The organism is Lysinibacillus sp. NPDC048646 (assembly GCF_050272295.1).
Taxonomy (GTDB): domain Bacteria; phylum Bacillota; class Bacilli; order Bacillales_A; family Planococcaceae; genus Lysinibacillus.
This window is the reverse complement of record NZ_JBNNLZ010000033.1, coordinates 1-47,011: the sequence shown is the minus strand read 5'-3', so window position 1 is coordinate 47,011 and position 47,011 is coordinate 1. Positions and strand designations below refer to the sequence as shown.

Below are 47,011 nucleotides of genomic sequence, written 5' to 3'. Positions count from 1 at the left end.
AAAAATGAGTGTGAAGTGGTGAGGGATATTCTTCATCACTCCACATTCATAAAACTCTAAATTATTCTTTAATTAGGGTTGACTAATCGTAAGAAACGAGGCTGGGACATAAGAGAAAGTGTTAGATTGACTGATGTCGATCTAACACTTTTTTGCTGTAAGCGTTGATGTCCGCTACGGCGGACGCTTTCCGGGGGCGTGGCCTTCGCTACCATCAACTAGTGCTCTCTTCTGAATTTTATTTATTTCAAAAGGAAGAACGTCTAAATTTCTCTTCATTTTAGATAGCAAAAATTTAATAACGCCTTTGCTCCTCTTTCTTAAAAATTAAAGTTTTGTCCCAGCCTCTATTCTATGAATTATGATGAGGTTGGTGTTAATAAGAATTTTGGTGATTTCCAAAGCTCTGCCCATTTTTTAATTGCCGTAATGACAATTATTAAACCTAGAATCAGCATAATAATCGACAATACACCATTTAGTACATTGTAACCTGCCGCTGCTGAATTCCAATAAACGTTCTTAATCATCCAATAGCCTGCTACATTCACAGTCACGTATAAATAAGCTAAAGGAATAAAGCATGTTAGCGCATATATTCGCTTATCAGCTACTTTTAACACCATGGTTACACCGCATACTAATCCAATCGACGCCATTAACTGATTCGAAACACCAAATAGTACCCAAATGGAACTAATGTCCCCGGAATACAATAAGTACCCCCACATAAAGCAGGCTAGTGCACTTGCTACAATCGTACCTGGAATCCAATCTGTACGCTTTAACGGCTTATAAACATTGCCACCAAAATCTTGAATTAAGTAACGTGCTACACGTGTCCCTGCATCAATAGCTGTTAAAATAAAGACCGCTTCAAACATAATAACAAACTGATAGAAATAAGAAGACATTTCAGCGAACCATGGAATACCCGTGAAAATATCAGTCATCCCTACAGCAAGGGTAACTGCACCACCTGTTCGACCCTCTAAATCCATTCCTATGCTCTGCGCTAAGGTTTGTAAATGAACCGTCTCCATACCTAATGTTGCAAAGACAGCTGGTGCTGAATTTATAGCAAAATAATCTGCTGGATGAAGGGCTGTCGCAGCAATTAATGCCATTACCCCCACTAAAGATTCTACTAACATCGCACCAAAACCAACGATGCGAATATCTTCCCAACGATTAATCATTTTCGGTGTTGTCCCTGAACCAACAAAGGCGTGGAAGCCTGAAATCGCACCGCAAGCAATCGTAATGGATACGAATGGCCACACCGGACCCGCAATGACAGGACCACCCCCATGAATAAACTCTGTAATTGGCGGGAATTGAATCATTGGATTTACGAAGAAAACACCAATGATCAAGGCAATAAATACACCAATTTTCATAAAGCTACTTAAATAATCACGCGGCGCTAATAATAGCCAAACAGGTAATGCCGCCGCAAAAAATGCATAGATAGGTAGAATAATAGCTAAAGTATCACGATCAAACGTTAAAAAATCACCTAAGGCTGTTCCTTGAATCATTGGTCCCATAAAAACACCAATCATAAGCAATATAAAGCCAACAGTAGAAGTGACAAGTAAATTCCCCGTTTTTCGATAAGCAATGCCGACCAGTATCGCTATAGGAATTGTAATACCTACCGCAAAAGTTCCCCAAGGATTACGCTCTAACGCCCCCAGTACAACCATTGATAGTCCGGCCATTGTAATTGTAATAATAAATAGCATAGCAAGTCCTGTACAGAAACCTGCGACTGGACCTAACTCCTCTTTCATTACTTCAGATAAAGATTTACCACCATGGCGCATAGATGCAAATAAAACAACAGCATCATGTACTGCACCACCAATAACAGCACCAATCAATAGCCACAGTAGTCCTGGCAAATAACCAAATTGCGCTGCTAAAATTGGTCCTACTAATGGGCCCGCAGCAGCAATTGCCGCAAAATGATGCCCAAATGTTACCCATTTATTCGTCGGAACATAGTCTTTACCATCTTCCATAGCGTGCGCTGGGGTGGGTGTATCATCTGTAATTTTTAATACCTTCTTTGTAAAGAATATGCCATACAAACGATAGCTAATCATCAGTACACAAATGGAGCCAATTACAATTGTAATCGCATTCATCAAATCACTCCTTTTACTTTTTCCACATCATAGCAAATGAAATAAACAAATATTCGTTAAATTCACTGAAATGTCAGAAATTAAAGTTGAAAGGATACTTTCTTTGGTTGAAATGCACTTACTTTGAGCAATTTCGCCAAGGCGTAATTGCGTCCGAATTTTGAATCGCGCGGTGGCCTGTATGAAGCAGTTCTATTAGCCGTTATCTTATGGATACGACCCAGTTAGTCTAACACCCTACATGAACTCATGCAAAATCCGTGACAATGCCAGATTCAGTAAGTGTTGATACCCACTGCAAAGGCGTTACAACCACTTTCATCTCGCCAGCTATAGTGGAGGGAGTCTTCTGCTGAATGAGGATAAATCAAAAATTTTGCGTACGTCCTTCATGTATAGACGACTCACCGGTATGGGCTGCCTATTATGCAAAATTAGATTATATTTAGAGCTACTCCAGGGCTCTAGTTCAACAATATGCTCTAAATTGACGATAAACGCACGATGCACACGCACAAAACCTTTTAAAGCAAGCTTTTTCTCAAGCGTTGCTAATGATTCTGATGCGAAATAGCTTCCTTTGTCAGTGACAATAATGGTCTTACTATCTTCAGAAGTACAATACAAAATTTCTTGTATTTTTATGAGTAAAATTCGATCGTTTACATACACCGTTAGCTTATCAAGCTTGTCCATTTGCAGATGCTTTAACTCTTCCATCGTTTTTGCTTGTGTAGCAGTTCTTTTCGCCATTAACCTTTCCACTGCACCTTGTACACGCTCCGCTTCAAAAGGCTTTAAAATATAATCGAACGCGTTTACTTCAAATGCCTGTAATGCATACTCATCATAAGCCGTTGCAAAAATAATTTCTGGCTTATGTGCTGTTTGCATGAGCCTTTTCGCTAAATCGAGACCATTTTTAACGCCAAGCTCAATATCTAAAAAAACACAATCTATCTGTGCATACTGGGGATCTTTTAATAATTCCTCTACATTGTCCGCTTCTCCCCTGATCTCCACTAGCTTTGTTTGATCTAGTAAATAACGTAATTCAGCTCGTGCTAAGGATTCGTCATCTACAATAAATACATTCAACATATGTCTACTCCCATCTTGTCGCTTTTAAAGGTAGTTGAATTTTAATTTTCGTCCCAACATCTAACGTACTTGAAATTTGAAAATCCGCTTCTTTTCCATAAATTTCATGTATACGCTGATAAATATTCCATAGGGCAGTGCCCGTTCCTTGTTCAGATTGCAGTATGCTTTTTCCAAGCTGTTTCACCTGCTCTTTCCTCATGCCACAACCATTATCCTCCGTTAACAGTAATAGTTTATTATCGACTCGTTGTACCTTCACAATAATTGTGCCTTCCTTGCGATTTTTAAATGCATGATAAATTGCGTTTTCAACAAGTGGCTGCAAGGTAAAAGGAGGAATGTGCACGTCAAATAGTGACTCATCTAATTGAAATTGCACATCATAGCGATTAGGAAATCTGGTCTGCTCAATCGATAAATAAGCCTCAATATGGTCAATTTCATTTTTTAACGGGATGAGCAATTGACGAGCTCCTTGTAAATTACTTCTAAAAAATGTACTCAGTTTTAACAATAATGTTCTTGCCTCATTTGCATCTGTTCGAATTAAGCTTGAAATCGTGTTAAGGCTGTTAAAGAAAAAGTGTGGATGTACCTGTGCTTGAAGTGCCTTAATTTCAGCATCCTTTAATAATTTCCGCTGCCTTTCAATTTCAGCATATTCAAGCTGTGATGAAAATAGCCGACTTAGTCCCTCCGCAAGCTCCTTCTTCACCCCTGTTAATGAAGCTGCATTCATAAAATAGAGCTTTAAACTACCCACCGTTTGATGTTGTACCTTTAAAGGTAATACGATCGCTGCATTTAACGGACAATCGGCATGGGGACAATGGATTTCTTTTGCAGACGTAGCAGTAATAATACGCCCTTCTACTAATACCTGCTTCGTAAGCGCCGTCATGATTTCACGATGGATTAAATGGTGATCTTCACCAACGCCGACGTGTGCCAAAATTCCATTGGTATCTGTAATGGCCACTGCATCGACCCTTATTTCTCTTTTGATAATTTCTGCAACCGTTTGGCAGGATTCCTCATTTAAGCCTTTGCGAAAATGCTCGATTGTAAGCTGAGCAATCGAGAAAGCTTGGTGTGTTTGTAAAGCCTTTGTACGCTCTTCTTCATCAATAAACGTTTTAATGATCATGAAAAATAAAAAAATCCCAAAGGCATTCATCATGATCATCGGCATTGCAATTAGCAAAACTAATTGTATTGCCTGATCAAATGGCTTCGCTATTGCTAAAATAACAAGCATTTGCACGGTTTCTGCGCAAATTCCTATCATGACAGCCTTTTTATAGGAGAAAGTTTGACGGATTTTTAACTGTTGACTTAATCCACCTGTGATGAACCCTGCCAGTATTGTCGAAACACCGCAGGCAATCGCAGTAAAACCCCCAAGTGTAATTCGATGAATCCCCGCAATAATGCCCACGCATACGCCAACAAAGGGACCACCAAATATGCCAGCAATAGCTACACCAATTAGCCTCGTATTCGCAATGGCTTCTTCAGCATTTATAGTACTATGTATCATCTGATTAAGTGGATAGATTGTACCACTTTCGATCTTGATGCCCGTATAGCTACTGACAATACTCAAGGCGCTGAAAATAATGACAAGCCATATTTTTTCTTTCAATCCTTGATCTTGGAATAGCATTTCTCTAAACAGGCGCCATCTCGACATTAAAAAGGCAAAGACGATGATTAGTCCTACCCGCTCCAACATAAACAAAAATAGTTCCATCATTGCCCCCCTTTGCTATTTATTTTTCAAAGAACAATTTATAGGATGAGTAACCAAATACCTCTCCTGGGTTAATGCCATCTATGGCATCTAATTGATGGTTTTCGAATTGATTGGACACCATTTCCTTTAGCATCACAGATGTCATTACATCCTGTGCAAGCTCCTTTGGATATAGCCATTTCGCTTCTAGCAATTCATTTTCTTGAATACATAATGCCTGCTGTTCATCTCGCATCCTACAATAAAAAATGGCCATATTATCACTGACTTCCCCACGAATAACTCCTGTACGGAAACCAATCAACCCTGATACGAAACAATCGATCCCTGTCTCTTCTTTTATTTCTCGTACAACTGCTTCATCAATTGTTTCACCTGCATTCACAAAGCCAGCAGGTAATGACCAACGTCCTTTTAAACCACTATATGCTTTTTTTACAACAAGCCATTGTCCGAGCTGATTGACAGTAACCCCCGCTACTCCTAGCCAAACTTTTCCTCTATCTTTCTTCATATCCTTCACCTCTATGTCCTTATTATAACTTTTCAATTTCTATTGTTAGAAGCATTAATTCTGAATTATAAGATATTTAATTTTTGCACATTTTTTTCCACGCTCAAAAACCTCTTTCGCAAAATGCGAGAGAGGCCATTAAATTTTTACTGTAGCTTTTGAAGGGCCAACTAAAAATAGTGCATGATTATGTATTCCTTTTTCAAGCCGACACTCATTTATAGTTAGGTTACCATTCGAGAACAAGCCCAAACCAATTTGATGACTAAGTGCCTGTATTTTACACTTCCAAATGCTCAATACTCCAATTAAGATTTAAAATATTTTTTAAATTCGCCACTTGTTCTTCTCCAATTGTGTTGACTAATTGCTGTTCAATTTCCGATTTATAAAGTTCATTTTTCTCATAGCAAGCTTCACCAAATTCCGTCATTCGAATTACTTTGTGTTTTTTACTATGCTCGGCATTACTAACTTCTACTAATCCTTTTGCTTCTAAACTTTTTATAAATTTATGAGTGGCTTGTCTAGAAAAATCAACGCCTTTTGTTACATCTGAAATAGTCGGTTGATTTTTATAAATTCTCCCTAAAATATACCATTCTGAATTAGAGATATAAATATTATTATTATTATTCCACTTATCTTCAGCAAGTCGTCGAAGTATTTCGTGACGTTCGCTCAACAAATCAATTACATCTCGATTTTGCAATTCGTCCTTCAACTAGTTCACCTTCATTCCATATTTTCGTAATCACTATACAAAAAATAATACCATTCGTCAACCAAGTTGACAAAAGTCATTTAATTGCTTACAATTAATTTAGTCAACTTGGTTGACAATGATGTTTGATGGAGGGAATATACATGTACAATGTTGGCGATGTAGTCATTTATTCATCACATGGACTTTGTTCAATTGAAGATATTTGTGAACAAACCTTTAGCGACATTACAAAAACTTACTACGTTTTACAACCACTCAATGATTCAAAATTAACAATTCGTACCCCTACCGACAATGCAAAAAAACAGCTTAGAAATATTATCGAAAAAGAAGAAGCTATTCAAATTTTACATTCATTTACGTCTCCCGGCGTGGAATGGATTGAACAAAACACTCATCGTATGAGATTTCACGTAGAAATTATTAAAACTGGCGACAGACAAAAACAAGCAAACCTCTTAAACACCTTGCTTCGTAAAAAGTTTGAATATGAGGCGAACGAAAAAAAATTCCCAAATCAAGAAGAAAAATTACTTCAATCTTTACAAGAAATTATATTTTCAGAATTCTCCGTTGCACTAGATAAACCATCAGATGAAATTTACGAATATGTATTAACACAGCTTAACTAAGTTTTTTTTGAAGGTACATAAAGAAGCCACGTTATTTCTCTCCAGAAATAATGTGGCTTCTTTCATCGTCAATCAATCACAAATCTTGGGTATTTGCACGTTTTGCGGTTTTAGCGCTTGTGTCACATAAAAAAATGCAATTACATGTGGAGTGCTGCACTTTATTTTCTTGTTGCTTCATAAGTCAAGGTCTGTTTACTATTTGTTGGTTGTTTTCCATAATCGAAATCTGCGGACACAACTACATCTGAAAAACCGATACTTTCAAGTACTAACTTAAATTCTTCTACACCGTACCATCTTAGAGCAAAACGTTGTAATTCAGATTGAATCCGTTTTCCTTCTCGCCACTTTTCATACTTTAAATAGGAAACTTTATATTGGTTAAACAAATCGGCTTCGACAAGTTTTTCTTCCATTGTAATCGTATCACCATTCGATAAGGTAAATGTAGATGTTCCTTCAAACTTTCCATCAACGTCAAATTTGTTATCAGGTAGGAAAAGGTCTAGTATAAGTTTTCCATTTGGTTCAAGATGATCGTAAAGTCTTTTTAATACTTTTATTGATTCATCTCGTTTTTCAATCAATAAAAATGATCCTGCGGGAATTATAATCGCCTCATATTTAGTAGCTAGAGACAGTTCTTTTAAATTCGCTTCATATAATTCAGTCTTTAACCCACGTGCTTCACAGTGTCGACGACAAGAAGCTAACATCTCTGAAGAATAATCCACTCCATCAACATGAAGCCCAGATTCTAAAAGAGGAATAATTACGCGTCCAGAACCAACCATTGCTTCAAGAATGCGCCCTTTACAATCTTTCAGTCTGTCACAATAATATTCTATATCTCCGCTCAATGATTGTCCGACCTTTTTCGTTAAATCATAAACCTCAGTACAAAGTTCTCCATAATAACTAAAAGACATATATACTCCTCCTTAAATTATTGCACATAATTACCAATATATACCACGATACCAGTGAAAGATCTTTATTTCAAACAAAATAAAGTGACTTACAAAATTATTAGCAGAACTGAATTACAAACATACTGAAAAAGGTTGATGGTAATATAGTACATTGTTATTATTCACAGTTTTAGGTTTTACACGAATAGTATCTCTTCTATAAATGGCTGTACATTTCTACTTCTATAAGATAGAAAAAGCCCCTTTCATTTATCATGTTTTGCAACATCACAAATCAAAGAAGCTCGTTATTCACAATCCTTGTTAGGCAAATATAGAGCTAACAAGGGTTGTGTACATATTAATTTTATCTATCTTTTATAATCCACTAAACACTTTTCTTAAACATCAATCACAAACTTCAGGCGTACCTTCACGTTTTGCAGCTTTAAAGCTTGTGCCACAGCCACATGATGCGATTGCATTCGGATTATCGATAGTGAAGCCCCCGCCCATGAGCGATTGTTTATAGTCAATTTTCGTTCCCGTTAAAATAGGCGCATCTTCGTGGGTAACAAGAATAGTTAAACCATGTTGTACATCTTCAAAATCTTCATCTTTTTTCTCTTTATCGAAATGCATACCGTACGATAGGCCACTACATCCGCCACCATTAACAACCACGCGTAAAAAAGAACCTCGCTCTTCATTATGCTCCATCATCTCATTAATATGAAAGACGGCAGCCTCCGTCACTTCTATTACTTGTTTTAAACTTGTCATCCCTTCACCTTCTTTCTTATTCATTATCATATCAATTTTGACTATTGTATGACAAACATTCAGCTTCAAGTGTATTTTTTGCAATATTCCCGTTTTTTTCATTGAATTAGTATTTTTTATTCATGTGCTTAACTGACGAATTGGTATAATAGTTATAATAATGTCGATGAAAGAGGTATAAATTATGGAGATTTCACCATATTATGAAAAAAAGGTCCAATGTCTTAATTGTAAAAAAGAATTCTCAACATTAAAAGTACGTTCTAAATTCATTAAAGTAGAATATACCGAAACCGATTTTCAGCCGATTTATGCAGACGGTGTCAATGCCCTTTATTACAATGTATTCGTTTGTGAGCATTGTGGTTTCTCATTTACAGAAGACTTTACCAGATATTTTGCACCAGGCGTACAAGATGATATTCGTATTCAAATTACTGAAAAATGGGTACATCATGATTTTAAAGGGGAACGCACCGTATTCCAAGCTATTCAAGCTTATAAATTAGCCTTTCTTTGCGGCACGATAAAAAAAGAAAAATTTGTAGCAACAGCAGGTCTTGCCTTGCGTCTTGCATGGCTGTATCGTTCGCTGAAAAATGATGGCCAAGAGCAGCGTTTTATAAAAATTTCGAGGGACCATTATATGGAATCTTATTCTACTGAGGATTACAGCTCTACGCAAATGTCAGATGTACGTATTATGTATATGATTGCAGAATTATCACGACGTATTGGGGATCTAGAAAATGCGACACGCTTCTTTTCAAGAGTCATCGAAAAGCAAAGTACTGGTGGCGAAGCAAAGGTGATCGATATGGCAAAAGAGCAATGGGCAATCATTCGTAAGGAAAAAGAACAAGCGCGCCAAGTGTAAACAGAAAAAAGTTCTAGCTCAATGAGTCAGCTAGAACTTTTTCGCTATTCATTAGAATACTTGTTCAACTTCAATAATGCCAGGTACTTCTTCTAATAATGCGCGTTCAATACCTGCTTTTAGTGTAATCGTAGAACTAGGGCAACTGCCGCATGCACCTAATAAACGTAATTTTACAACGCCGTCTTCTATATCTACTAATTCACAGTCTCCACCGTCACGTAGTAAGAATGGACGTAATTTATCTAATACTTCTTGTACTTGGTCGTTAATTGTTGCTTCTGCCATTTGTCTCGACTCCTTTCCTTATAATGATTATAATGTTAGCAACAGAAAAAATCCAATATTGAATCACGGGGGAGAAGAAATACTATGGAACACACAAAACCGATTATCGAAATTTATGGAACGGCAGTCATTTGCGCAAGTTGTGTCAATGCTCCATCTTCTAAAGATACATATGAATGGCTACAAGCAGCTATTGATCGCAAATACCCGCACCAAGCCTATGAAATTCGCTATGTCGATATTGAAGGTCCAATTGAGAATGAACGTGACCAAGATTATGCTGCGCGTATCCAAGAAGATGAATTTTTCTATCCACTTGTACTCATTAATGATGAAGTGGTAGGAGAAGGCTATGTGCAATTAAAACCAGTCTTTACAGCACTTGAAAATTTAGGCTTCACACCAGACGTAACCGTTTAATGAATACGAAAGGGATTGTTCGAAGTTAACCTTCGAAGCAATCCCTTTTTCAATGGTAGAATTTCTGCTCAATTCTTAATCGTTTTGATATTTATACATCCATAGTAATCCCGATTTCATCAATCGTGCGATACGTCCAGTAACAGTTGTATCTGCTAAATAAGCAAATCCTTGTTTTTTACCAAGAGAGCCCATGAAACCTTTTAATTTAATATCTGGCATTTTCTCTGGTAAATGCTCGCCCTTCCAACGCATACGAAGTACTTTAACGATTTGTTCCGCTTGTTCCTCAGCTAATTGTGCACTTGGAGAAAATTCTGAAGAGGCACAATCCCCTACAACATATACATGCTCATCATCGAGCACATTAAAGTATTGTGTTACGATTGGACGACCTTGACGATCCTTTTCAACATCTAAATCACGTACAATTTTCACGGGCTGTACCCCAGCTGTCCAAACGACTGCATCAAGTGGAATTTCATCTTCATGATTGAAAATTTTACCTGGTTCCACTTTTGTAATATTAGAATTCGCAATAACATCTACGTTATGCTTGATAAACCAATCTTTTACGTATTTACTAAGCTTTTCAGGGAAATCTTTTAAAATACGTTGACCACGGTCAAATAATTTTACTTTTAAATCTGCTCGACTTTCACGTAGCTCACTTGCAAGCTCAATACCGCTTAAACCTGCACCTACAATACCAACAGTCGAACCTGGTGGTAAACCACAAAGCGCTTGGAATGTTGCACGTGATTTTGCCATTGTCTGAATGCTATAAGTGTAATCTTCTGCACCCGGTACATCATGATATTTATCTTCACAGCCTAGTCCAATGACTAAATCATCATATTCAATTCGTTGCCCATCTTCTAGTATGACTACTTTTTCTGCACGATTAATGTCAACGACTTCTCCATATACAGCCGTTAAACGATCATGCTCTGGGAAGCTTACACGAATTTCTTTATCTGTCGATGTCCCTGCTGCCAATGCATAAAATTCTGTTTTTAAACTATGGAAAGGTGCGCGGTCTACTAGCACGATTTCCGTGTCTAAAGGTAAGTTATTTGGTAATAGACGAAGCATGACACGCATATTGCCATAGCCGCCACCTAAAAGTACTAATTTCCCCATAATAGTCTCCTTTTATATCACTAATAATAATTGTTCACAAAGTATCCACAGACGAGTATAACCGATTGTGAGATGTTTCACAATATAAGAATGCAATTTTGTGAAAGATTTCACAAAATCAATCGTTGACGAACGTTTCAAAAGCGAGTAGCATTACAATGGTGAGGTGACATGTATGAATCCAATGGTTGAATTTTGTGTAAGTAATTTAGCAAATGGCTCACAAGTAACTTATGAAATACTTGAACGCGATCCAAATATCGACGTTTTGGAATATGGCTGCCTTAGTTACTGTACCAAGTGTTCAGAATCCTTTTACGCCATCGTTAATGGTGAATTAGTAGAAGCCGATTCTCCAGAAGAGCTAACAAAAGCCATTTATCAATTTATCGAAGAAAATCCATTATGGTAATTTTATTTACAAAAATCAGTTATTTTAAACATAGAAAAAGGATGTTATGTCGAGAAAAATCGACATAAGCATCCTTTTTTATATTTTATACGAATGCTTCAATACAATACGTCGGTTGAAGCTCTTGTTCTTGCACAATCTTAGTGGGTGTTACACCTGTGTTGACATGGATTGTATCACAACCGAAACGAATACCACACATAATATCCGTGTCATAATTATCGCCGATCATTACCATTTCATCCTTTGTTAAGCCGTATTCAGCGGCAATCACTTCAAGCATAGCAGGTGATGGTTTACCAATGTAAGTTGGCTCAACATCAGCCACTTCCCCTACTAATCGTGCAAACGAACCATTCCCTGGTAAGAAACCATACTCTGTCGGAAATTTAATGTCTTGATTTGTTGCAATAAATGCAGCGCCATTTTGTATAGCAATCGTTGCCTTAGCGAGTGCCATATAGTCAAGTGTTCGGTCAATTCCCATTACAAAGACGTCTGGATCGGCGTCTACAAGTTTTATTCCTTCATTATATAACGCAGCTCGGATACCATCCGATCCCATCATTGCCACCTTTTGTCCAGCAAAATTTAGGGCTATATATTTCGCAGTTACCAATGCACTTGAATAAATATGTTGGAGTGGTGCGTCCACACCAATTGCACGTAAAGCCTCTTGCAATTGCTCTCTCGTTTTCGATGAATTATTCGTCACGTAAAATGGCTCAATCCCTGTTTCTTGTAATCCATGAATAAAAGTAACCGCTGAAGGAATACCTTCCTTTCCACGGTATACAGTGCCGTCTAAATCAAAGCAATAGGCCTTATAGGATCTCATTGATGATCCTCGGGTAAAAATGCTGAAACAGGGCCTAACTCATTCGTTAAGTAATTATTCACAGCTGGTGAGAACTGCTTCAATGTTGGTAAACTGATTGTTAACACATTCACAACTTCATCAATATCTACATTTACAAATTCACGAACAAGCATTTTTCGTAAGCCAACAACTGCTTTTAATGACGCTTCCATTTCAGTAGTTACGACTTTTTCATCGATTAAAATATCAATAATATCCTCATAGCTACCTGGATCACGCATAATGAAGCCATCAATCATTAAATTGCCAACATCCATCATTGATTCCATCACATTATGTCCGATACGCTCGAGTGCTAATTTTTTAATATCATTTTGCAGCCAGTTATCCTCTGCCTCCAAAGTCGCTAATAGTCCATCTAAGTACTGTAAATTATTTGTGATTTTATTACGATCTACAAAATACACAAGGAAAGCCCCCATTCAAATCATTTAAAGTTGATAGTCATTTCTCTTCTATAGTACCATATCTATAGGACTGGAAGGAGATTAAAAGATGGAACGTTTTTTCTTATATGATGATGTAGAAGATACAAAAACACGCTTTGTCAGTTTTGCTGGACAAAAGCTACGTTATGATTTAGCAATTTTACAATCTGGTCGTTTCTTTGGTAAAGTGCTTGTGATGGACATTCAATTTGGTCGTTTCGCTATCATTGGTCCAGACGATGTGGAGGAGCCTGGCTACCTCGAACACGTTTACAATCGCTCTGAAGAAGATACAATCGAGCTACGTGAATATTTACGAGAATTACTTAATTGACAACCTTCACTGAACTGCCCCGTAAAAGTTAGACACAAAATCTAACTTTTACGGGGTGTTTTTATGATATTAAAATAATAATCCGCTTAGACTCCTGCGAATTATATGTAGCAAACGGGAAACCTCAGCTACAAAAAATCGGCTAAAATTCACGTCCAGTGACAACTTATCTGCCCGAAAGCGAAGTGTCATTGACTCGACAACAACACACGCCCTTTCTGCGATCAAAGCGTCAGTGAGACGCAGTGACGGGAGCACACGCCCTCTCTGCGACCAAAACGTCAGTGAAACGCAGTGACGGGAGCACACGCCCTCTCTGCGACCAAAACGTCAGTGAAACGCAGTGACGGGAGCACACGCCCTCTCTGCGATCAAAACGTCAGTGAAACGCAGTGACGGGAGCACACGCCCTCTCTGCGATCAAAACGTGAGTGAAACGCAGTGACGGGAGCACACGCCCTCTCTGCGACCAAAACGTGAGTGAAACGCAGTGACGGGAGCACACGCCCTCTCTGCGACCAAAACGTGAGTGAAACGCAGTGACGGGAGCACCACGCCCTCGTGACCAACATTATCGATGCGACTCGTGCCTTGCCAACAGAAAGCGTAACCAATTTCCACTTTACAGGAAGCAAGTTATTATTGAAGGACTTTTTAGAACAGTCCCTTCATTATTTATTAATAATTGAAGGATTGTCTTTATTGTGAGGCTTGTCTTTGTTTTCGTTATCATTTTGTTTTTTTGCTTGTTCATTTTGTCCAATTACGCCTAAATCATCAACACTAATATCAAAACCATATCCGTACTCTTCACGATTTAATTGTCTTTTTTTTCGTTTCTCATTAGCCAAAATAATCACCTCCACTACATAAATTAACCTTATTCATGTGATTTATACTTGTGAAAAAGCAATTATAAACTGCATAGTTATGCAGTTGCATCCTCTATAATCCACTCGACAGCACTGATTAAATCAGGGAAAATGGCATCCGCAAGAGGATCACTTTTTCCTAAGTAAACGCCTTTTGTGCCTGCTTTTTTGCCAGCAATTATATCTGTATCAGTGTCCCCTACCATATAGGATTTCGCCAGATCAATATCATATTTTTTACCTAGATCGACAATTAATTTGCTATTTGGTTTGCGACAAGCACAGCCTGCCTTCGGTTTATGAGGACAATAAGCAACGTCATGAATAATTGCTCCTTCTTTTTTCAATTCATTTTGCATATGAACATGTATTTGTTGGAGCTTCGATTCCTTCATAAATCCCAATCCAACACCTCCTTGATTGGTTACTACAAATATGAAATCAAAGAACTCATTTAATTTTTTTATTGCTTTTGGAACAGATGGTAAGAAATATAGATCCTGCGGTTTATTTACAAATTTAACTCGATTCGTTAATACTTCATTGATGACGCCATCCCTATCTAAAAATACTGCTCTTTTCATTGAACTCCCACCTTTATGCCAAAATATAGTTTTCATAGTACTTCATTCGTTTTATATTGTTACCAATATTATAAAACCTAACAAAGAAAAAAACCTGATGCTTATTATTGCATCAGGTCATTATTGTTATTCTGTTATTTGTGGATTTTCTATAGGCTTTGCCACTTCGGTTGCTTCATTTACTGCAATTTCAGGTTGCTGTATTATTTTGCCGCATTTACGTAATACGAAATAAGCACAGCCAAAATTACAATACTCGTATAAGTAATCTTGAAGCGTACTTATTTTTGTATCAAAGGTAGATTTTTGATTTTTATCTTCAAAGAAGCCTTTTAATCGTAACTGATTATAGCCCCAGTCTCCTACGATATAATCATATTTTGCTAAAATATCTGAGTACCGTTCATTAAATGCTTCCTCTTGAAAAGCCTCACGGTAATCATTGATAAGCTCGTATTCATATCCTTCAATAACTATCAAAGTGACACCACCTTTCTGTTTTAGTTTAGCTTTACAAATCTACTTGTAATTGGCGCTCTTTTGTTGCTGCATTCACTTGTTCATCCGCATGATAGCTACTACGTACAAGCGGTCCTGCTTCGCAATGTTTAAAGCCTTTTTCCATGGCAATTTTGCGTAATTTCCCAAATTCTATTGGTGAATAATATTTTTTTACAGGTAAATGCTTTTTCGTTGGTTGTAAATATTGACCAATTGTCATAATATCAACGTTATTTGCACGTAGATCATCCATAACCTCTAAAATTTCTTCGTGTGTTTCTCCTAAGCCAATCATTAAAGATGATTTCGTTGGAATGTCTGGTTGCATTTCTTTGGCTAAACGAAGAAAATCTAACGAACGCTCATACTTAGCACGTGCACGTACTCTTGGCGTTAAACGACGTACAGTTTCAATATTATGATTTAAAATATCTGGTTTAGCATCCATTAAAAATTGAAGGTTTTCTTTAATACCGCCTAAGTCAGATGGTAAAACTTCAACAGAAGTAAATGGACTTTTACGACGAATCGCACGTACCGTTTCGGCTAATACCTCTGCACCGCCATCTTTTAAGTCGTCACGAGCAACCATTGTAATAACAACATGCTTTAAGTTCATGATTGCTACAGAATCTGCTACTCGTTCTGGTTCAGCTAAATCTAGCTCATTCGGTAAACCTGTTTTTACAGCACAGAAACGACAAGCTCGCGTACAGACAGATCCTAAAATCATCATAGTAGCTGTACGGCGTTCACCCCAGCACTCATGAATATTTGGACAGCGTGCTTCTTCGCAAACTGTATGTAGATTTTTTTCACGCATGAGCTTTTTTAGCCCTTTATATTCATCGTTCGTGTTTAGTTTGATTTTTAGCCAGTCTGGTTTTCTTAAATGTTCTTCTTTGTCCTTGCTTGTAGGTTTACAAGATGTCATACAAATTTCGCCCCTATCAAAATTATATATTGTTAAATATCATCTACCTTCACTGTTGTCAATGTAACATAATAAACGAACGGCAACAACTAGCATTTACTATTCAAGCAACATTTCTAATCATAAGGTACTGGTACCTCAAGTGATGGCTGTGGCGCCTCGCTGCCATTTGTATAGATATGTGGTACTGGTCCTCTTGTCAAACCCATCGCCACTGGAATATCCTGTGAAACGGTAGCAGATTTACTGGCAAATGGTACAATAATTTGTACGTTGACCTCTATATGAATCCCTACCTCCACATAGGCACTATTAATGCCAAATTCTTGAATGTCTGATGTGACATTGCTATGCACATTGCCAATTACATGAAAACGAATCGGTATTTTAGGTCCTAAATTTCCGAGCAATGGAATGTTCGCAGCTTGCCCAAGTGGAACAAAAAAAACAATGCCGTCACCTTCTTGAATATTATTGATGTCGTATTCGACGTTTTCTAATTCTGGTAAATGTGCAAGTTCTCCTTGTTCAGCCTGTTCTAAATACATTTTCACGAGTTCTATTGTTTCTGCACGAACACGATTAATAATTTCAGTATTAAATTTTGTCGTTACCATTTCAGACGAACCAGCTGGTAAATCTTCAATAATATCATTGACGTCTAATACGTTTGAAGTACGTGCATTGATGGCTTTACTCACAACATAGGATGCAATTTTAGTGGTTTGTACTTCTGCATATTGTAAATAGGTGGGCATAAGACGCTCATTCAAAAAATACAAAAATAGTAATAAACAGACAATACTACTGACAATCAATACAGTTAAACGATTTAGCGGTAAACCTTTTTTACTATTTGTTCCTAATTTCATTCTTTTTCGAGGGAAAAACAAAAAAATCTCCTCCTGTTCCATAACGTATGAACAGGAGGAGAAAATTATTCAACTTACGATGGTACTACGTAGTCCGTTTCAATACTTGCAATGGCAATCGTTGGGTAGTCCACTAAATTAATTTCATATGTAGCAGATAGTAATTCATTTTGTTCTTCAAAAATACGAATCCAAGGTAATGCGGCATTCAATGTATTTTGTTTTGATACAATGCCTCTTCTTCCATCTGATAATTTTAAAATCACACCATTTGGATAATGGACTACAGCCTTTTTCAGTGCATTAACAATTCGTACATCATAAATGGTACCAGAGCCCGCTTCAACAATGGCTAACCCCTGTGATGGGAGCATTTTTTCACGATACACACGATTTGTTGTTACCGCATCAAAAACATCTGCTACGCCTATAATTTTTGCAAATGGATGAATTTCAAAATCAACTAAGCCGCGTGGATAGCCACTTCCATCGATACGTTCATGATGTTGGAAGGCACAATGTGCAACAAGTAAAGAAATGGAGTGTAAATTACGTAACAAATCAAAACCATATCGGGTGTGCATTTTCATGATTTCAAACTCCTCATGTGTTAAGCGACCTGGTTTTGTTAAGATTTCTTTCGGTACCATCAGCTTTCCAACATCGTGCAATAAAGCGCCAATACCGATTAAACGTAAATCCTCTGCTGAATGTCCCAACTCTTTTGCAATGGCTATTGAATAAAGCGTTACCTGAAAGGAATGTTGATACAAGTATTCATCGAATAAATAAGCATCTGTTAAAATTGTTAAGATTTCATTATTACCAGTTACAGCTGACAGTAGCTCATCCACAATTGAGACAATCACTTTTGATTGCCGATCAAGCACGTAAGAGGCACTAACTGCATTTAAACCATCTAATGATTGGAAAGAATCTTTAATGGTTGAGATTGTTTTATTTCGGACAGCAGGAGGAATGGTCTCCATTACTTCAATACCTTCAGAAATTTCGTCGTCAATATATAAATAATGCGTATTCAACTGTTGAAGTCTTTGAATAATACGTTCGTTAATGACAACGTCCTTCTTTAAAAGAGGATGACCCGCCTCATTCCAAATGGTTCTTCCTAATACCATTCCTTCTTTTAATACTTCGATTGAAATTAATCGCATGATTTCTTCCCCAATCCATTCTTAAAGCTCATTTTTATCTATTGCTGAAAGAACTTTTGCCCGTAATCTAACATAATATTTCGTAAAAAATCAGGTAAAATATATTTTTTCTTAGCATATTTAAAGCTTGGATAAAAATAACCAAATGTAAACATATCAAGTGTTACTAATTTGTATATATGGTCGCTATCCGCAATCTTTCCGTTTATGAGTATTTGTCGATCCTCATTCATAGAAAAACCGTAAGTCAGCATCTTACCGAAAATAACACCCCTAAAGCCTAAACCCTTTAGCTCAATATAAGGCCATTCCTCGTTTTTCGATTGCTGTAAAATTTCTTTTAGTTCTGAAACCGACAATTCAATTGTACATAAATTAATCGGATGTGGAAAAATTTTATGCAAATCAAGGGCAGTAACAGTTCCTTTTGGTAGACCATCTAGAAAAATACCGGCATTAAACAAAGCACCGTCTGCACCACTTTTCTCTAAAATAGCTTGTGCAAATAAATGAGATAGTTGCGAATAATGGAACCATTCTTTATTATAAGATTTTTCAGTTCTGAAAATAGGTTTATCTAGTAATCTTTTAGCTATTTCCTCAAATGAAAATAGTATATCTTGTTCGTCTTCAACCTCTGGCAAGTCCTTATTATGAATTAAAGTATCCTTTTTTTCAACAATTTTCCTCATTTTTTTATCATACTCGACTACTAAATAGCCAGTAAATTGCCCATATTTTCCTCCACCTGTAAGGAGTACGCCATTAACAAGTTTACCATCCGGAAGTACATGGTGTGTGTGTGAGCCAAAAATCACATCGATTTCGGGACATTCTTCAGCTAAAAGTTCATCTTCAGTTATACCTAAATGAGACAAACAAACTACGATATCTACTTCTTTGCGAAGTTGAAGGGCTAAGCGAATCAATGTGCTTCGTGCCTCATCCATCTGCCAATTTAATTCCTTATAATAGATTTCAAACATTGCCGTTGCTGCAATAACTGCAATCTTTGTGCCATTAGCGGTCGTTAACACAACAAAAGGCTTCATCCATATTGGATTTCCCCCCCGCGTTGCATGGACGTTCGCTACTACGACATCAAATGTAGCCTTATCATATAAATGATAAAGCTCTTCGTGAGACAATGTAATGCCTTCATTGTTACCTATTGTCACAACATCGTAGCCAGCTTCATTTAATAATTTGACATTGCCCTGCCCAATTGTTGCCTCCGTATATATGTTTGAGCGATCTAAATGGTCCCCGACATCAAATAAATAGCTTGTTTCTCCAATCGCTGCAAACTCTGTACGTTTTTCTTTCACATAGTTTTGCATTCGTGGCCAATACTTAAAATGACTGTGCAAATCATTCGTGTGAAAAATATGAATTTTTTCAAGCATTCAAGCCACCTCTTTTTTTATAATAAAGCGTCAAGTATTGAGCGAATTCCTAATAATAATAAAATAATTCGAAGTGCTAGCACAAGCGTATCTGATTTAATTCTTTTGTTTAGCGCTGCTCCCAACTTAGCACCGATATATGCTCCTGGAATGACAGGTATTGTATAAAGCCATGGGACATGCCCTAAATAAATATGGCTTGCCGAGCTAACGATTGACGATAAAAACACCATGAACATTGACGTCGCCACTGCCACATGCGGTGGGAATAAAAATAAAATAATCATGGCTGGTACAATCATTGAACCACCGCCGATGCCAAATAATCCTGAGGCAAAGCCAATTGCAAACGTGATTGTCACTGCAAACCAAATTGGATAGCCGTATACATATGTTTTCCCTGATGCATCTGTAAATTCCTGTTTCATGCCATTTTTCACAAACCATTGTACAGGTTTCAATTTGTCACGCACAAGTAAAATTGTCGCCAAAATAATAAGTAAAATGCCAAAATATAAGTTAAATGATGGCAAATCCAAACCTTTGTTTACCCATGCGCCCAGTATTGTACCGGGTATACTACCTATAAAAAAGATAAATCCACTTTTATAATCAACCGTTTTGGATTTCATATAACTCAATGTTGAAGCAAGACCTGTAAAAATCATCATAACAACAGATAAGCCAACCACTTTCTGGGGTGTTAACTCTGGAATCATCCCCAGATTTAACCCAATAAATAATGTGGCTGGCACTAATATAATACCTCCACCAAGCCCAACAAGTGAGCCAATCAACCCTGAAAGTATCGCAATAAAAATTAAAAGCAGAAATTCCATTATTTTTCCCCTTCAAACATATTTAATTGTATCGGTGCTAAACCAATATCTCTAATGGCTAAGATTTCTTGCAATTCTTTTGCATTTTTAGCAGCATGAAGTCCTGAATTGTTATTAAATAAGACAAACAGCTCCTGCACCTGTGATTGTAAACTTTTAATATGTTGCCCTAGTTGCTGCAATTCTTCCTTATTATAATCGTATAAAAACCGAACTTTTCGCCAATTTTCTGCATTGCCCGTATTACGCCAGCCATGAATATTACGACCATGTATACGTATGAGTGCCTTATTCGCAGTTGTTTGTGGATAAAATGGTACAGAGCCAACACCTGCCTGTGGCTCATCGCAAATCGTATGAATAAATTGATGCTCTCGTAAAAAGTCTATTGTTTGCTGTACCAAATTGTCTGCGTACCATGTTTGATTGCGAAACTCGATTGCCACCTCAAAATCCTTCAATTGCTGTCTTATATACAATAAATATTGGACATTTTTTGCCTGACAATCAAACCATGGTGGAAATTGAGCTAAAATCATCGCTAGCTTTCCATGTCGTTTAAACTCATTCACACATTCAATAAATGCGTTAAACATATCATTTTTCGATTCAAATGGAATGTCTCCACGTAAATGCCCTGTCATCCCCTGATAAGCCTTGACAACAAAACCGAAATCTTCTGGTGTATTTTCACACCATTTACGTACATTTTCTATAGACGGAATGGCATAAAAAGAAGTATCTACTTCTACCGTTAGAAAATGACCTGTGTAATCGAATAATTTTTCCTTTGAGGCAGTCACTCCACTATACAGTGAAGGATGATCGCCCCAGCCCGTTAATCCAACTCGAATCAAGTGACCCCCTCCTCTATGTAGATAATCATAGCACACACTTTCTTACTGCGAGTAACCACACAACAAAAAATGCGACTACAGCTAAACAGCCCTAGTCACATGTATACCTGAAGTCTTGATATTATTTTTATAATGCATCTTCACATAAACTACAGATTGCAGGGTTATAATTGCTTCATGAGGTGATATCATAATGAACTATCATATTCTTGTAGTTGAGGATGATCAAGAAATCCAAGAATTAATTACACAGTTTTTAATGACACAAAACTATACGATTGAAGTCGCATCCGACGGGTTGGAGGGAATGAAACGATTTAATACGCAATCCTTTGATTTAATTCTTCTAGATGTGATGATGCCTAACCTTAATGGTTTTGAAGTGGCTAAAATGATTCGAAATCAGTCAAATGTACCGATTATTATGCTAACTGCATTAGAGGAAGAGCAAGATCAAATGCAAGGCTTTGATGTCGGAATCGATGATTATATAACGAAGCCCTTTTCCTTTCATGTTTTGATTAGGCGCGTCGAGGCTGTCCTGAGAAGAAGCTGTCATCAAAATACTGGCAATCAATTAAATTTTAATGAGATACTTGTTGATTGTGACGCATATAAAGTGTATGTCAATGGGATTGACATACCATTAACGACAAAGGAGTTTGAAATTCTGCAACTGCTACTTCAAAATAAGCAAAAAGTACTCACAAGAGAAATCATCGTAGAAAAAGTTTGGGGATACGATTATTCTGGTGAAACACGCATGATTGATACGCATATAAAAAATATACGGAAGAAATTAGATGTACCCTGTATTAAAACAGTAAAGGGTATTGGTTATAAAATCGATGAATAATATACTAAAACTCCTGAAGATGAAGAGGATTACCTATAAACTCTTTATCATAACCTCTCTCATCTTGTTAGCTTTTGCTGTCATGATTTATCTAACTTTATACTTCTTTCTTCCAACATTTCATGAGCAATATAAAACAAATCAGCTTCAATCAGGCATAGAAGAAATAATTGATAAATCTAAGAATCTTACATTTCGAGATGCTATTTCACTTTTTGATGAATACTCAAAACAAAATAATGCCTTCATCTACCTTCAAGATAAAGAAGAAACAATTGTTTATTCGCCTTCTTTCTTTGTTCAGGGAGATACTCAATCAAAAGTGATTGCTAAAACGTCTCCAGCAAAGAGTCCTGAGATTCTTGGTAATTCATTTAATGCTACCATGCCGATTCAATTCAAAGATGGTAATTTAGTGCTTGTTGTGTTTGCAACTTTTCAACCTATTGATGAAGCATCACAAGTCTTAGTCCGTTTCCTTCCCTATATAAGTATCATTGTCGTTGTAATTGGTCTGGGAAGTGCTTATTTTTATTCCAGGTTCATTACAAAACCACTTATCTATATTAATGAGGGCGCACAAAAGCTGGCAAACTTGGATTTTTCAAAAAAAATCCAACTTCATTCTACGGATGAATTAGGGGAACTATCAAATAGCCTGAATGATATGTCAAAAAATTTACAACAAACCATGCTTGAATTACAAAAGGCCAATGAACAATTAAAAAGTGATATTGAAAAAGAACGAGCAATCGAAATAAAACGCAGAGAATTTTTTACAACGGTTGCCCATGAACTAAAAACACCGCTCACTGTTATGAAAGGTTACTTAGAAGGGATGATTTATAATATTGGTCCTTATCAAAATCGTGACCAATATTTAGAGAAAAATCATAAAATTATTGAAGAAATGGAGCTACTGGTCCGCGAAATTTTAAGTATGTCAAAACTAGAACAAGATACCTTTAAACTGAAATTAGGAGAAGTAAAACTTCTAGAATTGATTGATACAATGACAAAAGATCTCGGTTTTTTTGCTTCTCAAAAAAATATTACAATCATAAAACAAATTGCTCCTCATCTCTCAGTACGTACAGATCGTGATTTATTAGAAAAAGCCTTAAAAAACATTATTCATAATGCCATTATGTATTCGCCACAAGGGGAAACAGTTTATATAGAGCTAACTGAGCACCCAAATCAAAATACTATCCAAATACAAGTCATCAATACAGGTGTCAAAATTAAAGAAGAGGATATACAACAGATATTCGAACCCTTTTATCGAATCGAAAAATCAAGAAACCGCAATACTGGTGGAAGTGGCCTTGGACTCTATATAGTAAGACAAATTTTTGATTCCCTTTCTATCACCTATTCTATGAATAATACCGATCAGGGCATACAATTTACAGTTACTATCCCTTTTTCCATTAAGTAAAGGGGTTTACGTAAACAATTGACTCTGAATAAGAAGTAATGATAATCAGGTCCGGAAAAAGCCACTCGCTTTCCGCAGATGAACTAGCTAGCCTCCTCCTTCACTACGTTTCGTGCGAGGCTAGCTAGTTCATTCTTCCACAGGAGTCTCGCAGCTTTTTCCTCTCTATTCAGAATCAAGGGGCTTTGGCGATGATGTCGAAAAACTTAGAGAATGAAAGCAATCAACTTGGCATGATTACGTATGATCAAGTGGTTCCACAAGATCACTTAAGTACACTAGTTGATTGGAGCGCAGGCGGCGAGTGTAGCTGACGGCATTCGCCTTTCGCTACAGAGCAAAGCTTTCTGTGGGAAGAGCATAGCGACGAAGAGACTGAAGCCATCCCCGCGAAAAGCGTCCGCCGTAGCGGAAATCAACGGGTTCATATAAATACATCTATTTGAAAAGAAATAAGACTGTAAACAAACTACTCTATTTTTTGAGTTTGTCTACAGTCTGAACTTTTTTCTGCATAAAAAGCTTATTAATGGTTGGTTTATACTATGATGAAGATTTTATTAAAGATGGTATAGTCACTTTTACACCGCTCTCTTTAGGGTGTTTTTTTTAACTAGATGTCTCGACAGAAATTTATTAAACTGATCTATATATTAGTTAGGAGACGCTGCTCCTGAAATAGTGCCATCTTGATTCGGAGAGCCATTTTCCCGTTGTTCTGGTGACATTTCTCTTGGATTTGAAGAGTACTCATCCCACTGTTCTGGTATCATTTCTTGATTTAGGTCATATTCCTCCCATTGTTCTGGCTTCATCTCTCCTGGACTTGGACTGTACTCCCCAAACTGTTCTGGTTTCATCTCTCCTGGATTTTGTATTCTATTATCTTGCTGCATATTTGTTTCGTTTGGATTCGATTCTTCACTCCCACTTAAATTGACCAAATTCGTTAACGAACCAATTACTATTCCCATAGACACTAAGCCAATGGAAAATGCTAGTTTTCCCCACATTGTTAACTCTCCTTTTTAATTTTTTAGATTATCAAAAGTTGTTTATATCGATTGGTTGGCCGCTAGTATAAAACCTTTATCAAAACGAGTTTTGATAAAGGTTTTATTATCTATTTCCCCTACAAATTTTTGCAAACTAAATTTCTTTTTTCAAGATACACTACTTTATCTGATTGTTTAGCTACTTCCTGAGAATGCGTGACAACAATGATGCATTTATTTTCTTTATGGGCTAGATCTTTAAATAACTCAACAATTTCCACAGAAGTCTTCTCATCGAGATTCCCAGTCGGTTCATCAGCAATTAATAAATCTACATTACTAGATAATGCACGAGCAATTGCTACACGCTGTTGTTGACCACCGCTTAATTGTAATACCTTTCGTTTTGCTTCTACTTCCGTTAAGCCTACTTTTCCTAATAACTCTAGCGCTCTTCCCTTTTTATCTTTCACATTAACCCCTGTAATTTCCATTGCCGTGACTACATTTTGAAGAGCGGTCATATACGTAATGAGATTATATGATTGAAAGATTATCGAAACGTATTTATTTCGATAAGTATTTAGTCCAATCTTTCGTATATCTTTTCCTTTGTAAAGCACATGTCCTTCTTTTGGATTATCTAATCCACTTGCTAAGCTAAGGGCTGTTGTTTTTCCTGACCCTGATGGTCCTAAAATGCTATAAAAGCACCCCGCTTCAAACGTAAAATTTACATTCTCTAAAAGCGTGTTTTTCTTATTATTACTTTGATAATAGTATTGTAGATTTCTAAACTGTAAAATAGTATCCATTAGTCTCTCCTATTCATCTTTTAATAAAATTTCTTTTGGATTTAATCGAAGAATCGATAATGCTGGAAGAAGTGTTGATAAAATCGCAATTAATAGACCTAATCCCCCTAAATTCAAGACATCTTGGGATGATATACTTACATCAATATTGTCAATAGGATCCACTTCTTTGTTTTTATCTTGGTCATTCATCATACCAAACGAGAACCCTAGATTATTTGATTCTTGTTGTTGCTCTTCAGAAGCAATAACTTCTTTCTGTAATAAACTGTCTCCCATTTTTTGAGATACTGTTTCACCTGTAATTATCGAAATGCCAAATGCTACTACAGCTACACATAATACTTCTACTAAAAGTTGTCCAACTAATTTTCTTTTTTTCTCACCAATTGCCAATAAAATCCCTAGTTCTTTCCGTCGTTCTTTTATTGTCAACATAATTATTAAACCTAAAATGATGGATCCACTAATGGAAACTAAGTATACAATCCACTTTGAAGTGGAGGCTATATTCTCAATAGGGCCTACCATTTTTTGATACAACGCATCATGTGCATCTAATTTAAATAAATCAAAATCAATAGTTGTTTTCTTTCCTTCTGCTTTAAAATCCTCAATACTTTCAGGATCTTTTAAGAAGTAAATTGCTTCGTTAATTGTTGTATCATTTTCATTAAATTCTTTCATCGAATCATAATTGGCATACACTCTATTTGATGGATGCATCATTGGTGGTAATGATTCCTCAAAGTTAGTTATGTCAGAATTTTTATAAATACCTATAATTTCCAATTCCACTTTCGAAACTTCATCAGATGATTTGATCTTTAACTTATCACCAACTTGAAGCTTGTTTTGTTCTGCTAATCGTTCTTCAATCAGGACTACTTTCTTATTCTTATCTTCTGGTGTTATTGGGCGTCCCTCAACGATTTTATTTGTTCCCTCTTTAAAATCCTTCAATAAATCAGAACTTCTCACACCTTGAAAGAAAGTATCTGGCATTTTCATGTTGCCATTATTATTGCCCCCTACCGATCCACCTACTGCCTCTCCACCTTTGTCAGCATTAACAGGTGTGTAACCCTCCGCAACAAGCATCTCACTTTTTAGATAATTATAATCTTCTACGTATGATAATTTAGCTAATTGGTCTGCTTCTTCTGCAGAAAGCTCCGGATGTTTTATTCTCCCACCTGGATTTTCTTCTCGCTGTTTCGCTACATTTTGCATCAGTTTTTCCTCGTCCAACCTAAGACTCACGTCAACTCCTAACTTTTGTCTAGCTAAATCATTTGCAGTCTTTGAGACATTTTGTATGGCAAATCCTGCTAATACTAAATTAGCAACAACTAAAAATACGGCAAATAAAATGAGCGATTTCCCCTTTCTTGCTTTGACACTCAAAACTGCACGTTTGATAAAATTCATTTACATTACCTCCTTGATAGCTCTACTATATAGAAGCAATCTGGAGCTTATATGGAGATATTTCGAAGTTTGTCTGGAGATATCAAAGAGTTTATGTGAAGAACTGTATAGCGCTTTTCTAAATAAAGATTTCACTTGGAATAACAAAAAACCCCTATAAAGTAAACTTTTATAGTCTACTATATAGGGTGCCTTTACGTTCAATCATTATTGAGTGTTGTAAATTTTGTTTTAATATTAATAAAATCTCACAATATCTTCATAAGGTAAGGCTGTTTTTTCTCCTGGTTGTTCATTTGGTTCACCAAATGGCATTTGTGCGATTAAGCTCCATTCACCTGGGATATCCCAAGTTTGTTTTACTTCCTCATCGATAATTGGATTATAGTGCTGTATGGATGCTCCAATACCTTCAGCAGTTAAAGATAACCATGTAGCGTATTGTAACATTGCACTTCCTTGATGAGACCAATATGGGAATTGCTCTTTATATGATGGTGCGTTTTCTTGCATTTGTTTGATGGTTGCTTGATTTTCAAAAAATAGGATTGTTCCTACTCCATCTTTAAATCCTTGTAGTCTTTCTACAGTAGCAGCAAAGCTTTCTTCTGGGACACGTAAGCGTAGTGTTTCTTTTACAATATTCCAGAACTTGTCATGCTCCTTATCCATCACTACAACGACACGTGCACTTTGCATATTAAAAGATGATGGTGCATGTACAGCTGTTTTTAACAGTTCATTGATTTTTTCTTTAGTGATTGTTTCGTTCTTTTTCACTTTACGAATTGAACGACGGTTGATAATTGCTTCTTTTACAGTTGATGTAGTTACTGACATTTTAAATTCCTCCAAGTTTTAACTAATTTATTTTATGATGGGCTGTCTAAACAGTCTTCAAACCTCTTTTTTACCTTTGTATCAAAAAATAACATGATACCTCTAAGCACATTTTTTTCTTTTGGAACAACCTCTTACTAGTTCATCACTATTAGCTAAGCCACTTACACATTGTAATGATTTTGTTTATTTTGCTAATTGTTGATCGATGATTTGCGCTAATCTTTCTTTACTAACTAATCCTTGGATCACTTCATCACCAATAATTAGCGTTGGAACAGCCGTAATATTTGCTTCTTCATATGCATGTTTTATAGCATCTTGATGGGCTTTACGATATTTCCCTGAAAGGATAGCTTCTTTAAAATCATCTTTAGAGAGACCTACTTCGCTCGCCAAATGTGTTAGTACTTCAATGTCCTCAATATTTTGTTCTTCCTGGAAAAACGCAATAAAGACTTTATGATGAAATTCATTTCCTTTTCCTTGTTGTTTTGCGAATTGATATCCTTCAAAAGCTACATGCGTGTATGGATGCGGGGAAACACGTGGTAAACGCATTTCAATGCCAAGCTTTTTTGCAGTAGGAAGAATAAAGGAATCCCACGACCCTAGTTTTTCAGGTTCTTTCCAAGGATCAATCTTCGGGTAAGGGCTAGGACGTAATTCAAATGGCATCCATTCTACTTCTACATCTTTTTCTTTAACAATCTCATCTAACGGCCCCTTCCCTAAAAAACAAAAGGGACAAATAAAATCTGAATAAGCTTTAATTTTTAATGTCATCTTGAAATCCCTCTCTTTTTCTACAATTTTAGTTGTAACTAACTTTGTTACAACTGAATCAAATAAATATGCATTCACTAAATTGAATGCATTTACCCTTACTTTTGAATCTCTTTTATTAGAGATGAAACTATTTGTTCCACGACTCCAGTGCTAGGAACAACCATTGTACAACGGCTACTAATGTTATATTTAGCATTCCTATCTGTAACTATTATAGTTACAGCTACAAAAGATGTCAACCATTTAACGATAAAAATTGCTTGACTGATAAGTACCTTCAAATTGTTTAAACGATGTAGCCATATGTTACAACTTGTACGTGCTTATTATTGTAAGACGTTTTTCACGTATTTCCGTACGCTTTTTGATACTACTTCACAATATCAATTTACAACGTTTTTTAGCAAAGTTCATTATACCTCACAATAACATTCATCCACCCTATCCTTTTTGCAGTCATATCGATTAATGCATTACGTTGTTTTGATAATACACATCATTGGTAAGTATAAAAGCTTCATCATTATGTGGATGAAACAACCCGATATTTTAATTGTTTTCTATAATCTTCATATTCAATCCAGTATTTTTTGATTGTTTGTATTTCACTACGCAATAACGTAAGCATGTGTAGCACCTACCTTGCTGTTCTTGATTGTATTGTTTTAACCTATTTAGTCTTTATTATTTATAAATCTATTTCAGGCAGTTCACTATATAAAAATTTCTTATTACTTAATAGTCATATTGCCAATCAAATTACATTTTCAAATCATAAATTATTAGAGTAAGGCTAACGTTACCTTAATAAACTTTGGAGGGAGGTCTTGAAAATGAGTAATATGAACAATACAAGAAATCTAAAAAATAATTGTAAACCCTGTGGTCAACAGGAAACACCATCTATCAATCGTTGTAAAGGTTGTGTTTGTAATCAATTAAGACGCTTGCAAACTCAAACTGAAGTTGATCTCTTCTTACGAGGAGGTCAGATTATTGAAGATGTTGTTTTTATTACCTTTGACCCAAAAGATTGTTGTGCATTCTTTAATGATCCAACAACAGAACCTGGTTCAACAATCATCGTTGATTGTCAAGATATTCAAGCTATCCGAATTGAAGCAGACTAAGTTATAAGAGGTCACTCCTTCATAGGGTCACTTTCGTCCGAGTGACCCTTTTAGTAATTCTGTTCCTCATATTGCCGACAAAGAGAAGTCATAACAAGATTACAAATCAGAGCATTTTTCGGAAACAAACGAGTTATGAAAATAACAAGAAGTGAAATCAAAGACTGGCTCGGCATTAAAAAATAAAAAAGGTGAAAATGCTTAATTGTTCGGGGCAAGAATAAAATACTTATCTGTTATAAAAAGTTTATTGCATTATGCAGTTTATGAATTAGAGGTACTTGAGAAAAATCCGTCTGATAAGTTAATAAGTCCAGAACAAGATCCTTGATTATATAAAAGTATCTAAACAGCAACGTTATAAAGACTACCAGCCGCATTATATACTCGTGTATTTATTAAGCGCAACAGGATTGCGAATTAGCGAAGCATTAAAACTACCGCAGATACTTATCTAGATATTACTGAAAAAATAAAAGAAGACGAACTCAAAAAGTTCGCCTCCTACACAAAAGATAAAATTTTAATCGGCACGAAATCGGCACGAAAGTTTTTTAACGATGTTTCAATACCTCACAAACCCTTATATATCAGGCATTTCAGGTGTATTACCCGATGCTGCCCTCCATTTCGAACTTGATAAGGCGGTTCATTTCTACTGCATATTCCATTGGTAGTTCTTTTGTAAATGGCTCGATGAAGCCCATAACGATCATTTCTGTCGCTTCTTCTTCAGAAATACCACGAGACATTAAGTAGAATAATTGTTCTTCTGATACTTTAGAAACTTTCGCTTCATGCTCTAAAGAGACATTATCATTTAAAATTTCGTTGTATGGAATTGTATCTGAAGTAGATTCGTTATCCATGATTAACGTATCACATTCAATGTTCGCACGTGCGCCACTTGCTTTAGGACCAAAACGTACTTGACCCATATAGGTTACTTTACCACCTTGTTTGGCAATCGATTTCGATACGATTGTTGAAGATGTATTTGGCGCTAAGTGAATCATTTTCGCTCCAGCATGTTGATGTTGTCCTTTACCTGCTAAAGCAATTGATAACGTCATACCACGAGCGCCTTCACCTTTAAGGATACATGCTGGGTATTTCATTGTTAACTTAGAACCGATATTGCCGTCGATCCATTCCATCGTACCATTTGCTTCAACAATTGTACGTTTTGTTACTAAGTTGTAAACATTGTTCGCCCAGTTTTGAATCGTTGTATAACGGCAGTATGCATCTTTACCTACAACGATTTCTACTACTGCAGAGTGCAAAGAGTTTGTCGTATAAACAGGTGCCGTACAACCTTCAACATAATGGACATGTGCGCCTTCGTCTACGATAATTAGCGTACGTTCGAATTGACCCATGTTTTCAGAGTTAATACGGAAGTAAGCTTGAAGGGGTGTTTCCACTTTCACACCTGGTGGTACGTAGATGAATGAACCACCTGACCATACTGCAGAGTTAAGAGCAGAGAACTTATTGTCAGAGTAAGGAATCACTGTACCCCAATATTTTTTAAAGATGTCTTCGTTTTCACGAAGTGCTGAGTCTGTATCTTTAAACACAATACCCAGATCTTCAAGATCTTGTTTCATATTGTGATATACTACCTCAGATTCATATTGAGCTGATACACCCGCAAGGTATTTTTGTTCAGCTTCTGGAATACCTAATTTGTCAAAAGTTGCTTTGATTTCTTCAGGTACTTCATCCCAAGATTTTTGTGTCGCTTCAGATGGTTTTACATAGTACGTAATTTCATCAAAATTTAAATCGCCAAGTTCGCCACCCCACTGAGGCATTGGTTTTGCATAGAAAGTTTCAAGTGCTTTTAAGCGGTAGTCAAGCATCCACTGTGGCTCTTGTTTCATATTTGAAATTTCACGGACGATTTCTTCAGTTAAACCACGTTTTGAACGGAAAATTGATACGTCCTTGTCATGGAATCCGTATTTGTAATCGCCAATATCAGGCATTTTTTTAGCCATTATTTCTCCTCCGTTCACGAATTAATGTTCTTCTCTTGTCTAGGCTAAAGCGCCATCCCCTCGAGGTCGCGGTCTGCTCCCTCAGTTGAAAGCTGAAAAGAGTGCTTTCACTTCGGGCTCTCCGCCGCACATGAATGTGCGTGCCGATGAAGCCACAGGACGTGGCGTTTTTCATCGACCAGCGCTTGAGGCTCACAGGATGTGCGTCATTCCGGCAATGTACCTGACGCTATGCTTTCGGTACAAAAAACATCTGCCGCATGAATGTGGCGTTTTTGTCGGTTGGGGATAAATGGGCGCTTTAGCACTTTTATTCTTTTACGCCTTTTTCCATTGCTTTCCAAGCCAATGTCGCACATTTAATACGTGCAGGGAATTGAGAAACACCTTGTAGTGCCTCAACATCCTCAAGGTCGTATTTGTCGCTGTATTCTTCGCCCATCATCATTTTAGAGAATATGTCAGCAAGCTCTAATGCTTCATCTACTTTTTTCCCTTTGACAATTTGTGTCATCATTGATGCAGAAGACATCGAAATTGAACAGCCTTCACCATCAAACTTCGCATCTTCTACTACCCCATCAGTCACTTTTAGCGTTAAGTGAATACGATCCCCACAAGTCGGATTGTTCATATCTATCGTTACAGCATCTGTTTCTAAAGATCCTTTATTACGAGGATTTTTATAGTGATCCATAATAACTGAACGATATAGTTGATCTAAATTATTAAAAGACATCGCCAAAATACTCCTTCGCTGAACGCAACCCTGTAACTAGACGGTCAATATCTTCCTCTGAATTATATAGATAGAAGCTTGCACGCGCTGTTGCTACTTGTTGAAGACATTTCATTAGTGGCTGTGCGCAATGGTGTCCAGCACGAACAGCAATACCGTTCATATCAAGAACAGTTGCTACATCATGTGGGTGTACATCGTCTAAGTTAAATGTAACAAGTCCACAACGCTTCATGGGATCACGTGGGCCGAAAATTTTAAGTCCTTCAATTGTTTCAAGCTGATCCATTGCGTAGCCTACAAGTTTATGTTCATGCTGCGCAATATTATCAAGCCCGATTTCATTTAAGAAATCAATGGCAGCTCCTAAACCAATTGCACCTGCAATAATCGGTGTACCACCTTCGAATTTCCACGGTAGTTCCTTCCACGTTGAATCATGAAGACCAACAAAGTCGATCATTTCGCCACCAAATTCAATTGGCTCCATCTTTTCAAGGTGCTCTTTTTTACCATATAGTACACCTATTCCAGTAGGTCCGCACATTTTATGGCCTGAAAACCCTAAGAAATCTACATCTAAATCTTGCACATCGATTTTCATATGTGGTGCTGCTTGCGCAGCATCTGCTACCATTACAGCACCATTTGCATGCGCAATTTGAGCAATTTCTTTAATAGGATTGATCGTACCAAGAACATTTGAAGCCATTGACACTGAAACAATTTTTGTCTTCGGTGTAATCGTCGCACGAACCTTATCTAGGTTCAGCGTACCATCAGCCTCAAGTTCAATATATTTTAATGTTGCATTTTTTTCTTTCGCAAGTTGCTGCCAAGGTATAATGTTGGAATGGTGTTCCATATGAGTGATGACAATCTCATCGCCTTCTGCAACATTGGCCCGACCATAGCTAGCTGCTACTGTATTTAACGCAGTTGTTGTACCGCGCATAAAAATGATTTCTTCTGTTGTTTTAGCATTGATGAAATGACGAACCTTGTCACGTGCACCTTCATATTTGTCTGTTGCACGGTTCCCTAATGTATGCACACCACGGTGAACATTCGAGTTATCAAATTCATAATAATGCTTAATCGCTTCAATTACTTGAATAGGCTTTTGTGATGTTGCGGCGCTATCCAGGTAAACGAGCTTATGTCCGTTGACTTCCTGATTTAAAATGGGGAAATAGCTTTTAATGTCTTTATTCATCATTAGCGAACTTTCCTTTCGATAACCTCCGTCAGTTGCTTTTTAACGCCCTCGATTGGTAATTGCGTAACAACTGGCGCAAGGAATCCATGGATAACAAGGCGCTCTGCTTCTGTTTTCGAGATACCACGACTCATTAAATAGTACAGTTGTAGTGGATCTACTCGGCCAACAGATGCTGCGTGTCCTGCTGTTACATCGTCTTCATCTATTAATAGAATTGGGTTCGCATCGCCACGTGCTTTTTCAGAAAGCATTAACACGCGTGATTCTTGTTGCGCGTCGGCTTTTGTTGCACCGTGCTCAATGTAGCCAATACCGTTAAAGATTGATTGTGCTGCGTCTTTCATCACACCATGTTTTAAGATGTGACCATTTGAATTTTTACCCCAGTGACGAACTTCCGTTGTGAAGTTTAGTTTTTGTTCTCCACGACCAACTACTACTGTTTTTGTATCAGCATGAGAACCGTCACCAACAAGGTGTGTAATGTTTTCAGAAATAGTATCTGAATCATTCATTAAACCAAGTGCCCAGTCAATTTTTCCGTCACGTGCTAAACGTGCACGACGGTTAACATAAGTAGTATAACCTTTAGCTAGTACATCAACCGCACCGTAAGTTACTTGTGCGTTATCTTTAACAACAACTTCCGCAATGATGTTAGCTTGACCTTTTCCTTCTTCAACTGTTGAAATATATGTTTCAACATACGTTACAGCAGCATTTGCTTCAGCTACCACTAATACGTGGTTATAAAGTGAAGCTTGTGCATTATCGTTTAAGAATATCACTTGTAGCGGTTGTTCAATAATTACATTTTTTGGTACATAGACGAACACGCCTCCATTAACAAGTGCTGCGTGAAGCGCTGTTAATTTATGCTCATCAACTTTCACTGCTTCTGTCATGAAATACTTTTTAATAAGATCACCATGTTCACGTACAGCAGTTAACATATCTGTAAAGATAACACCTTTGTCAGATAGTTCTTGAGATGTTTTAATGAATGCTGGTGTGTTATTGCGCTGAATATATAAGTTTTCTTGTGCCTCAAGGTCAATTAAGCCTTTTGCTTCTTCTGGTAGTGCATCAAGTGAAGCAAATCCTTCACTTTCTACTGTATGTGTTGGGAAGTTCATGAAATCCCATTTTGTAATATTTGTTTTATCTGGTTTTGGCATTTCTAAACCAGCCGCTTTGTCTAGTGCTGCCGCGCGAAACTCTGCAAACCAAGTTGGTTCACTATTAGTTTCAGAGAACGAGCGCACGTCCTGTACAGTTACAGGCAAGTTAATTTCCACTGTCATGCTAGTTCGTCCTCCTTCTTATGCTTCTTGTTCTTCTGTTTCTTCTTCGATACCTAATTCTTTTTTAATCCAGTCATATCCTTCTGCCTCTAAACGTTGAGCTAGTTCTGCTCCGCCAGATTTCACAACGCGACCTTGCATCATAACGTGTACATGATCAGGCGTAATGTAATTCAGTAATCGTTGGTAATGCGTAATCATTAAACAGCCAAAGCCTTCGCCACGCATTGCGTTAATGCCTTTAGATACAACTTTCAATGCATCAATATCAAGACCAGAGTCGATTTCATCTAAAATAGCAAATGCTGGCTTAATCATCATTAATTGAAGAATTTCGTTACGTTTTTTCTCACCGCCTGAGAATCCTTCATTTAAGTAACGTTGTGCCATATCTTCATGCATTTCAAGAAATTCCATGTTTTTATCTAATTCACGAATGAATTTCATCAGTGAAATTTCATCGCCTTCTTCACGACGCGCATTGATAGCAGAGCGTAAGAAGTCTGCATTTGTAACACCAGCAATTTCTGATGGGTATTGCATTGCTAGGAATAATCCAGCTTGTGCACGCTCATCTACTTCCATTTCAAGTACGTTTTCACCATCAAGTTCAACTGTACCAGAAGTTACTTTGTATTTAGGGTGACCCATGATAGCAGAAGCTAATGTAGATTTACCTGTTCCATTAGGTCCCATGATTGCATGGATTTCATTTGTATTGATTGTAAGGTTTACGCCTTTTAATATCTCTTTCCCGTCGATTTCAACGTGAAGATCTTTAATTACTAAAGTTGACATGAAATTACCTCCATAGTGTGTTCATTGAATGGGGAACCATTCCTTAATTATCATCATTCTAATCTTAACTGAAAATCGTTCTCTATGCAAACCATTTCAATCACTTTCCAACTTCTCTAATGATATCTTGACAAACAAAGACTTTGAAAGCATTTTCAGATTATTGCTAATGGATACTGACAATGAGAATCAACTTACTTCATTTTCAATAAAATCCAACTAATTGAGAATGGATTTCATCTAGCAGCATAGTGGAAACCTCTCAAGAAGCGCTAATTGTAGCGGTTTTGTGACAAAAATGCATAAACAACAATATCTATACTATATCCTTTTTCATTAGAATGGAATCAATACAGAGAAGAAAATTATAGAGTGCTAGTTCATATAATATTTATTGTTGTTCTCATCATATATTGAAGTATTTTTATTGCTCTCATCGATTGTTAATAGCTTGTTCGATGCTACGTCCCAATTGTACAAAAACGAACGCTTATATTATGTGCGACAATTTAAACTCAGCGACTCCAAACATCTATTTAACTTTTATTTAGCTTATCTACATATTTACAGTCTTTTTTAATAGTAAATATTATATAATTAAAATATAAACAATCTTATTTTTCGATAAATAGAGGTGATATCTAGTGGAATTACGTCAATTACGTTATTTTGTAGAAGTGGCTGAGCGTGAGCATATTTCAGAAGCCGCAGAACATCTTCATGTTGCTCAATCCGCAATTAGTCGTCAAATTGCAAATTTAGAGGATGAATTAGGCACGCCGCTTTTTGAACGCGTCGGACGAAATGTTAAATTGACACCGATTGGAAGAACTTTTCTTGAACATACAATCACTGCTTTAAAAGCAATTGATTTTGCAGCCAAGCAGGTAGAAGAATATTTAGATCCTGCAAAAGGTACTATTAAAATTGGCTTTCCTACAAGTTTAGCTAGTTATGTACTACCAACCGTGATTTCGGCCTTTAAGCGTGAATACCCCGACTTACAATTCCAGCTACGTCAAGGCTCTTATCGTTTTTTAATAGATGCAGTCAAAAACCGTGAGTTAAACTTAGCATTCCTAGGACCGCTTCCACCAAAAGATGAGTCTATTCAATCAACCATTTTATTTACTGAAAATATTGCCGCATTACTACCAGCAAACCACCCATTAGCTAAAAAAGAAAGTATCCAATTGGCTGATTTACGCAATGATCTATTTGTGTTGTTCCCAGACGGCTATATTTTACATAAAGTCGCGATGGATGCATGCCGTGCTGCAGGCTTTTTACCAAATATCATTTCAGAAGGCGAAGACTTAGATGCACTTAAAGGCCTTGTTGCCGCTGGTATCGGCGTCAGCTTATTACCAGAAAGCTCACTATACGATTCAGCAGCCCGCTTTACGATAAAAGTCCCAATCCTATCTCCCACAATACCTAGAACAGTGGGAATCATCTCACCAGTTAACCGTGAAATTGCGCCGTCCGAAAAAATATTCTTAGATTTCGTCAAAAACTTCTTTTCACGACTTTCGCAATTCCAATAAAAAAATCGCCGTAAACGGCGATTTTTTTCCCTTCGTCAATTCTAAACCCCATTAAATAAACATCAACTGCTGCTGATTTTTGGATTCAGCTTTTTTATTTTGTAAGCTGTAATCCTTCCTTTGTATTTACTGGTAAAATAGAATCTTTACCTAAACCATTAATATATTTCATCATCTGTTCTAAAATTTCTGGCGTTGTTTCATACTCTTCCAATCGATCTTCTGTAATACCGTGCAACATAATAATGACCCAAGATTTCTCAGCAACCGCTTTATCAATCCATTGTTTCACATCTGAAAATTCTGTTGTATTTGTAATAGCATATGATTTTAACCAATACGGATCATAATTATTAGGTATATTCGTTTCTCTACCTAATACACGAATACCGTCGAAATATTGCATAGCAATTTTCCTTACTTCTTCATTATAATCGGAATAAGGAATCGCAACAGTTGAAACGACACCTTTGCCTAGTAAAGATTCGATTGTATTTATGCTTTCAGCAAATTCATAACGAATATCGTCCACTGATTTTTTTGTTAGAAAAACATGATTTTGTGTATGCGATGCAATTTCTAAACCTAAATCATGTGCAACCCATATTTGAGATGATGTCATATAAATTTCATCATCTGAGTACAATTTATCACCGATAATATTAAAAGTTCCCGGCATATTATATTTCGAATGGAGTGGTAGTGCTTTTTCATACCAATCTCGATAGCCATCGTCATAGGATAGTGTTACAAGTGCCTGTCCGTAATAATCAGAAGTATTTAAAGGCGTGATTTTTTTAATATCCTCAATTGCAAAATTGGTAGTAAAAATCAACTTGAAACTATTTTTTAAGCGATTTGATTGATCATTTTCAATATTATTTTGGACGTTTAAAGTATATGTCGTATAGTTTTCGTATGATTTTTTAGGCTTCACTTTAACTTTATTTTTATTAATCTCTAATGTAGTCGGAAAATCATTTCCTGCTTCATCTTTAATCGTAATTGAAGAGCTAGTAATCGATGCTTTATTAATTGGTTGGTTAAATGTAATCGTCCATTCCTTATTTAAATCTGTAATTTCTTGTTGCTCTATAAAAGATTCCGCTTTCGTTATAGTTATACCATTTATGCATAAAAGCACAAATGGTATCGCTAATATAACGATAATCTTTCTCCACTGAATCAATCCTTCTCTCTCCTTTAAACCACTATTCAAATCTCTTAAATGTTTCTTTCATAATGCCATAGGAATTTTTTAACCGTTCTTCAGTTTTAGGCAGATTCCAATTATCCCATGTATAACTATGCAATTGATTAAGTACACCTTTTTCAATCTCTGGCAATGAAGATACAACCTCATGCTTATCATTAACAAACAATGCACCTATATTTATTTTATCTACAAAAACTGATACTTCTCCGTTTTCTTTATAGAAATCCCCTATAAATTCTTTATGACTGGGATCCTTTGATTGAAGAAGTAACCAAGGAATACGTAATTCTATAGTTCCGTTGTCGCTCCAATTATAATCGACAAGAGAATTATAATCCTCTGCCTTCGGATTACCATTTCCCTCTATTAATTTGCCTGTTTCATATGCTGAAAAAGGTACAGCTATATCCTGTTCTGGCAAGTATAGCTCTTTATTTAAAGCATAGTAAATCGGACTGAACGTAGTGTTCTTTTTCATAACACTTGAAGATGGAATGTCGATAAGCTTTAATTCATGCCCATATAAATAAGAATAGAAATCATAATAAGGATCGATGACGATACGTGACTCCTTATTCTTATTAAGCTCGACAACAAACTCAATGCCATTTTTGAACGTTACTCCTTTCAAATCTGATTTTGCTGTTTTTCCTTGATTCGGCATAACATCTAATAGAATTTGAGTAGAAGATGTTTTATTGAGTACATCTCCTTTTAATTGGAGGTACAAGTATCTTTCATCATAATCAACACTCATTGAAGGCTTGTTTTTTTGCTGTTCATATAAAAGGGGAGCTTTCCATTCTGATATATCTCCGTCAACCTGTACCTTATGCCGATCAAAGCTTAGTAAACCAAATTGTTGTTCATTTGTTTGTGCATTAGACCAATAAGGGCGTTGGTTTGGATTATCATAGTCCATCGTATTCCAAGTACGTTTAAACCACTCATCTTGCCAAGTAAATACTAATCCGCCAAGTAAATCCTCTGCCATAATATCCTCAAACAGATGGGTTAATATTTCACCTTGCTCCCGCTCTGATACAAATCCCTGAGTCCAGCCATATGGATTATCATGGGTTAAACCACGTGAACCAGGGATTCCAAACTCAGCGATTAATATTGGCATACGATGTGCAGCGTGTAATTCTGCTAAATAGCCTGCATAACTATTTTTTTCTCCACGATGATCCACATACGACAAGTATTTTTGATCATAGTTAAAGAAATCTGGATAGTATGGATACACATGGTACGATGCAAATTGACCTGTTTGTTTCGCTAACCCTTTCGTATAAACGACATTCGGATTAACACTTGCAATATCTTCATCTGTATTCGGCTCAGATGGATGATCTAATAAATCTGTTGTAACCCAGTTTGTAAAGCTCATAGGATGCATCCAGCCATAATTATTTTGTTCATATTGCGTAATATAATCCATTTGTTCTGCAATCCAATATTCAAATGGGGAAGCATTTTTTGTTTGGAAATAAACACCATCATATTGTCCAATAGTAGCATGCTTTTCATTTGTTGCGTTCACCATATGAGGGTACCATTCGATACCAATAACCCAACCGATTATATACTGTGAAACATCCGTATCATAATAACCAGATGCATGTCCTACTACGTGCTCTACATATTTATTACCGTGAATGACATCTACAAGGGTTTTCATTTCTGCTCGGAATTTCTCAAGCGTTGCAGGATCATAAGCATCTAAAGTTTCCTCTAAACCTTCTTCTTCAATCCACACTCCATGTAGCACATATAAAGGATTTTCTGCTTCTTCATTGTATCTTTTTAAAGCTCTATAAAAGCCAGGTGGATGTAACGTATAGACTCGGATTGTATTGGCATTCATTTTACCAATCTGTTGGAACCAGCGATAATATTCATCCTCCGTAATGGCCGCCTCTCCAGGGAAATAACCTGGTTTTCCCATCCCCATATTAACGCCTTTGAGGGTGATAGCTTCCCATTGCCCATCCTTTAAAATTTCATATGTTTGATCATTAATACGTGCATTATAACCTAAATTATTTATTGCTGAACCGTCAGATTTCTGCTTAACTTCTTTTTTCTCGAATTCTTCCAAAATAGACTTCATCATCGGTACATATGCTGACCAATAGAAAGCATCATCTGAAAAATTTTGTAAAACTTTATAGACTGATGCTAGCCCTTTCATCTTATAGAAAAATGGCACTTTATTCATATCATTAAAATCGCCTGCAAAATAATATTTTGTAGCATTTTTTTGCTCACCTGAAACAACGGCTGCGAATGAAAGAGGAACATCATGTTCATTTAATAATTTTTCTCCTTCATCAGTTAAACTCCACTCATAATTCGCTAAAACATCTTGCTCATTTTGCGCCGTAACAATATCAAACCAGTAATCATAACGTGTGCTTGATGAAACATTCAAGAACTTTTGTCCTGCTTTAATGAAGTTAAGATAAATACCTTCTTTATCAATATGTTTATTTAATTCTAAAACAAAAACCTCATCTGTAAAGTCATTCACTAATATGAAGCCCCCACCTTCATATTTCCAGTCATCCTTAAATTTATCAACAACCCATTGTGGAATTTCATTATTTTTTCTATAGTCTAATTCTTCAAAATAGCGACCAATCCAGCCAGACCAATCTATTTTCAAATAATCTAGCACTTGATTTCGCACTTCAGGAGACGTTGGTGATGCAATAGAGTTAAATTCTGCAATAAATAAACTTTTTTCGGCACTAGTTAAACGTTTCATCATAGCATCCCATTCTTGCGATTCTAATCCACCAACAATTTTCTTTGTGCGTGCCCCCAATCTTTCTTGCTTCGGGTTGAGATCATCTTCATAGACACCGTACGTATCCGCTAAATAAATTACATCATAATCTTTGTAATCCTTTGGCATTTGAGAAGTAGACACACTGTTATTTTGTTCATCTGGAATTGTCCCAAAATAATCCTTGGATTCATCATATTGACCTTCTTTATGTTCGTACTTCAAAAAATTTAATAGCCAAGTTAACCCTAAATGCTCTCGATATGATTCATCCTTCACTGTTTTATCGATGATTGCAACATTCAGTTGTTTATTAGGTGACACAAACCAAAGAGCAATTGGTATCACTATAAGTAATAACACTACTATAATTCCCAAATAAATACGCTTCATATCGATTCTTGCTCCTTGCTTGAAATACCTTTACGATCCATTTTGCCCCACTCTCGTCTTCTTACTAAAAAGTTCAAAAGACCTTCACAGCGCCAAATGAGTGTAATAGGACGATACCAAAACATTTCTGTAAAACTTAGTAACATCATACGTATTAAGTCAGCAACCTTGAACGTTTTATTTTTGCTCCATGCTTCAAATAACACAGCCATTATTGAAAATACAACACCATACAGTACAAATGATAAAAGTAGCAAAATGGCTATCTCATAATAGATGTCACCTAAGAAAAAAGCAAAAACAATATAAATATACCCACCAAGTTCGACAATCGGTCCTAAGCCTTCAATGAGCCAAAAATAGGGGAAGGATAATAACCCAATACCGCCATATTTTGGATTAAAAGTCATTGCTTTATGATTCCATAAACTCTCTAATAATCCTTGATGCCACCTTCTTCTTTGTCGCCTTAAAACAGCCATTGTTTCTGGTGCCTCTGTCCAACAAACAGGGTTCTCTACAAATTCAATACGTTTATTTTCTTTATTTTTACGGATATATCGATGCAGTTTTACTACGAGTTCCATATCTTCACCAATCATACTTTTAGTATAGCCACCTGCTTCTACTACCCATTTTTTTGAAAACAGACTAAATGCACCTGAAATAATTAAAACCAAGTTAAATTTACTTAGCGTAATTCGTCCTATTAAAAAAGCTCTAAAGTATTCAATAATTTGCATAGTAACTAAATAATTTTTAGATAAGTTTGTTTCTAAAATGGAGCCAAGTTGCATATTCATTCCATTGGCAATTTGAACATTTCCTCCTGCCGCAATTACCTCACCATCAGATAAGGCAATGGGTTTCATTAAACGTAATAAAGATGTACTCTCCAGAATTGAATCTCCATCAACAGAACAAAAATAAGGATATCTTGCCACATTAATGCCTACATTCAAAGCATCTGCCTTTCCACCATTCTCTTTCTCTACTAAAAAACAATTTGGGTGAATTTGTGATTGATAGATTTGATTAATAGGACTTGCTGGGATTTCCATCTTTATTACTTTTTCAATTTTTTTCATTTGAAAATGCTCAATAACTATTTCTTGAGTACGATCAGTAGAACCATCATTGACAATGATTATTTCAAATTCTGGATAGTGTAAACTAAGTAGAGAATGAATACTATCCACAATACCTACTTCTTCATTATAAGCAGGTATAATTACAGATACTGGTTTAGAATAGAACGCATCAATATACGTATCATCCATTTCAGTTTGATCAAGCCTATATTCTTTTCGTAGCTTAAAAAAGGCAAAGAAGAACATAAGTCCATACGTTACTATAACCAGTAGCATATAAATTATGATTAACCCACCAAAAAACCACATTAAATAGTCAAGTATAATCATACTGCACGCATCCTTTTTTCTAATACTTCATTAGCCATATCAATTGCATATTGGTCATTTGTTGTTTCAATGAATTTTTTTAATCTCTGATAACCTCTGGGATCTTCAATTATCGTACTTGCTGCTTGTGACCGTACCCACCAATTACTATCTTGTAACAATTTTTCTAAATGCACGGAAGTATATGTTAAAGGTGCATACTTAAATAATTTTGCGACCATTAATCTTTCTTCCCATATTGACGAATTGACAAATGGAATATACGTCTCTAAATCTCGGATAACCCCAATTCTTTCTAGTCCTCTAAGAGTCCGAATGCGAATTTCAGTATCCTCACTTGCTAATAATTCCTCAAGTCCCTCTATAACATCCATACTGCCTTTTGCTGCAATTGTATCAATCAAAGCATATTGTGCCGCTTGTTGTAAATTCTCCATTTTTCCCATAAGTCGTTGGAGCATTTCTACATCTAAATATGAAAATAACTTTTTATACTCACTTTCTGAAAAAGAATAATTACATAGCAATATTTCATGTATAAATTTTTCTTTTTCAAGAATAGAATATATTTTTAATAGCTGAAATACTTCTATAGAATGTTTGTGTTTAATAGATACTTCGCAAGTACTGATAAGCTCTTTTATATGGAAATCAGCAATGCGGTACATTGCATTCATTTTCTTACTCCCGTTTTTGGATTTTAATTCATTTTGGTAATAATCCTTTAAATACATTTGTGCAAAACTATAGATTTTTTGTTGAATAATCGGATTGGAAATATTTCTTAAATACGATAAAAATATGTGTTCTACCGCTAATATTTGATTTTTATTTTTAGGAATTAGCGTAACAGTAAATTGGTCGTCCTCTAGAAAATACTCCTGCCAAATTATTTTTGTTTTTTGTATATACTTTTCAATCTCATGCTTCTTTCTTTCTTCATACCCTCTTTGATAGATTAAATAAATCATTGCTACACCGCAAAATACTAAGAGAATAGCAATAATATATAATAATAATTGAATAGATAATTCAATCATAATCATAACCTCGCAAATGTTCGTTTTAATTGTGCTTGAAATAAATTTAAATCGAATGGCTTAATTAAATACTCATCAACGCCACTTTCATATGCATAGATCATATCTCCCTGAGACTTTCTATTTGTCATCATATAAATAATAAATTTCTTTTGATTAGCCATTTGCCTTAATGTGTGCAAGACATTGAGGCCATTTTTACGAGGCAAAATATCATTCATAATGACAATATGCGTATGTCCAGATAAATACCAATCTGACTGTAAAAATTCGTGCCCATCTGAAAATATTTTTGTTTCCAATTGAAAATGATCTACTACCATTTTTTGAACTGTCAATTCTAATACTTCGCTAAAAATAGTATTTTCCTCTAAAATACTTACTTTCACTTTTTTAATTGGTTGTGCCTTAAAGCTCGTCACGATTTCGATTTTCCAAGGCTCTGATAGTTGACTAAATACTTCAAACTGTTTATCTTTTAAATCTTCAAACATTACTTGATCATTTTTAACCTCTACAATAATTCCCTGAAATGTAAAAGTTGAATCGATTTTTAAAGGGAAGTTCTCATTTATTACGAGTTGAAAAATTCGATTTAAAAATGCTTTTCCCTCCTCCTCACCATTTTGTGGTAACAAAATTCCCCATCGTAAACTTCCCTCTAACCTAAAAAGCATATCGGTATTCCGAACTTCGGATACAAGAAAATGAGCAATTTGTTCTTCTAAATCTTCAATCATATTATTTTGATGGGGGTCGGTTACAGTTGCCTTTAAAAAAATAACTGTCAATTCCATATGTGAACGAATAACATTTGCCTTTAACACATCGAAAATTGGTACAATATAACTTTCATTAGAAATATTTACTTTTTGTGTCGCTTTAATTAAAGTGTCCATCCTATACTCCTCTTACATTTTCTTAATATGATATTTGTTTGCACTGTGGAACTATTATGATCAATAGGTATTTTTCGTCATAGTTTCATCAAATTCCCTTCTTTTTAATTTATTCATTACTGTTAAATAAGGAGAATATATTCCACAAAAAATTGACGATTTTTAATATAATATCCTCTATAACAAATTTGTATAGGCTCAACAATTTTTTATTCATTCTAAACAATAAATAAAAAACAAACTTAGCTATATTTAAATAACTTCATTATCAAATGAGTATAACTGCTTCTAGAAATTTCTGTATAGAGGTACAAGTAGTATTCTGCATCTGACGCTCCGCTTTCGCAGCAAAACTACCGAATGAAGATAAAAAATAGTTAACTATCACACTAATACGTACTAGTTATATTTATATATTAATATGTGCTTTTTTGGAGATAAGATAAAGGTAGGATATTGCTTTTTACTTGATGTGGTTATGAGCTTTTTCAACGTTTTACAGTATATCATATTAGTATCCTTTTATAAGAATATAACAGTTCGAACTAAACAAATTCTAAACAAATTCTAAACAAATAAAAAATTAAAAAAATTGCATTAAATAAAAGAAAAAATCTGCTGCATTCCTCAGATAAGACGAGGAAGTTTTGCAGATTCTTTCCTTTTATGACAACGAACAAATGAAGGAAAATGCCCTTTTATTGCTGATTACAAGACAACTTTGTCCCGATTAATTGAATAGCCGTTAAGACTAACTGGCATTTACGGTCGCATTTCCATCCAACTTTCAAGATGGTGGATTGCAATACCTTTAAAGCTCTGTTTTTTTAAAAAATGTTTTTGAACTTTTTTCAATTGTCGATCCATATATGCTTCTCCTTCTTCTGAGAAGCTAACTAAGTCGCCCTCTGCTGACTTCAAAGTTTCAACACCTACAACAACTTTTTTACCCATTCGTTTAGCATATTCAATTTCATTTTTTACGATTTGTATAATGTCCTGTGAATTATCTCGATAAGCCATTATCGTCACACCATCTGAATAGTTAATTAACCATTCTGATAAAATACCTTTACCATATTTAGTCTCATATGAGATTTCGTCATACCAAAAAGGTATATCTAATTCTAGTGTTAATTTTAATGGTCGTGCTTTCTTTTTAGCATGTATAACTAACTGTTGATAAGTTTGAATCGCGATTGTTTGTTTTGTAGACCAAATATTTGTATCATATGGCTCAATATCTAAATGTATTCCTAAAAAACGTTGTGCCTCGGTTGCTTCACGTTGATAAAGCTCTAGCCAATCCATAAGTTGATTTTGATACTCCATGCCATTCTCTGTAATCCAATAAGTTTCCCCAGCAAGTGCGTATATTAGGATGTTTTTCGCTGTAGCCTTTTCAATAAAGCTTTGATAAACGCTTCTTGATATTTCATAATCAATTTGCAAATAAACTTTGTTTATTCGTTTGTTTTCTAAAAATTGTAATGCATCAATTTCGTTATCCACAAGTATCCACGGATTCCAAATCCATGTAGAACGTTCATCTTCTGTAATACTATCTGCCTTTATAGTTGTACTATTCATTGACATAAATAATATGCATATGATTACCAACTTAAACTTTCGACTATTAATAATTTTACACAGCCCCATTCGTTCAAACTAGTTATACCATACCGAAAATTTTCACAAATAGAAATAAACAAAAAGAAGGATATATTTCTTTTTATTATTGTTCCTCATAAAGTAGGAATTTTGTCTTAAAGGACTGTGCAACCTATCTCTATTTTTAATCGAGTGGGAGGAGGTGATTAACCTCCGACCTCTCACACCACCGTACATACGGCTCCGTATACGGCGGTTCAAAAGTTTTATGGTTTTAAAATGATTTGGGAGAGACTTTTTAAATTTTGTTTCTCCCAGT

At 36.0% G+C, this 47,011-nt stretch carries 47 protein-coding genes; 11 read left to right on the top strand and 36 right to left on the bottom strand.

What is annotated here, in order from left to right; translation table 11 throughout:
- Window positions 1–359 precede the first annotated feature (359 nt).
- The 5 genes from cstA to ACQKII_RS22525 form a co-directional block, all read right to left on the bottom strand.
- Window positions 360–2,153, bottom strand: coding sequence for a carbon starvation protein CstA (gene cstA / locus ACQKII_RS22545; protein WP_427462687.1), 1,794 nt, complete (start codon window positions 2,151–2,153; stop codon window positions 360–362).
- A 330-nt stretch (window positions 2,154–2,483) separates the two neighbouring features.
- Window positions 2,484–3,254, bottom strand: a complete 771-nt coding sequence (locus tag ACQKII_RS22540) for a LytR/AlgR family response regulator transcription factor (protein ID WP_427462686.1) — start codon at window positions 3,252–3,254, stop codon at window positions 2,484–2,486.
- A gap of 4 nt (window positions 3,255–3,258) precedes the next feature.
- Window positions 3,259–5,010 (bottom strand): LytS/YhcK type 5TM receptor domain-containing protein, encoded by a 1,752-nt coding sequence (locus ACQKII_RS22535; protein WP_427462685.1) that lies wholly within the window; start codon window positions 5,008–5,010, stop codon window positions 3,259–3,261.
- 19 nt (window positions 5,011–5,029) lie between these two features.
- Window positions 5,030–5,527 carry an NUDIX hydrolase gene (locus ACQKII_RS22530; RefSeq protein ID WP_427462684.1) on the bottom strand — a complete coding sequence of 166 codons (498 nt, stop codon included), beginning with the start codon at window positions 5,525–5,527 and terminating at the stop codon, window positions 5,030–5,032.
- Window positions 5,528–5,807: 280 nt separating this feature from the next.
- Window positions 5,808–6,251, bottom strand: coding sequence for a MarR family winged helix-turn-helix transcriptional regulator (locus ACQKII_RS22525; protein ID WP_427462683.1), 444 nt, complete (start codon window positions 6,249–6,251; stop codon window positions 5,808–5,810).
- A 143-nt stretch (window positions 6,252–6,394) separates the two neighbouring features.
- Between ACQKII_RS22525 and ACQKII_RS22520 the strand changes: the two genes are divergently transcribed.
- Window positions 6,395–6,886: a CarD family transcriptional regulator gene (locus ACQKII_RS22520; protein ID WP_427462682.1), complete on the top strand. Its 492-nt coding sequence runs from the start codon at window positions 6,395–6,397 to the stop codon at window positions 6,884–6,886.
- A 161-nt stretch (window positions 6,887–7,047) separates the two neighbouring features.
- On the opposite strand, the gene ACQKII_RS22515 is transcribed toward ACQKII_RS22520, so the two are convergent.
- Both ACQKII_RS22515 and ACQKII_RS22510 read right to left on the bottom strand, forming a co-directional pair.
- Window positions 7,048–7,818, bottom strand: coding sequence for a class I SAM-dependent methyltransferase (locus ACQKII_RS22515; protein ID WP_427462680.1), 771 nt, complete (start codon window positions 7,816–7,818; stop codon window positions 7,048–7,050).
- 390 nt (window positions 7,819–8,208) lie between these two features.
- Complete coding sequence (locus ACQKII_RS22510; RefSeq protein WP_427462679.1) at window positions 8,209–8,583, bottom strand: HesB/IscA family protein; 375 nt, start codon at window positions 8,581–8,583, stop codon at window positions 8,209–8,211.
- Between the two features lie 184 nt (window positions 8,584–8,767).
- Here ACQKII_RS22510 and ACQKII_RS22505 point away from each other — a divergent pair, with 184 nt between their 5' ends.
- A complete protein-coding gene (locus ACQKII_RS22505; protein ID WP_427462678.1) occupies window positions 8,768–9,460 on the top strand; it encodes a DUF2225 domain-containing protein in 693 nt (230 codons plus the stop codon).
- A 51-nt stretch (window positions 9,461–9,511) separates the two neighbouring features.
- Here ACQKII_RS22505 and ACQKII_RS22500 read toward each other — a convergent pair whose 3' ends face one another.
- On the bottom strand, window positions 9,512–9,748 hold the full coding sequence (locus ACQKII_RS22500) for a NifU family protein (protein ID WP_427462677.1): 237 nt from the start codon (window positions 9,746–9,748) through the stop codon (window positions 9,512–9,514).
- 84 nt (window positions 9,749–9,832) lie between these two features.
- Between ACQKII_RS22500 and ACQKII_RS22495 the strand changes: the two genes are divergently transcribed.
- Complete coding sequence (locus ACQKII_RS22495) at window positions 9,833–10,168, top strand: YuzD family protein (RefSeq protein ID WP_427462676.1); 336 nt, start codon at window positions 9,833–9,835, stop codon at window positions 10,166–10,168.
- Between the two features lie 75 nt (window positions 10,169–10,243).
- On the opposite strand, the gene ACQKII_RS22490 is transcribed toward ACQKII_RS22495, so the two are convergent.
- Window positions 10,244–11,311, bottom strand: coding sequence for an NAD(P)/FAD-dependent oxidoreductase (locus tag ACQKII_RS22490; RefSeq protein ID WP_427462675.1), 1,068 nt, complete (start codon window positions 11,309–11,311; stop codon window positions 10,244–10,246).
- A 175-nt stretch (window positions 11,312–11,486) separates the two neighbouring features.
- Between ACQKII_RS22490 and ACQKII_RS22485 the strand changes: the two genes are divergently transcribed.
- Entirely contained in the window at window positions 11,487–11,723 is a 237-nt protein-coding gene (locus ACQKII_RS22485; RefSeq protein ID WP_427462674.1) for a YuzB family protein, read from the top strand.
- Between the two features lie 85 nt (window positions 11,724–11,808).
- On the opposite strand, the gene ACQKII_RS22480 is transcribed toward ACQKII_RS22485, so the two are convergent.
- Entirely contained in the window at window positions 11,809–12,561 is a 753-nt protein-coding gene (locus ACQKII_RS22480; RefSeq protein ID WP_427462673.1) for a TIGR01457 family HAD-type hydrolase, read from the bottom strand.
- Entirely contained in the window at window positions 12,558–13,010 is a 453-nt protein-coding gene (locus ACQKII_RS22475) for a DUF86 domain-containing protein (protein ID WP_427462672.1), read from the bottom strand. Before ACQKII_RS22475 ends, ACQKII_RS22480 begins: the two co-directional genes overlap by 4 nt.
- Window positions 13,011–13,098: 88 nt before the next feature.
- Here ACQKII_RS22475 and ACQKII_RS22470 point away from each other — a divergent pair, with 88 nt between their 5' ends.
- Window positions 13,099–13,365 carry a DUF3055 domain-containing protein gene (locus ACQKII_RS22470; protein WP_139859850.1) on the top strand — a complete coding sequence of 89 codons (267 nt, stop codon included), beginning with the start codon at window positions 13,099–13,101 and terminating at the stop codon, window positions 13,363–13,365.
- 671 nt (window positions 13,366–14,036) lie between these two features.
- On the opposite strand, the gene ACQKII_RS22465 is transcribed toward ACQKII_RS22470, so the two are convergent.
- From ACQKII_RS22465 to ACQKII_RS22425, 9 genes are all read right to left on the bottom strand, one after another.
- Window positions 14,037–14,216, bottom strand: coding sequence for a hypothetical protein (locus tag ACQKII_RS22465; protein WP_427462671.1), 180 nt, complete (start codon window positions 14,214–14,216; stop codon window positions 14,037–14,039).
- Window positions 14,217–14,293: 77 nt separating this feature from the next.
- Window positions 14,294–14,821 (bottom strand): D-glycero-alpha-D-manno-heptose-1,7-bisphosphate 7-phosphatase, encoded by a 528-nt coding sequence (locus tag ACQKII_RS22460; RefSeq protein WP_427462670.1) that lies wholly within the window; start codon window positions 14,819–14,821, stop codon window positions 14,294–14,296.
- A 126-nt stretch (window positions 14,822–14,947) separates the two neighbouring features.
- Window positions 14,948–15,301, bottom strand: coding sequence for a YutD family protein (locus tag ACQKII_RS22455; RefSeq protein ID WP_427462669.1), 354 nt, complete (start codon window positions 15,299–15,301; stop codon window positions 14,948–14,950).
- 31 nt (window positions 15,302–15,332) lie between these two features.
- Window positions 15,333–16,256 carry a lipoyl synthase gene (lipA, locus tag ACQKII_RS22450; RefSeq protein WP_427462668.1) on the bottom strand — a complete coding sequence of 308 codons (924 nt, stop codon included), beginning with the start codon at window positions 16,254–16,256 and terminating at the stop codon, window positions 15,333–15,335.
- 116 nt (window positions 16,257–16,372) lie between these two features.
- Window positions 16,373–17,170 carry a sporulation protein YunB gene (gene yunB / locus ACQKII_RS22445; RefSeq protein ID WP_427462667.1) on the bottom strand — a complete coding sequence of 266 codons (798 nt, stop codon included), beginning with the start codon at window positions 17,168–17,170 and terminating at the stop codon, window positions 16,373–16,375.
- Between the two features lie 32 nt (window positions 17,171–17,202).
- A complete protein-coding gene (locus ACQKII_RS22440) occupies window positions 17,203–18,303 on the bottom strand; it encodes an HD-GYP domain-containing protein (RefSeq protein ID WP_427462666.1) in 1,101 nt (366 codons plus the stop codon).
- Window positions 18,304–18,341: 38 nt separating this feature from the next.
- Window positions 18,342–19,709: a bifunctional metallophosphatase/5'-nucleotidase gene (locus ACQKII_RS22435; RefSeq protein ID WP_427462665.1), complete on the bottom strand. Its 1,368-nt coding sequence runs from the start codon at window positions 19,707–19,709 to the stop codon at window positions 18,342–18,344.
- Between the two features lie 17 nt (window positions 19,710–19,726).
- On the bottom strand, window positions 19,727–20,548 hold the full coding sequence (locus ACQKII_RS22430; RefSeq protein ID WP_427462664.1) for a sulfite exporter TauE/SafE family protein: 822 nt from the start codon (window positions 20,546–20,548) through the stop codon (window positions 19,727–19,729).
- Window positions 20,548–21,405, bottom strand: a complete 858-nt coding sequence (locus ACQKII_RS22425) for a DUF72 domain-containing protein (RefSeq protein ID WP_427462663.1) — start codon at window positions 21,403–21,405, stop codon at window positions 20,548–20,550. The genes ACQKII_RS22430 and ACQKII_RS22425 overlap by 1 nt, the downstream gene beginning before the upstream one ends.
- A gap of 190 nt (window positions 21,406–21,595) precedes the next feature.
- On the opposite strand from ACQKII_RS22425, the gene ACQKII_RS22420 reads away from it, so the two are divergent.
- The 3 genes from ACQKII_RS22420 (at window position 21,596) to ACQKII_RS22410 (ending at window position 24,016) form a co-directional block, all read left to right on the top strand.
- Window positions 21,596–22,261, top strand: coding sequence for a response regulator transcription factor (locus tag ACQKII_RS22420; protein WP_427462689.1), 666 nt, complete (start codon window positions 21,596–21,598; stop codon window positions 22,259–22,261).
- The gene (locus ACQKII_RS22415; protein WP_427462662.1) at window positions 22,254–23,702 is read left to right on the top strand and encodes an ATP-binding protein; all 1,449 of its coding nucleotides are present in this window, start codon (window positions 22,254–22,256) and stop codon (window positions 23,700–23,702) included. The genes ACQKII_RS22420 and ACQKII_RS22415 overlap by 8 nt, the downstream gene beginning before the upstream one ends.
- Window positions 23,703–23,893: 191 nt before the next feature.
- Window positions 23,894–24,016: a hypothetical protein gene (locus ACQKII_RS22410; protein ID WP_427462661.1), complete on the top strand. Its 123-nt coding sequence runs from the start codon at window positions 23,894–23,896 to the stop codon at window positions 24,014–24,016.
- A 339-nt stretch (window positions 24,017–24,355) separates the two neighbouring features.
- On the opposite strand, the gene ACQKII_RS22405 is transcribed toward ACQKII_RS22410, so the two are convergent.
- From ACQKII_RS22405 to ACQKII_RS22385, 5 genes are all read right to left on the bottom strand, one after another.
- Window positions 24,356–24,715 carry a hypothetical protein gene (locus ACQKII_RS22405; protein WP_427462659.1) on the bottom strand — a complete coding sequence of 120 codons (360 nt, stop codon included), beginning with the start codon at window positions 24,713–24,715 and terminating at the stop codon, window positions 24,356–24,358.
- A 119-nt stretch (window positions 24,716–24,834) separates the two neighbouring features.
- A complete protein-coding gene (locus ACQKII_RS22400) occupies window positions 24,835–25,512 on the bottom strand; it encodes an ABC transporter ATP-binding protein (protein ID WP_010857462.1) in 678 nt (225 codons plus the stop codon).
- Between the two features lie 9 nt (window positions 25,513–25,521).
- Window positions 25,522–26,943: an ABC transporter permease gene (locus ACQKII_RS22395; RefSeq protein ID WP_427462658.1), complete on the bottom strand. Its 1,422-nt coding sequence runs from the start codon at window positions 26,941–26,943 to the stop codon at window positions 25,522–25,524.
- A gap of 237 nt (window positions 26,944–27,180) precedes the next feature.
- The gene (locus tag ACQKII_RS22390) at window positions 27,181–27,783 is read right to left on the bottom strand and encodes a nitroreductase family protein (RefSeq protein WP_427462657.1); all 603 of its coding nucleotides are present in this window, start codon (window positions 27,781–27,783) and stop codon (window positions 27,181–27,183) included.
- 186 nt (window positions 27,784–27,969) lie between these two features.
- Window positions 27,970–28,569, bottom strand: a complete 600-nt coding sequence (locus ACQKII_RS22385; protein ID WP_427462656.1) for a DsbA family oxidoreductase — start codon at window positions 28,567–28,569, stop codon at window positions 27,970–27,972.
- A gap of 836 nt (window positions 28,570–29,405) precedes the next feature.
- Between ACQKII_RS22385 and ACQKII_RS22380 the strand changes: the two genes are divergently transcribed.
- Window positions 29,406–29,702, top strand: coding sequence for a hydrolase (locus ACQKII_RS22380; protein WP_427462655.1), 297 nt, complete (start codon window positions 29,406–29,408; stop codon window positions 29,700–29,702).
- Between the two features lie 90 nt (window positions 29,703–29,792).
- Window positions 29,793–29,888: a hypothetical protein gene (locus tag ACQKII_RS22375; RefSeq protein WP_427462688.1), complete on the top strand. Its 96-nt coding sequence runs from the start codon at window positions 29,793–29,795 to the stop codon at window positions 29,886–29,888.
- A 422-nt stretch (window positions 29,889–30,310) separates the two neighbouring features.
- On the opposite strand, the gene sufB is transcribed toward ACQKII_RS22375, so the two are convergent.
- The 5 genes from sufB to sufC all read right to left on the bottom strand — a co-directional run bounded on the left by sufB (window position 30,311) and on the right by sufC (window position 35,771).
- Window positions 30,311–31,708 (bottom strand): Fe-S cluster assembly protein SufB, encoded by a 1,398-nt coding sequence (sufB, locus tag ACQKII_RS22370; RefSeq protein ID WP_427462654.1) that lies wholly within the window; start codon window positions 31,706–31,708, stop codon window positions 30,311–30,313.
- Between the two features lie 310 nt (window positions 31,709–32,018).
- The gene (gene sufU, locus ACQKII_RS22365) at window positions 32,019–32,447 is read right to left on the bottom strand and encodes a Fe-S cluster assembly sulfur transfer protein SufU (protein WP_427462653.1); all 429 of its coding nucleotides are present in this window, start codon (window positions 32,445–32,447) and stop codon (window positions 32,019–32,021) included.
- A complete protein-coding gene (locus ACQKII_RS22360) occupies window positions 32,437–33,666 on the bottom strand; it encodes a cysteine desulfurase (RefSeq protein WP_427462652.1) in 1,230 nt (409 codons plus the stop codon). The genes sufU and ACQKII_RS22360 overlap by 11 nt, the downstream gene beginning before the upstream one ends.
- Window positions 33,666–34,973, bottom strand: a complete 1,308-nt coding sequence (sufD, locus tag ACQKII_RS22355; protein ID WP_427462651.1) for a Fe-S cluster assembly protein SufD — start codon at window positions 34,971–34,973, stop codon at window positions 33,666–33,668. The genes ACQKII_RS22360 and sufD overlap by 1 nt, the downstream gene beginning before the upstream one ends.
- A gap of 18 nt (window positions 34,974–34,991) precedes the next feature.
- Window positions 34,992–35,771 (bottom strand): Fe-S cluster assembly ATPase SufC, encoded by a 780-nt coding sequence (sufC, locus tag ACQKII_RS22350; protein ID WP_427462650.1) that lies wholly within the window; start codon window positions 35,769–35,771, stop codon window positions 34,992–34,994.
- Between the two features lie 644 nt (window positions 35,772–36,415).
- Between sufC and ACQKII_RS22345 the strand changes: the two genes are divergently transcribed.
- Window positions 36,416–37,318, top strand: a complete 903-nt coding sequence (locus ACQKII_RS22345) for a LysR family transcriptional regulator (protein WP_427462649.1) — start codon at window positions 36,416–36,418, stop codon at window positions 37,316–37,318.
- 94 nt (window positions 37,319–37,412) lie between these two features.
- Here ACQKII_RS22345 and ACQKII_RS22340 read toward each other — a convergent pair whose 3' ends face one another.
- The 6 genes from ACQKII_RS22340 to ACQKII_RS22315 all read right to left on the bottom strand — a co-directional run bounded on the left by ACQKII_RS22340 (window position 37,413) and on the right by ACQKII_RS22315 (window position 46,677).
- Window positions 37,413–38,507, bottom strand: coding sequence for a polysaccharide deacetylase family protein (locus tag ACQKII_RS22340; RefSeq protein ID WP_427462648.1), 1,095 nt, complete (start codon window positions 38,505–38,507; stop codon window positions 37,413–37,415).
- A gap of 22 nt (window positions 38,508–38,529) precedes the next feature.
- Window positions 38,530–41,721: a hypothetical protein gene (locus ACQKII_RS22335; RefSeq protein ID WP_427462647.1), complete on the bottom strand. Its 3,192-nt coding sequence runs from the start codon at window positions 41,719–41,721 to the stop codon at window positions 38,530–38,532.
- Complete coding sequence (locus ACQKII_RS22330; RefSeq protein WP_427462646.1) at window positions 41,718–43,142, bottom strand: glycosyltransferase family 2 protein; 1,425 nt, start codon at window positions 43,140–43,142, stop codon at window positions 41,718–41,720. Before ACQKII_RS22330 ends, ACQKII_RS22335 begins: the two co-directional genes overlap by 4 nt.
- Window positions 43,139–44,182, bottom strand: a complete 1,044-nt coding sequence (locus tag ACQKII_RS22325) for a HEAT repeat domain-containing protein (RefSeq protein ID WP_427462645.1) — start codon at window positions 44,180–44,182, stop codon at window positions 43,139–43,141. Before ACQKII_RS22325 ends, ACQKII_RS22330 begins: the two co-directional genes overlap by 4 nt.
- A gap of 2 nt (window positions 44,183–44,184) precedes the next feature.
- Complete coding sequence (locus ACQKII_RS22320; protein ID WP_010857447.1) at window positions 44,185–45,081, bottom strand: response regulator; 897 nt, start codon at window positions 45,079–45,081, stop codon at window positions 44,185–44,187.
- Between the two features lie 762 nt (window positions 45,082–45,843).
- Complete coding sequence (locus ACQKII_RS22315) at window positions 45,844–46,677, bottom strand: amidase (RefSeq protein WP_427462644.1); 834 nt, start codon at window positions 46,675–46,677, stop codon at window positions 45,844–45,846.
- Window positions 46,678–47,011 lie beyond the last annotated feature (334 nt).

Excerpts from the sequence above, each read along its gene's own strand:
- cstA (WP_427462687.1), bottom strand. The coding sequence starts at position 2,153 with ATGAATGCGATTACAATTGTAATTGGCTCCATTTGTGTACTGATGATT.
- ACQKII_RS22435 (WP_427462665.1), bottom strand. The coding sequence starts at position 19,709 with ATGCTTGAAAAAATTCATATTTTTCACACGAATGATTTGCACAGTCAT.
- ACQKII_RS22320 (WP_010857447.1), bottom strand. The coding sequence starts at position 45,081 with ATGGACACTTTAATTAAAGCGACACAAAAAGTAAATATTTCTAATGAA.
- ACQKII_RS22505 (WP_427462678.1), top strand. The coding sequence starts at position 8,768 with ATGGAGATTTCACCATATTATGAAAAAAAGGTCCAATGTCTTAATTGT.
- ACQKII_RS22405 (WP_427462659.1), bottom strand. The coding sequence starts at position 24,715 with ATGTGGGGAAAACTAGCATTTTCCATTGGCTTAGTGTCTATGGGAATA.
- ACQKII_RS22495 (WP_427462676.1), top strand. The coding sequence starts at position 9,833 with ATGGAACACACAAAACCGATTATCGAAATTTATGGAACGGCAGTCATT.
- ACQKII_RS22410 (WP_427462661.1), top strand. The coding sequence starts at position 23,894 with ATGATGTCGAAAAACTTAGAGAATGAAAGCAATCAACTTGGCATGATT.
- ACQKII_RS22330 (WP_427462646.1), bottom strand. The coding sequence starts at position 43,142 with ATGATTATACTTGACTATTTAATGTGGTTTTTTGGTGGGTTAATCATA.
- ACQKII_RS22480 (WP_427462673.1), bottom strand. The coding sequence starts at position 12,561 with ATGAGATCCTATAAGGCCTATTGCTTTGATTTAGACGGCACTGTATAC.
- ACQKII_RS22460 (WP_427462670.1), bottom strand. The coding sequence starts at position 14,821 with ATGAAAAGAGCAGTATTTTTAGATAGGGATGGCGTCATCAATGAAGTA.
- sufD (WP_427462651.1), bottom strand. The coding sequence starts at position 34,973 with ATGACAGTGGAAATTAACTTGCCTGTAACTGTACAGGACGTGCGCTCG.
- ACQKII_RS22385 (WP_427462656.1), bottom strand. The coding sequence starts at position 28,569 with ATGACATTAAAAATTAAAGCTTATTCAGATTTTATTTGTCCCTTTTGT.
- sufB (WP_427462654.1), bottom strand. The coding sequence starts at position 31,708 with ATGGCTAAAAAAATGCCTGATATTGGCGATTACAAATACGGATTCCAT.
- ACQKII_RS22540 (WP_427462686.1), bottom strand. The coding sequence starts at position 3,254 with ATGTTGAATGTATTTATTGTAGATGACGAATCCTTAGCACGAGCTGAA.
- ACQKII_RS22380 (WP_427462655.1), top strand. The coding sequence starts at position 29,406 with ATGAGTAATATGAACAATACAAGAAATCTAAAAAATAATTGTAAACCC.
- ACQKII_RS22520 (WP_427462682.1), top strand. The coding sequence starts at position 6,395 with ATGTACAATGTTGGCGATGTAGTCATTTATTCATCACATGGACTTTGT.
- ACQKII_RS22395 (WP_427462658.1), bottom strand. The coding sequence starts at position 26,943 with ATGAATTTTATCAAACGTGCAGTTTTGAGTGTCAAAGCAAGAAAGGGG.
- ACQKII_RS22530 (WP_427462684.1), bottom strand. The coding sequence starts at position 5,527 with ATGAAGAAAGATAGAGGAAAAGTTTGGCTAGGAGTAGCGGGGGTTACT.
- ACQKII_RS22500 (WP_427462677.1), bottom strand. The coding sequence starts at position 9,748 with ATGGCAGAAGCAACAATTAACGACCAAGTACAAGAAGTATTAGATAAA.
- lipA (WP_427462668.1), bottom strand. The coding sequence starts at position 16,256 with ATGACATCTTGTAAACCTACAAGCAAGGACAAAGAAGAACATTTAAGA.
- ACQKII_RS22400 (WP_010857462.1), bottom strand. The coding sequence starts at position 25,512 with ATGGATACTATTTTACAGTTTAGAAATCTACAATACTATTATCAAAGT.
- ACQKII_RS22510 (WP_427462679.1), bottom strand. The coding sequence starts at position 8,583 with ATGACAAGTTTAAAACAAGTAATAGAAGTGACGGAGGCTGCCGTCTTT.
- ACQKII_RS22470 (WP_139859850.1), top strand. The coding sequence starts at position 13,099 with ATGGAACGTTTTTTCTTATATGATGATGTAGAAGATACAAAAACACGC.
- ACQKII_RS22315 (WP_427462644.1), bottom strand. The coding sequence starts at position 46,677 with ATGTCAATGAATAGTACAACTATAAAGGCAGATAGTATTACAGAAGAT.
- ACQKII_RS22325 (WP_427462645.1), bottom strand. The coding sequence starts at position 44,182 with ATGATTGAATTATCTATTCAATTATTATTATATATTATTGCTATTCTC.
- ACQKII_RS22415 (WP_427462662.1), top strand. The coding sequence starts at position 22,254 with ATGAATAATATACTAAAACTCCTGAAGATGAAGAGGATTACCTATAAA.
- ACQKII_RS22335 (WP_427462647.1), bottom strand. The coding sequence starts at position 41,721 with ATGAAGCGTATTTATTTGGGAATTATAGTAGTGTTATTACTTATAGTG.
- ACQKII_RS22440 (WP_427462666.1), bottom strand. The coding sequence starts at position 18,303 with ATGCGATTAATTTCAATCGAAGTATTAAAAGAAGGAATGGTATTAGGA.
- ACQKII_RS22360 (WP_427462652.1), bottom strand. The coding sequence starts at position 33,666 with ATGATGAATAAAGACATTAAAAGCTATTTCCCCATTTTAAATCAGGAA.
- sufC (WP_427462650.1), bottom strand. The coding sequence starts at position 35,771 with ATGTCAACTTTAGTAATTAAAGATCTTCACGTTGAAATCGACGGGAAA.
- ACQKII_RS22485 (WP_427462674.1), top strand. The coding sequence starts at position 11,487 with ATGAATCCAATGGTTGAATTTTGTGTAAGTAATTTAGCAAATGGCTCA.
- ACQKII_RS22490 (WP_427462675.1), bottom strand. The coding sequence starts at position 11,311 with ATGGGGAAATTAGTACTTTTAGGTGGCGGCTATGGCAATATGCGTGTC.
- ACQKII_RS22515 (WP_427462680.1), bottom strand. The coding sequence starts at position 7,818 with ATGTCTTTTAGTTATTATGGAGAACTTTGTACTGAGGTTTATGATTTA.
- ACQKII_RS22535 (WP_427462685.1), bottom strand. The coding sequence starts at position 5,010 with ATGGAACTATTTTTGTTTATGTTGGAGCGGGTAGGACTAATCATCGTC.
- ACQKII_RS22430 (WP_427462664.1), bottom strand. The coding sequence starts at position 20,548 with ATGGAATTTCTGCTTTTAATTTTTATTGCGATACTTTCAGGGTTGATT.
- sufU (WP_427462653.1), bottom strand. The coding sequence starts at position 32,447 with ATGTCTTTTAATAATTTAGATCAACTATATCGTTCAGTTATTATGGAT.
- yunB (WP_427462667.1), bottom strand. The coding sequence starts at position 17,170 with ATGGAACAGGAGGAGATTTTTTTGTTTTTCCCTCGAAAAAGAATGAAA.
- ACQKII_RS22390 (WP_427462657.1), bottom strand. The coding sequence starts at position 27,783 with ATGTCAGTAACTACATCAACTGTAAAAGAAGCAATTATCAACCGTCGT.